Annotated in this window: 50 protein-coding genes and 1 riboswitch (1 of these 51 running past the window's edge); of the genes, 20 read left to right on the top strand and 30 right to left on the bottom strand. The window is 67.1% G+C overall.

The genetic code is table 11. The annotated features are described in order from the left end of the window. The 4 genes from O0K41_RS01155 to dusA form a co-directional block, all read right to left on the bottom strand. A protein-coding gene (locus O0K41_RS01155; protein ID WP_032953760.1) for a sensor histidine kinase crosses the window boundary here: on the bottom strand, positions 1-397 show its 5' end (the start). 1028 nt of this gene lie to the left of the window's left edge; the window shows 397 of its 1425 coding nt (coding positions 1-397); its start codon is at positions 395-397; the stop codon falls past the left edge of the window. 25 nt (positions 398-422) lie between these two features. Next, positions 423-1106 (bottom strand): response regulator transcription factor, encoded by a 684-nt coding sequence (locus O0K41_RS01150; RefSeq protein ID WP_053461886.1) that lies wholly within the window; start codon positions 1104-1106, stop codon positions 423-425. A gap of 73 nt (positions 1107-1179) precedes the next feature. Beyond that, positions 1180-1554 carry a hypothetical protein gene (locus O0K41_RS01145; protein WP_005407693.1) on the bottom strand — a complete coding sequence of 125 codons (375 nt, stop codon included), beginning with the start codon at positions 1552-1554 and terminating at the stop codon, positions 1180-1182. A 213-nt stretch (positions 1555-1767) separates the two neighbouring features. Beyond that, positions 1768-2799 (bottom strand): tRNA dihydrouridine(20/20a) synthase DusA, encoded by a 1032-nt coding sequence (gene dusA / locus O0K41_RS01140; RefSeq protein ID WP_099604903.1) that lies wholly within the window; start codon positions 2797-2799, stop codon positions 1768-1770. 220 nt (positions 2800-3019) lie between these two features. Here dusA and O0K41_RS01135 point away from each other — a divergent pair, with 220 nt between their 5' ends. Further along, complete coding sequence (locus tag O0K41_RS01135; protein WP_223017033.1) at positions 3020-3439, top strand: lysozyme inhibitor LprI family protein; 420 nt, start codon at positions 3020-3022, stop codon at positions 3437-3439. 42 nt (positions 3440-3481) lie between these two features. Beyond that, entirely contained in the window at positions 3482-5263 is a 1782-nt protein-coding gene (locus O0K41_RS01130) for a peptidoglycan-binding protein (RefSeq protein WP_062606025.1), read from the top strand. Positions 5264-5556: 293 nt separating this feature from the next. On the opposite strand, the gene O0K41_RS01125 is transcribed toward O0K41_RS01130, so the two are convergent. Then, positions 5557-5745: a sulfate transporter gene (locus O0K41_RS01125; protein ID WP_239667405.1), complete on the bottom strand. Its 189-nt coding sequence runs from the start codon at positions 5743-5745 to the stop codon at positions 5557-5559. A gap of 95 nt (positions 5746-5840) precedes the next feature. On the opposite strand from O0K41_RS01125, the gene O0K41_RS01120 reads away from it, so the two are divergent. Both O0K41_RS01120 and O0K41_RS01115 read left to right on the top strand, forming a co-directional pair. After that, on the top strand, positions 5841-6821 hold the full coding sequence (locus O0K41_RS01120; protein ID WP_049449388.1) for a cation transporter: 981 nt from the start codon (positions 5841-5843) through the stop codon (positions 6819-6821). Between the two features lie 112 nt (positions 6822-6933). Beyond that, positions 6934-7359, top strand: a complete 426-nt coding sequence (locus O0K41_RS01115) for an organic hydroperoxide resistance protein (RefSeq protein WP_004153735.1) — start codon at positions 6934-6936, stop codon at positions 7357-7359. 147 nt (positions 7360-7506) lie between these two features. Here O0K41_RS01115 and mmsB read toward each other — a convergent pair whose 3' ends face one another. Genes mmsB through O0K41_RS01090 form a run of 5 tightly spaced genes read right to left on the bottom strand, consistent with a single transcriptional unit; the run spans position 7507 to position 13046 of the window. Beyond that, the gene (mmsB, locus tag O0K41_RS01110; protein ID WP_049449384.1) at positions 7507-8397 is read right to left on the bottom strand and encodes a 3-hydroxyisobutyrate dehydrogenase; all 891 of its coding nucleotides are present in this window, start codon (positions 8395-8397) and stop codon (positions 7507-7509) included. Then, positions 8394-9569 (bottom strand): enoyl-CoA hydratase/isomerase family protein, encoded by a 1176-nt coding sequence (locus O0K41_RS01105; RefSeq protein ID WP_049449382.1) that lies wholly within the window; start codon positions 9567-9569, stop codon positions 8394-8396. Before O0K41_RS01105 ends, mmsB begins: the two co-directional genes overlap by 4 nt. Further along, positions 9566-10363 carry an enoyl-CoA hydratase gene (locus O0K41_RS01100; RefSeq protein WP_049449380.1) on the bottom strand — a complete coding sequence of 266 codons (798 nt, stop codon included), beginning with the start codon at positions 10361-10363 and terminating at the stop codon, positions 9566-9568. Before O0K41_RS01100 ends, O0K41_RS01105 begins: the two co-directional genes overlap by 4 nt. After that, positions 10360-11526 carry an acyl-CoA dehydrogenase family protein gene (locus tag O0K41_RS01095; protein ID WP_164221949.1) on the bottom strand — a complete coding sequence of 389 codons (1167 nt, stop codon included), beginning with the start codon at positions 11524-11526 and terminating at the stop codon, positions 10360-10362. The genes O0K41_RS01100 and O0K41_RS01095 overlap by 4 nt, the downstream gene beginning before the upstream one ends. Before the next feature lie 14 nt (positions 11527-11540). Next, positions 11541-13046, bottom strand: coding sequence for a CoA-acylating methylmalonate-semialdehyde dehydrogenase (locus O0K41_RS01090; protein ID WP_012478809.1), 1506 nt, complete (start codon positions 13044-13046; stop codon positions 11541-11543). Between the two features lie 115 nt (positions 13047-13161). On the opposite strand from O0K41_RS01090, the gene O0K41_RS01085 reads away from it, so the two are divergent. Continuing rightward, entirely contained in the window at positions 13162-14529 is a 1368-nt protein-coding gene (locus tag O0K41_RS01085) for a short-chain fatty acyl-CoA regulator family protein (protein ID WP_049449378.1), read from the top strand. A gap of 326 nt (positions 14530-14855) precedes the next feature. On the opposite strand, the gene O0K41_RS01080 is transcribed toward O0K41_RS01085, so the two are convergent. Further along, positions 14856-16748, bottom strand: coding sequence for a patatin-like phospholipase family protein (locus O0K41_RS01080; RefSeq protein WP_033833254.1), 1893 nt, complete (start codon positions 16746-16748; stop codon positions 14856-14858). 187 nt (positions 16749-16935) lie between these two features. Here O0K41_RS01080 and O0K41_RS01075 point away from each other — a divergent pair, with 187 nt between their 5' ends. The 4 genes from O0K41_RS01075 (at position 16936) to pncA (ending at position 21308) form a co-directional block, all read left to right on the top strand. Then, positions 16936-17991, top strand: coding sequence for a bifunctional nicotinamide-nucleotide adenylyltransferase/Nudix hydroxylase (locus tag O0K41_RS01075; protein ID WP_164221966.1), 1056 nt, complete (start codon positions 16936-16938; stop codon positions 17989-17991). A gap of 64 nt (positions 17992-18055) precedes the next feature. Continuing rightward, entirely contained in the window at positions 18056-19465 is a 1410-nt protein-coding gene (locus tag O0K41_RS01070) for a nicotinate phosphoribosyltransferase (RefSeq protein WP_049449373.1), read from the top strand. 84 nt (positions 19466-19549) lie between these two features. Continuing rightward, positions 19550-19779: riboswitch (cobalamin riboswitch) on the top strand. Between the two features lie 175 nt (positions 19780-19954). Further along, positions 19955-20626 carry an epoxyqueuosine reductase QueH gene (locus O0K41_RS01065; protein ID WP_099604900.1) on the top strand — a complete coding sequence of 224 codons (672 nt, stop codon included), beginning with the start codon at positions 19955-19957 and terminating at the stop codon, positions 20624-20626. A 55-nt stretch (positions 20627-20681) separates the two neighbouring features. Beyond that, positions 20682-21308: a bifunctional nicotinamidase/pyrazinamidase gene (gene pncA, locus O0K41_RS01060; RefSeq protein WP_108269914.1), complete on the top strand. Its 627-nt coding sequence runs from the start codon at positions 20682-20684 to the stop codon at positions 21306-21308. Positions 21309-21515: 207 nt separating this feature from the next. On the opposite strand, the gene purU is transcribed toward pncA, so the two are convergent. Further along, positions 21516-22367: a formyltetrahydrofolate deformylase gene (gene purU, locus O0K41_RS01055; protein WP_005411937.1), complete on the bottom strand. Its 852-nt coding sequence runs from the start codon at positions 22365-22367 to the stop codon at positions 21516-21518. Between the two features lie 114 nt (positions 22368-22481). On the opposite strand from purU, the gene O0K41_RS01050 reads away from it, so the two are divergent. Further along, positions 22482-23393, top strand: coding sequence for a LysR family transcriptional regulator (locus O0K41_RS01050; RefSeq protein ID WP_308304419.1), 912 nt, complete (start codon positions 22482-22484; stop codon positions 23391-23393). A 3-nt stretch (positions 23394-23396) separates the two neighbouring features. On the opposite strand, the gene O0K41_RS01045 is transcribed toward O0K41_RS01050, so the two are convergent. The 3 genes from O0K41_RS01045 to O0K41_RS01035 all read right to left on the bottom strand — a co-directional run bounded on the left by O0K41_RS01045 (position 23397) and on the right by O0K41_RS01035 (position 25891). Beyond that, complete coding sequence (locus O0K41_RS01045) at positions 23397-24497, bottom strand: NADH:flavin oxidoreductase/NADH oxidase (RefSeq protein WP_080353069.1); 1101 nt, start codon at positions 24495-24497, stop codon at positions 23397-23399. 121 nt (positions 24498-24618) lie between these two features. After that, on the bottom strand, positions 24619-25434 hold the full coding sequence (locus O0K41_RS01040) for an NAD-dependent protein deacetylase (protein ID WP_049449367.1): 816 nt from the start codon (positions 25432-25434) through the stop codon (positions 24619-24621). 55 nt (positions 25435-25489) lie between these two features. After that, a complete protein-coding gene (locus O0K41_RS01035) occupies positions 25490-25891 on the bottom strand; it encodes an acyl-CoA thioesterase (protein WP_005407672.1) in 402 nt (133 codons plus the stop codon). A gap of 152 nt (positions 25892-26043) precedes the next feature. Between O0K41_RS01035 and O0K41_RS01030 the strand changes: the two genes are divergently transcribed. After that, a complete protein-coding gene (locus tag O0K41_RS01030; protein ID WP_005407671.1) occupies positions 26044-26679 on the top strand; it encodes a LysE family translocator in 636 nt (211 codons plus the stop codon). Positions 26680-26718: 39 nt separating this feature from the next. Here O0K41_RS01030 and O0K41_RS01025 read toward each other — a convergent pair whose 3' ends face one another. The 5 genes from O0K41_RS01025 to O0K41_RS01005 all read right to left on the bottom strand — a co-directional run bounded on the left by O0K41_RS01025 (position 26719) and on the right by O0K41_RS01005 (position 33267). Next, on the bottom strand, positions 26719-26976 hold the full coding sequence (locus tag O0K41_RS01025; protein ID WP_005411932.1) for a hypothetical protein: 258 nt from the start codon (positions 26974-26976) through the stop codon (positions 26719-26721). Positions 26977-27341: 365 nt separating this feature from the next. After that, complete coding sequence (locus tag O0K41_RS01020) at positions 27342-28361, bottom strand: ribonucleotide-diphosphate reductase subunit beta (protein ID WP_049449365.1); 1020 nt, start codon at positions 28359-28361, stop codon at positions 27342-27344. 144 nt (positions 28362-28505) lie between these two features. After that, positions 28506-30908 (bottom strand): ribonucleoside-diphosphate reductase subunit alpha, encoded by a 2403-nt coding sequence (locus O0K41_RS01015; RefSeq protein ID WP_005407668.1) that lies wholly within the window; start codon positions 30906-30908, stop codon positions 28506-28508. A 590-nt stretch (positions 30909-31498) separates the two neighbouring features. After that, entirely contained in the window at positions 31499-32599 is a 1101-nt protein-coding gene (gene zapE / locus O0K41_RS01010; RefSeq protein ID WP_164221953.1) for a cell division protein ZapE, read from the bottom strand. After that, positions 32596-33267, bottom strand: a complete 672-nt coding sequence (locus O0K41_RS01005) for a CocE/NonD family hydrolase (protein WP_049449357.1) — start codon at positions 33265-33267, stop codon at positions 32596-32598. The genes zapE and O0K41_RS01005 overlap by 4 nt, the downstream gene beginning before the upstream one ends. Before the next feature lie 43 nt (positions 33268-33310). On the opposite strand from O0K41_RS01005, the gene O0K41_RS01000 reads away from it, so the two are divergent. After that, complete coding sequence (locus O0K41_RS01000; protein ID WP_099604899.1) at positions 33311-34168, top strand: EamA family transporter; 858 nt, start codon at positions 33311-33313, stop codon at positions 34166-34168. Between the two features lie 301 nt (positions 34169-34469). On the opposite strand, the gene O0K41_RS00995 is transcribed toward O0K41_RS01000, so the two are convergent. The 3 genes from O0K41_RS00995 to O0K41_RS00985 form a co-directional block, all read right to left on the bottom strand. Beyond that, complete coding sequence (locus O0K41_RS00995) at positions 34470-35915, bottom strand: ExeM/NucH family extracellular endonuclease (RefSeq protein ID WP_099604898.1); 1446 nt, start codon at positions 35913-35915, stop codon at positions 34470-34472. 382 nt (positions 35916-36297) lie between these two features. Further along, on the bottom strand, positions 36298-36816 hold the full coding sequence (locus tag O0K41_RS00990; RefSeq protein WP_005407662.1) for a c-type cytochrome: 519 nt from the start codon (positions 36814-36816) through the stop codon (positions 36298-36300). 204 nt (positions 36817-37020) lie between these two features. After that, positions 37021-37629: a TetR/AcrR family transcriptional regulator gene (locus O0K41_RS00985; protein WP_005407661.1), complete on the bottom strand. Its 609-nt coding sequence runs from the start codon at positions 37627-37629 to the stop codon at positions 37021-37023. A gap of 160 nt (positions 37630-37789) precedes the next feature. Between O0K41_RS00985 and O0K41_RS00980 the strand changes: the two genes are divergently transcribed. The 3 genes from O0K41_RS00980 to O0K41_RS00970 are packed head-to-tail and all read left to right on the top strand — an operon-like array spanning position 37790 to position 42598. Beyond that, positions 37790-38953 (top strand): isovaleryl-CoA dehydrogenase, encoded by a 1164-nt coding sequence (locus O0K41_RS00980; RefSeq protein WP_005407660.1) that lies wholly within the window; start codon positions 37790-37792, stop codon positions 38951-38953. Between the two features lie 10 nt (positions 38954-38963). Beyond that, positions 38964-40574, top strand: coding sequence for a carboxyl transferase domain-containing protein (locus tag O0K41_RS00975; RefSeq protein ID WP_099606037.1), 1611 nt, complete (start codon positions 38964-38966; stop codon positions 40572-40574). 41 nt (positions 40575-40615) lie between these two features. Further along, positions 40616-42598: an acetyl/propionyl/methylcrotonyl-CoA carboxylase subunit alpha gene (locus O0K41_RS00970; protein ID WP_164221955.1), complete on the top strand. Its 1983-nt coding sequence runs from the start codon at positions 40616-40618 to the stop codon at positions 42596-42598. Positions 42599-42619: 21 nt separating this feature from the next. Here the strand turns inward: O0K41_RS00970 and O0K41_RS00965 are convergent, their stop codons facing one another. Continuing rightward, positions 42620-43789: a putative peptide maturation dehydrogenase gene (locus O0K41_RS00965; protein ID WP_049449346.1), complete on the bottom strand. Its 1170-nt coding sequence runs from the start codon at positions 43787-43789 to the stop codon at positions 42620-42622. A gap of 143 nt (positions 43790-43932) precedes the next feature. Here O0K41_RS00965 and O0K41_RS00960 point away from each other — a divergent pair, with 143 nt between their 5' ends. Beyond that, positions 43933-44238 (top strand): NHLP-related RiPP peptide, encoded by a 306-nt coding sequence (locus O0K41_RS00960; RefSeq protein WP_005407656.1) that lies wholly within the window; start codon positions 43933-43935, stop codon positions 44236-44238. Here O0K41_RS00960 and O0K41_RS00955 read toward each other — a convergent pair. The 4 genes from O0K41_RS00955 to aceB all read right to left on the bottom strand — a co-directional run bounded on the left by O0K41_RS00955 (position 44211) and on the right by aceB (position 51212). Further along, complete coding sequence (locus tag O0K41_RS00955) at positions 44211-46748, bottom strand: putative peptide modification system cyclase (protein ID WP_164221956.1); 2538 nt, start codon at positions 46746-46748, stop codon at positions 44211-44213. The two genes, O0K41_RS00960 and O0K41_RS00955, sit on opposite strands and share 28 nt — an antisense overlap. A 17-nt stretch (positions 46749-46765) precedes the next feature. Beyond that, complete coding sequence (locus tag O0K41_RS00950; protein ID WP_024956231.1) at positions 46766-47806, bottom strand: GGDEF domain-containing protein; 1041 nt, start codon at positions 47804-47806, stop codon at positions 46766-46768. Positions 47807-48223: 417 nt separating this feature from the next. Then, positions 48224-49525 carry an isocitrate lyase gene (gene aceA, locus O0K41_RS00945; RefSeq protein ID WP_005407653.1) on the bottom strand — a complete coding sequence of 434 codons (1302 nt, stop codon included), beginning with the start codon at positions 49523-49525 and terminating at the stop codon, positions 48224-48226. 64 nt (positions 49526-49589) lie between these two features. Then, positions 49590-51212: a malate synthase A gene (aceB, locus tag O0K41_RS00940; RefSeq protein ID WP_164221958.1), complete on the bottom strand. Its 1623-nt coding sequence runs from the start codon at positions 51210-51212 to the stop codon at positions 49590-49592. A gap of 110 nt (positions 51213-51322) precedes the next feature. Between aceB and O0K41_RS00935 the strand changes: the two genes are divergently transcribed. Next, positions 51323-52291 (top strand): LysR family transcriptional regulator, encoded by a 969-nt coding sequence (locus O0K41_RS00935; RefSeq protein ID WP_024956234.1) that lies wholly within the window; start codon positions 51323-51325, stop codon positions 52289-52291. Positions 52292-52615: 324 nt separating this feature from the next. Continuing rightward, entirely contained in the window at positions 52616-53533 is a 918-nt protein-coding gene (locus O0K41_RS00930) for a LysR family transcriptional regulator (protein WP_005407650.1), read from the top strand. A 129-nt stretch (positions 53534-53662) separates the two neighbouring features. Here the strand turns inward: O0K41_RS00930 and O0K41_RS00925 are convergent, their stop codons facing one another. Both O0K41_RS00925 and lepB read right to left on the bottom strand, forming a co-directional pair. Then, complete coding sequence (locus O0K41_RS00925) at positions 53663-54919, bottom strand: MFS transporter (protein WP_164221960.1); 1257 nt, start codon at positions 54917-54919, stop codon at positions 53663-53665. 124 nt (positions 54920-55043) lie between these two features. Beyond that, complete coding sequence (lepB, locus tag O0K41_RS00920; RefSeq protein ID WP_005407648.1) at positions 55044-55670, bottom strand: signal peptidase I; 627 nt, start codon at positions 55668-55670, stop codon at positions 55044-55046. Positions 55671-55845: 175 nt separating this feature from the next. On the opposite strand from lepB, the gene O0K41_RS00915 reads away from it, so the two are divergent. Continuing rightward, positions 55846-56247, top strand: coding sequence for a hypothetical protein (locus tag O0K41_RS00915; protein ID WP_164221962.1), 402 nt, complete (start codon positions 55846-55848; stop codon positions 56245-56247). A 3-nt stretch (positions 56248-56250) separates the two neighbouring features. Beyond that, positions 56251-56697, top strand: a complete 447-nt coding sequence (locus O0K41_RS00910) for a 3-dehydroquinate dehydratase (protein ID WP_004153636.1) — start codon at positions 56251-56253, stop codon at positions 56695-56697. The last annotated feature ends 161 nt before the right edge of the window (positions 56698-56858 follow it).

The raw sequence follows: 56858 nt of genomic DNA, 5'->3' as shown, positions 1-56858 counted from the left end.
GCAGCGGGCCTTCGAACACTTCCTGGCGCGGTGCCAGCAGGCCGCCGCCGACGGTGGGCAGCATCGGGCCTTCGGCGGACATCGAATTGCCCTTGCCGTGCGGCATCACCACCTGCAGGTACAGGCCACTGCCCGGCACGTCGAAGCGCGAATCCGGCGGCTGCTCGCGGATGTACAGCGAGCGGTCACGGGTGAAGTCGATGCCGGCCGCGTACGCGGTGGCGTAGTTCTTCAGGCGCTCACGCAGGTTCGCCTTCGCCGTATCGGCGAAGGCGGCGTCGAGTGCGTAACCGGCCAGGGCCAGGAACGCGACCAGGCCCACGGACGCGGCAAGCATCTGGCGCGCCTGCAGGGAGCGCGGCCGCCAGCGTCGGAAGAACCACAGACGGCCGGACATCATGGTCTCGCCAGGCTGAGCCGGCTCAGCCCTCGTTGCGCGGAATCGCGAAACGGTAGCCGCGGCCGCGCACGGTCTCGATCGGCTTCAGTTCGCCATCCGGGTCCAGCTTCTTGCGCAGGCGGCCGATGAACACTTCCAGCACGTTCGAGTCGCGGTCGAAGTCCTGCTGGTAGATGTGCTCGGTGAGGTCGGCCTTGGAGACCAGTTCACCGGCGTGCATCATCAGGTACTCCAGCACCTTGTATTCGTAGCTGGTCAAGTCGACATTGCTGCCGGCCACGCTGACGGTCTGCGCAGCCAGGTCCAGGGCGACCGGGCCGCATTCCAGCGTCGGCTTGCTCCAGCCGGCGGCGCGGCGCAGCAGCGCGTTGACGCGGGCCAGCAGCTCTTCGACGTGGAACGGCTTGACCAGGTAGTCGTCGGCGCCCTGCTTCAGGCCTTCGACCTTGTCCTGCCAGCTCGAACGCGCGGTCAGGATCAGCACCGGGAACTTCTTGCCTTTGTCACGCAGGGCCTTGATCAGCTCCATGCCCGACATCTTGGGCAGGCCGAGGTCGATGATGCCGACATCGAACGGAACTTCGCGCCCCATGTAGAGGCCTTCCTCGCCGTCCTGCGCAGCATCGACGGCAAAGCCTTCGCGCTTGAGCCGGGCTGCCAGGGTCTCACGCAGCGGGGCTTCGTCTTCGACCAGAAGGATACGCATGAACTCTCCCTAGTGTCCTGGGTGTGGCCCGGAGGCCTGTGGGGTACGGGTTGATAGCGACAACTATCCCTGTTCAGGGGTTATCGCCGCGTAGTGATGACATATCCGACCGCGGCGTGCGCGGCTGTGAACGCGACGGTGCGGGGTCGTCCATGTAGCGGACCCGGCCCCGGTCGTCCATGTACTTCACCCGGTTGATGTCACGCCCATCGAACGGCACGCGCTCGGCGCCGAGGATGTGGCCGCCGGTGGTGCGCTGCACGCGGCGCACGGCATCGGACAGCGAGCGCTCGTCGCCACGGCCACCGCGCTCGCCCCGCTCCATCATCTCCGCGCGCCCCTGATCGCCACGCGGCGGCTGTTGCGCCAGCGCCGAAGACAGCGGCGCAGCCGCCAGCACCACGCAGGTGGCCAGGGCAATGCGGCGATGGAAGGGAGCGGAAGACATCGATGCGATCCTAGCCGAGCACGGCGATTCGTTCAAAAGTCGTAAATCCGGGAGCCGGGTTCGGGACCCGGCGCTTTACAAATCCTTTGCAAATTCTTGGTTTGGGGCAGTGAATCCGGTCTGAACTTTTCCGGCCCTGCGCTCGCGTCGTTCATCTAGGTGAACATTCGGGACGAATCGCCGCCCCTTGTCAAGTCAGGACCGTGACCGACGTCACGCCGCGGCGCGATCAGCTTCGCGTTCGGTGACCGCCAGGGCCTGTTCGATCAGGCTCCAGCCGGCGCCGGGGCGGTGTGCGCCCTCGCTCAGCACCTGGCGGAAGGCGCGACCACCGGGCTGGCCATGGAACAGGCCGAGCAGGTGGCGGGTGATGTGCTTCAGCGCCAGGCCTTCGCCCAGCCGCGCATCGATGTAGGGGCGCATCGCGCGCAGCAGGTCACCACGTGCCTGTAGCGGGGCGCCGGTGTGCAGCGCCTCCAGCTGATGCAGCAGATAGGGGTCGTGATAGGCCGCCCGGCCCAGCATCACGCCATCGACGTGCGCGGCCTGCGCCTGTACCGCCTCGATGCTGGCCAGGCCACCGTTGATAACCACCGGCAGCGCCGGGCGCTCCTGCTTCAGGCGGTAGGCCCAGTCGTACTTCAGCGGCGGAACCTCGCGGTTCTCCTTCGGCGACAGGCCCTTCAGCCACGCGTTGCGCGCATGCACCACCACCATCGCCGCACCAGCGGCGACCTGGCGGTCGACGAAGCTGGCAAACACGTCGTAGTCGTTGTCCTCGTCCACGCCCAGGCGGCACTTCACCGTTACCGGGATGTCGACCGCATCGACCATGGCCGCCACGCACTCGGCCACCAGTACCGGCTCGCGCATCAGGCAGGCGCCGAAACGCCCGGCCTGCACGCGGTCGGACGGGCAGCCGCAGTTGAGGTTGACCTCGTCGTATCCCCACTCGGCGGCAATGCGCGCAGCCTGCGCCAGCAGGGCCGGATCGCTGCCGCCCAGCTGCAGCGCCAGCGGCTGTTCGCTGCGGTCGAAGCCGAGCAGGCGCTCGCGGTCGCCGTGGATGACCGCGTTGGCGTGCACCATCTCCGTGTACAGGCGTGCACCCGGCGCCAGCACGCGATGGAACACGCGGCAATGGCGGTCGGTCCAGTCCATCATCGGGGCAACGGACAGGCGCAGGGAATCAGCGTAACGGGCGGTGGCGGACGTCATCGGGGTGTTGATCGTGGAGACTGGCATTGCCAGTGAGATCAATAGTTTACACCGCTCGGCTGAATGGCGGCGGCTGGCGCCCGGATAGCGCTGGGGCGCCCGGGCCCAAGGGCCGTCCGCAGGCCGGGCGGCGCCACCCCACAATGACGGGCAACCGGTCACAGTTGTCGCGATTCGTTGACGACGACGAAATATTGACGCCGTTATAGTCCGTCGCTCGCAATGGATTGGACGTGTGGAGCAGATGATGCAGCACAAGCGTTTGAGCAGGACCCTCGCCACCGCGCTGGCGGTCGCCGTACTGGCCATCGGCACGGCAACCGCAGCACCGGCTGCCACCGGGCTGAGCCCGACCTTCACCACCTGCCGTGACAAGGCACAGGGTGCGATCGAGCAGGCCGCCTGCCTGACCTCGGAAAGCGCACGCCAGGACCAGCGCCTGAACCAGGCCTACCGCCAGCTGCAGGCAAAGCTGAGTGGCGCAAAAAGGACCAAGCTGGTGAATGCCCAGCGCGCGTGGCTGCAGTCGCGCAGCCGCGATGGCGAACTGGATACCGCGCTGTACGACGATTCGCAGCCCGGCAACCTGCAGGGCGAGCTGAACGATGTGATGCGCCTGAGCGCGCGTGCCGACCAGCTGCAGAAGTACCTGCAGCTGCTGGACTGACCCTTGAGGGGCAAACCCTCTGACTGCACAAGGATGTAAGACATGCCAACCAACATCGATACCCATGATCTCGATGCCACCTCCGGCGCCGTGTATTTCGCCGTCGGCCGTGGTACCGAAGGGGGTCCCGCCTCCTACCATCTGGCCATCGCCGGCATCACCCAGGGCGTGACCGAACCGCACTGGGGCACGGTGAACAAAGTCGCGCAGAACAGCGGTTACAGCCTGGGCGCGATCCAGGTCGACTTCGGCCAGCGCGGCGAGTGGGCGCTGGGCGCCATCGACGGCCACGCACTGAAGGCGGGCGAGACGACCTATGTCGACGCCGTGATCGATCAGGCCAGCACCTATGCCAAGGCGCACAACCTGCCCTTCACCCAGGACCACGCCGACCTGCGCCGCGACCTGCTCAGCCACGGCAATGGCCTGAGCGGGCGCAGCTCGATCCAGTTCATCGATACCAACACGCGCGACAGCATCAACGCCTGGGCCGGTTCGGCCGAGGGCAAGCAGTGGATCCACGCGAACATCGACTACCCGCAGGTGCGCAACGCCACCCGGATCGGCATGGCGATGGTGGACGCACACGGCAGCGGCATCGCCGAGGAAAACCGCTTCGAAGCGATCAGCCTGATCGCCAAGACCGCCAACCAGTTGCCCAGCCAGCTGCCCAAGCTGCAGAAGGTGCTGGAAGAAGGCGGTGACTACGAGGCGCTGCGCGCGAAGGCCGGGCAGATCCGCGAGACCTACCAGTACTTCGACGCGCCCAAGGCCGGCGACATCGCCGTGCGCTACGAAAATGCCTACGCCAACAACAAGGACGCAATGGACCGCGCCCATGCCAAGGTCAGCAGCCGCGACTACTCGCCCGCCGGTGAGCACAACGATGCGGACATCAAGGTGGCGCTGGACCAGATCGGCGCACCGCGCCAGCAAGCCGGTTCGCAGACGTTGAAGGAAGGGTCCAGCGGCCGTGACGTGCTGAAGCTGGAGAGCAATCTGGTCACGCTGGGCTATGCCAGTGCTGGCGGCCAGCAGACGCTGAATCCGGACCGGCGCTTCGATGCCACCACCCGCAAGGCGGTGGAAGACTTCCAGCGCGCACACAACCTGGACCCGGTGGACGGCAAGGCCGGGCCAGCCACGCTGGCCGCGATCGACCGCGACGCGCGCGAACTCCAGGGCAACCTGGCCGCGCTGGGGCTGACCGACGCCAAGGGCCAGGCCATCGGCAGCGATGGCTATCTGGGCGGTGGCAGCCGCCATGCGATCAACGCTTTCCAGCAGCAGCATGGCCTGCCCGCGACCGGCATTGCCGATGCGGAAACCCGCCAGGCGCTGGCCAATGAAGTGCAGCAGCGTGCGCAGGCACAGGGCAACACCCCGGGGCAGCAGGCCGCGGCCGAGCCTGCGCGCGAGACGGTGTACCCGATGTCCGACCCGCGCAGCCCGCAGAACTGGCTGTACACCGAGACCCTGGTGCAGGTGAAGTTCGCCGAGGAAGCGCGTGGCCTGCCCTCCGGCGAGCATAGCGAGAAGCTGGCCGCTGCGCTTACCGTGGAAGCTGCACGTGCCGGCCTGTACCGGGTTGATCGCGTTGAACTGAACCAGGATGGCTCGATGGCGCGCGCGGTGCAGGCCAATGCACTGCACGACGAAAGCGCGTTGAACCGCAATACCGCGCCGGTATCGACGGCGGACGCGATGCGCCAGAGCGTGCAGGAAAACAGCGAGCGGGCATTGCAGGTGAGCGATCAGCAGCGCGAGCAACAGAAGATCGACCAGCAGACCCAGCAGCACGGCCCGCGGGCCATGATGGCGTAAGAGAGCGGGCCCACGGGCCTGCGAGTGCCATTGCCTTGCTCACCCCTCGTCGGCTTGAGGCCGACGGGGGCATTGGTTGAGGTGCGTCGAGGATTGTCGCAAATGCGAGGTCTTGCGCCCGGGCGCGTGCTCACGCTTCGAGGTAGTCGGCCTCGCGGTGTAGTCGATCCGGTTTGATCGCGTCGACGCTTTGACGACAGATAAGTCCGTCCGGAGCTTTCCCCAAGTGATCAGTACCCGCCATCCATAGGCGGTCTGCTTCTTGAAACACTGCCGCCTCAGGCGGTCAGGTCTCACAGGTGGGCGTCGCGCAGATCAATCTGCACCTTCGGCGTCACGTGCTGATAATCGAACACCGCACCCAGAGGGCCGGCCGAGGCAAAGAACACCTGCCCACGCACGCGGTAGACCTGCGTGTCATCGGCATCGTAGCGCTGCATATCCCGCATGCGGCCGAGGAATTCGATGACCATGTTGGCCATGCCCTGGGCGGCGCATTCGCGATCACGCTCGCTGGGCCTCTCGTCGATGTCCTCAACGTTCTGCGACGCTGCCAGACAGCGGAAGGCAGCGAGGCATGCCGCCGCTCTACAATCGGGCCATGGCCACCCACCGCCCGCAGTTCTTCGACCCCGCCACCGAACAGGGCGTGCTGCGCCTGTCGATCGCCGCCTCGCTGCTGCTGGCCGCCGCAGCAGTGGTATTCGGCCTGCTGGCCAATTCCTCGCTGATCATCTTCGATGGCATCTACGGCCTGATCGACGTGGTGATGACCTGGCTGTCGCTGCTGGTGGCACGCCTGATCGCGCTGTCCACCCAGACCGATGCGTTGCAGTCGAGGCTCAACCAGCGCTTCACCATGGGTTTCTGGCACCTTGAGCCGATCGTGTTGGGGGTCAGCGGCACGCTGATGATCGGTGCGGCACTGTATGCCCTGGTCAATGCGGTGGATGTACTGATGTCCGGGGGCCGCCACATTGCGCTGGGCCCGGCCATCGCCTTCGCCGGGCTGTCCATCGTCGGCGAAGGCGCACTGGCCTGGTTCATCCTGCGCGCCAACCGCCGCATCGGCTCGGAGTTCATCGCACTGGATGCGAAGAACTGGGTGATCGCGGCCAGCATGTCGGCCTGCTACCTGCTGGCCTTCCTCGGCGGCGTGCTGGTGCAGGGCACGTCCTGGGCCTGGGTCGGGCCGTACATCGACCCGGCCATCCTTGCCTTCGTCTGCGTGCTGGTGATGATCGCCCCGCTCGGCACCGTGCGCCGGGCGCTGGCCGGCATCCTGCTGGTCACCCCGCCGGAGCTGCAGGCGCACGTGGATGCCGTGGCACGCGCGATCGTGGCCAAGCATGGCTTCGTCGAGCACCGCAGCTACGTGGCGCAGGTGGGGCGAGGTGAGCAGATCGAGCTGTTCTTCGTGGTGCCGGAAAACGACCCACCGCGGCCGCTGGTGGAATGGGACCAGCTGCGCGACGAGATCGGCGACGCGCTGGGCGAGGCCTCGCCGGACCGCTGGCTGACCATCATGTTCACCACCGACCGCGAGTGGACGATCTAGGCCGACAGGACGATCGATCAAGTTTTTCGTACGCCCTGCAACCCAACGTACGCGGAAACCGGGCAAAGTAGGCTCCAACGCAAACATCCACCCACCGACCAGGAGCATCCCGATGTCCATCGAAAAGGTTCTGTACACCGCCCAGGCCACCTCCACCGGCGGCCGTGAAGGCCGTTCCGTCTCCTCCGACAACGTGCTGGACATCCAGCTGTCGACCCCGCGCGAGCTGGGCGGCGCCGGTGGCCCGGGCACCAACCCCGAACAGCTGTTCGCCGCCGGCTATTCGGCCTGCTTCCTGGGCGCGCTGAAGTTCGTGGCCGGCCAGGCCAAGGTCGCGCTGCCGGCCGACACCACCGTGACCGGCAAAGTGGGCATCGGCCAGATCCCGACCGGCTTCGGCATCGAAGCCGAGCTGACCATCAACGTGCCGGGCGTGCCGCGCGAGCAGGTCGAAGAGCTTGTGCAGAAGGCGCACATCGTGTGCCCGTACTCGAATGCCACCCGCGGCAACATCGACGTGACGCTGATCGTTGCCTGACGGGGTGCTGCCGGCCAGCGGCCGGCACTACCAACGTAAAGAGCAAAAAAATGGGCGGATGCCGGTCGAAACCGAACATCCGCCCATCCCACCTTCGTTGTCCCACAGGGGGCATGAGGTTGCCGGCCAGCGGCCGGCACTACCAGGTCACTTCTCGCTGGTGATGAGCTGCACGACGCTGGAGAAATCCAGCTTGCCGCGGCCGGCCTGGTGGTTCATCGAGTACAGGTTGCGGGCCACTTCGCCCAGCGGAATCGAGGCACCGACACTCATCGCCGCTTCCACCGCCAGGCCCATGTCCTTCAGCATCAGATCGCTGCCGAAACCGCCGCTGTAGCCACGCGAGGCCGGCGCATTCTCCAGCACGCCCGGCCACGGGTTGCACACCTCGGTAGCCCAGCTGCGGCCGGTGCTGACCGCCATCATCTGCGACAGCACCTTCGGGTCCAGGCCGTGCGCCACGCCCAGTGCGATGGCTTCACCGGTCACCGCCATGATCACGCCCAGCGCCATGTTGTTGCACAGCTTGGCGACCTGACCGGCACCGCTGGCGCCAACGTGGAAGATGTTCTTGCCCATCGCCTGCAGTACCGGGCGGGCGCGCTCCAGCGCGTCCTCCTCGCCACCGACGATGAAGGTCAGGGTGCCCGCCTGTGCCCCTGCGGTACCACCGGACACCGGTGCGTCGATCATCTGCAGGCCACGTGCGGCGGCGGCTTCCGAGACCTTGCGGGCGCTGGCCGGTGCGATCGTGCTGCAGTCGATGACCAGTGCACCGGCGGGGATCGCGGCAAGAATGCCGTCGTCGCCCAGGTACACGCCTTCGACATGACGGCTGGCCGGCAGCATCGAGATCACCACCTCGGCATCGGCCAGGGTGTCGCGCGCCGACGCGGCGGCGCTGGCGCCGGCGTCGACAGCGGCCTGCACCGCGGCCGGGACCAGATCGAACACGCGCACGCTGTGGCCGTTCTTGACCAGATTGGCGGCCATCGGGCCACCCATGTTGCCCAACCCGATGAATGCAATGCGGCTCATGCAAGGCTCCTTTCAACAAGGGGAGTGCCCAGGTCGGCCAGCGGATGCGCGGCGTCGGCCCAGGGGGAAGCGAAGAAGGTGTCGGCCCACGCGCCGGTGGCCTCGGCCAGGGTGGCCGGGTTCCACTGCGGATTGCGGTCCTTGTCGATCAGCAGCGCGCGGATGCCCTCGGCGAAATCACCGTGGGCGGCGCAATGCAGGGCGACGATGTACTCCAGGCGATAGATCGCGGCCAGGTCCTGGCCGGCACTGCGGCGCTGCAGTTCGTACGCCAACCGTGCCGAACCCGGTGCACCGGCCGCAAGGGTCTTCTGAGCTGCCTGCAACCAGGCGTCGTCGGTCTGCAGGCTGGCAATGCGCGCAACGACGGCTTCAAGGTCATCGCCTTCGCACAACGCATCGACCTGCGCCGCGTGGGCCAGCAGTGGACCGGTGGCGGCATCACTGGCATGCGACTGCAGCAGATGGGTCAGGCGTTCGTGGTTGTGTGCGGAATCACTGGACCAGGCCACCTGCAGCAGCGCATCGAACACTGCACTGCGGCGCTCTTCGGCCACGTGCACGTCGGCCAGGCCGGCGTAGATAGCGTCGCCCGGGTTGAGCAGCGCGCCGGTCAGCGCCAGGAACAGGCCGCCCTTGCCCGGTACGCGCGGCAGCAGCCAGCTGCCACCGACATCGGGGAACAGGCCGACGGTGATTTCCGGGAAGGCCAGCTTGGAGCGCTCGCTGACCACGCGGTGGCTGGCGCCGGACATCAGGCCGATGCCGCCGCCCATCACGATGCCATGGCCCCAGCACAGGATCGGCTTGGCGTAGGTGTGGATGAGATGATCGACGCGGTATTCAACGTCGAAGAACTCGGCGGCGTAGTCGTTCTCGCGGATGTCGCTGCGGCCAGCCTCGCGGAAGGCAACCATGCTCTTGTACAGGCTGTGCAGGTCGCCGCCGGCGCAGAACGCCTTCTCACCGGCACCCTGCAGCACCACCATGGCGATGCCGTCGTCATCGGCCCAGGCATTCAGCTGCTTCAGCAGCAGGTGCGCCATCGGCAGCGAGAAACCATTGAGCGTGCGCGGCGCGTTGAGCGTGGCGATGCCGATGCGCGTGCCGTTGCCGGCCACGCGCTCTTCGAACAGCACCGGTGCGTCGTCGGCAGCGGTGTCGGTGCTCATGCGTTCTTCCACTGCGCGGCGCGCTTTTCCAGGAAGGCGGTCACGCCCTCGACCTGATCAGCGGTATCGAACAGGTCGACGAAGGCTTCGCGCTCGGCCACCAGCGCCGAGGCGTGGGTGCCGGTGCGGGTGGACTGCACCAGGGTCTTGCAGGCGGCGATGCTGGTCGGGCTCTGCTTGCCGGCCTTCTTCGCCCATTCCAGGGCCAGTGCCTTGGATTCGCCCTTGCCGACCTTTTCTTCGGCCAGGCCAATGCGCAGTGCGGTCTCGGCATTGATGCGCTCGCCCAGCAGGATCATGCGCTTGGCCCAGCCCTCACCGACCAGGCGCGGCAGGTTCTGGGTGCCACCGGCGCACGGCAACAGGCCGACGGTGGCCTCCGGCAGCGCGACCTGGGCGTGGTCTTCGATGATGCGCAGGTCGCAGGCCAGTGCGCATTCCAGGCCACCGCCCATGGCATAGCCGTTGATCGCGGCGATCGACACACCACGGAAACCGGACAGCGCTTCGAAGGCTTCACCGAAACGGCGCGCGGCCTCGCGTGCAGCGGCCTTGTCGCCGGAGGCGAACTGGTTGAGGTCGGCACCGGCGGAGAAGAACTTCTCGCCGTCACCGGTGATCACCAGCGCGTAGATGTCGCGGTCTGCGTTGAGCGCACCCACCAGGTCGCGCAGCGCCGACAGGCTGTGCACGGTCCAGGTGTGCGCCGGCGGGTTGTTCAGGGTGACCACGGCGGTGTGACCATCCACCTCCACCTTCAGGCCCACGTGCTCCTGGGTACGCCAATCCTTCATCGCAGTTCCTCTTCGGTGTTGAGCAGGTGACGGGCAACGATCACCCGCATGATCTCGTTGGTGCCTTCCAGGATCTGGTGCACGCGGCAGTCACGCAGCAGGCGCTCGATCGGGTATTCGCGGATGTAGCCGTAGCCGCCGTGGATCTGCAGCGCTTCGTTGCAGACGTTGAAGCCGGCATCGGTGGCGAAGCGCTTGGCCATCGCGCACCACACGTTGGCGTCGCTGGCACCGGCATCGAGCTTGCGCGCGGCGGTGTGCACCATCTGCCGGGCGGCGACCAGCTGGGTGACCATGTCGGCCAGCTTGAACTGCAGCGCCTGGAACTCGGCCAGCGCCTTGCCGAACTGGCGGCGCTCGCCCATGTAGCGGCGTGCGGCATCCAGCGCACCCTGCGCGGCACCCAGCGAGCAGGCGGCGATGTTGATGCGGCCGCCGTCCAGACCCTTCATCGCCAGCTTGAAGCCGCCGCCTTCCTCTCCCAGAAGGTGGCTGACCGGCACGCGGACGTTTTCGAAGGTGATGCCACGGGTGGGCTGGCTGTTCCAGCCCATCTTCTCTTCCTTGCGGCCGAAGCTGATGCCCGGCAGGTCCGACGGCACCGCAATGGCGCTGACACCGCCGGCACCGGCACCACCGGTGCGCGCCATCACCACCAGCATCTCGGTGGCACCGGCGCCGGAAATGAAGGCCTTGGAGCCATTCAGCACATAGAAGTCGCCATCGCGCACGGCGGTGGTCTTCAGCGAGGCCGCATCGGAACCCGCACCCGGTTCGGTCAGGCAGTACGAGGCCAGCTTGAGGCCCGAGGACAGATCGGTGCCCCACGCATCGCGCAGGGCCGGCTGGCCCCACTTGGACACCATCCACGAGGCCATGTTGTGGATGCTGATGTAAGCCGCGGTCGACGGATCGACGTTGGCGAGCTCCTCGATGACGACGGCGGCGTCCAGTCGGCTCAGGCCGCTGCCGCCCACTTCCGGGTCCATGTACAGGCCGCAGAAGCCCAGTTCACCGGCCTTGGCGATCGCCTCGCGCGGAAAGATGCCCTCCGCATCCCATCGCGCGGCGTGCGGCGCCAGTTCGGCCTGTGCGAAGTCGCGCGCCGCCTCGCGGTACGCCTGCTGCGCTTCTTCCAGTTCCGTCGTCATCGAGTGGCTCATGGCTGCTCCTGCCGTTACTTCAGGCTGATCGTGGTGTTGACGCCGTGGCTCAGCGTCTCGTCATCGAACCAGCGCGCGGTGACCGTCTTGGTCTGGGTGTAGAACAGCACCACCTGCTTGCCATACGGGCCCAGGTCACCCAGCTTGGAGGCGCGCGAACCGGTGAACGAGAACAGCGGCACCGGCACCGGGATCGGCACGTTGATGCCGACCTGGCCGACGTCGATGTCTTCCTGGAACTTGCGCGCGGCCGCGCCGGACTGGGTGAACAGTGCGGTGCCGTTGCCATTCGGGTTGCTGTTGACCATCGCGATGGCGTCTTCCAGCGTTTCTGCTTCGAGGATGACCAGCACCGGCCCGAAGATTTCTTCCTGGTAGATGCGCATGTCGGTGGTGACACCGGCAAAGATGGTCGGGCCAACGAAGTTGCCCTTCTCGAAGCCATCGACCTGCGGCTTGCGGCCATCGAGCACCAGCTTGGCGCCCTGCTCCACGCCCGAGGCGATCAGGCCTTCCACGCGCTCGCGGGCGCTGCAGGAAATGACCGGGCCGACGTCGGTGCCGGACACGGTGCCGGCGCTGACCTTCAACGTCTTGGCCTTTTCGACCAGGTCCTGCACCCAGTTGCGCGCCTCACCGACCAGCACCAGGGTGGAGGCGGCCATGCAGCGCTGGCCCGCGGCACCGAAGGCGGCACCGACCATTGCGTTGAGGGTCTGTTCCTTGTTGGCGTCCGGCAGCACCACGGCGTGGTTCTTGGCGCCCATCATGCACTGCACGCGCTTGCCGGCCAGCGAGGCACGGTTGTAGACGTGGGTACCGACGCGGGTGGAGCCGACGAACGACACGGCCTTGATGTCCGGGTGGTCGCAGATCGCGTTGACCACTTCTTCGCCGCCGTGGACGACGTTCAGCACGCCCTTCGGAATGCCGGCTTCCAGGGCAAGCTCGACCAGGCGCATGGTGACCATCGGGTCCTGCTCGGACGGCTTGAGGATGAAGGTGTTGCCCGTTGCAATCGCCATCGGGAACATCCACAGCGGGATCATCGCCGGGAAGTTGAACGGGGTGATGCCAGCGCACACGCCCAGCGGCTGCATGATCGTGTAGGTGTCCACGCCATTGGCCACGTTGTTGGCCAGCTCGCCCAGCTGCAGGTTGCCGATGGCGGCGGCGTGCTCGACCACTTCCAGGCCACGGAACACATCACCTTCGGCGTCCGGCAGGGTCTTGCCCTGTTCGGCGGTGAGGATGTGGGCCAGCTCGCTCATGTTCTCGCGGATCAGCTGCTGGTACTTCAGGAAGATGCGCGCGCGGGTGCCGATCGGGGTCTTGCGCCAGGTCTTGAAGGCTTCCTTGGCGGCGGCGACGGCGGCGTCCACTTCGCCGGTGGTGGCGAACGGCACCTTGGCCAGCACGTCCTGGGTGGCCGGATTGATCACGTCCTGCCAGTGGGAGGTGGCCGATTCAACGAACTGGCCATCGATCAGCATGCGGATACGGGGCGCTGCAACAGTCATGACGACAATCCCACGGGGTGCGAAAGATGCTTGGCATTATTCACAGCAACCGACTCGATTTCCGGGCTGAATCCGCTTAATCTGGCCAACACGCCAGACGATTCATGTTAATTCTGTGAATTATTCAGCCACCCAGCGGCAGCTTGGCCTGCGCTTGCTACGGCTGCGCGAGCAGCGCGGCTACAGCCAGGTGGACCTGGCCCGCGCCTTGGGCCTGTCGGCCAGTTACCTGAACCAGATCGAGCGCAACAAACGCCCACTCACCCCGGCCGTGCAGAAGAAGCTGGGCGAGGTACTGGGCGATGTTTCCTCACTGTTCGACGAAGATGAACCCGCTGCCCTGCAGGAAGCACTGGGCGAGACCCTGCGCGACCTCGGCTTGGCCGACGTCAGCGCGACCGAGCTGCGCGCCCTGGCCGGCAACCTGCCGCAGGTCAGCCGCGCACTGCTGGACCTGCACCGCCGCCACCTGGCGCTGCGCGAGCATGCCGCCGCGCTGGAGTTCCAGCTGGGCGAGCCCGGTGCCGGCAGCACACTGCCGGCCGGCGACCAGGTACGCGAGTTCTTCAACCGCATGCACAACCACATTCCCGAGCTGGACGAGCTGGCCGAGCGCCTGTTCGCCGAGTGGGGGCTGTCACCCGGGCATGTGGCACCGCGGCTGCGCCAGCTGCTGGCCGACCGCCATGGCGTGCTGGTGGAAGTGGCCGCCCTGCAGGCCGGGCGCGAGAAACGACAATACGATGCCGGTGCGCGGCGGCTGTGGCTGCCCGATTACCTGGAGCCCGGCCAGCAGGCGTTCCAGATGGCGGCCGAGCTGGCCCTTCACGGCTACCTGCCGCAGATCGATGCGGTAGTGGCGCGCGCTGGCTTTACCGATGAGGCACGCATCGCGCAGGCGCGGATTGGCTTGTCGAATTACTTCGCCGGTGCGTTGGTGATGCCGTACATGCGTTTCCTGCGTGCGGCCGAGGCCAGCAGTTACGACATCGAGCTGCTGGCGCACCAGTTCGGCGTGGGCTTTGAAGCGGTCTGTCATCGGCTGAGCACGTTGGCGCGGCGCAGCGCGCCCGGGCTGCCGTTCTTCTTCATCCGCGTGGATCGCGCCGGCAACGTCTCCAAGCGCCATTCGGCCACCGACTTCCACTTCTCGCAGGTGGGAGGGTCGTGCCCGCTGTGGATCGTCTACGAGGCGTTCAACCAGCCCGGCCGCATCCTCACCCAGACCGCGCGCATGCCCGATGGGCGGCGCCACTTCTGGCTGGCGCGGCAGGTCAGCAGCGGGCCGGTGGGCCATGGCCAGCCACGCAAGACCTTCGCGGTGGCGCTGGGCTGCGACCTGCAGCACGCCGAACGACTGGTGTATTCGCTGGGGCTGGATGTACAGAGCCCGGGGAACTCGGTGTCGATCGGGCCGGGTTGCCGGGTGTGCCCGCGCGAGGACTGCATGCAGCGCGCGTTCGCGCAGTTGCCGGGGCGGTAGGGTTGGTTCGGCAGGGCTGCGCCCTGCACCTGCGGTAGTGCCGGCCGCTGGCCGGCAACCTCAAAAGCAACAGCGGGCTTTCCGTGGGATGGCGGGGCGGTGTCGGATTGCGGGGACGCCGTGAACCCGTCCCTGAAGTGCCCCCCCGGCATCCATGCCGCGGACACCCCGCAATCCGACACCACCCCGCCTTCGACAGTTTCCTCCTGCTGCTGGAACCTGATGCTGATGCTGATGCTGATGCTGATGGTGGGTGCCGACCGTTGGTCGGCACGCTCTGGCCCTGCGCGAAATGCATCCACGCATGGCGTGGATCTACTGCCGGCTCAGTAGATCGGCGTGACCTTCATCTGCGGCAGCGGACGCGGTGCTCCGTCGGTAAGGTCCGGGCCGAGGTCTTCCCAGGTACGTCCCTGCTCGACCATCAACCCCCACAGCTGCTGCGAGGCCAGCCGCTTGTCTTCCGAGCCCAGCTTGTACGACGGCGGTGCCGGTTCCCCGCGGGCAACCATCGCGTACGCCGCGCGGTAAGCCAGTACCTGCTGCGCCGGATCATCGGTGCGTGCCACTTCCAGCGTGTAGCGCTGGTAGGCCGAGGCCAGGTTGCGCCAGCGGATCCAGTAGTGATTCTCGAACGAGAACGAACAGAAGCGCGCACCGGCGAGGCTGCCCTTGTCGGCGATGCGGGTCAGCACCTCCTGCGGCATGTCCAGGTTCATGCCGCCCTCGTCGCCCTGCAGGCTGACGTGCACGATGCGGTCGCGGTAACCCGGCGCGCGCGCCTGCAGCAGATCGCGCCAGTTCTGCATGGTCGCCACCACCGCGAACAGGAAGCGGCCCAGCTCGGCGGCCGCCAGCGGTGTGGCGATCGACTGGTAGGTGCGCTGCCAGCCGTGTCGGTTCTCGGTGGGCAGGAACACCGCGTGCTCCAGCGACTGGCGGCCACTGCTGCCGTGGTTCACCTCTTCGGCGTGCTGCGGGTAGACCAGATTGATGGCGAAGGTCGGCCAGCGCGGCAACGCGGCATCGAACAGATGGATCGGGAAATTGCTGCTGATGCCACCATCGGAGAACCAGCAGATGCGGAAGGCGGTGATCACCGGGCCGCAAGCCTGCCCGGCGCTGGTCAGCCCTTCCATGCTGTCGGCCACGTTGTGCTCGGGGTCGGCCGCCGGCGCGGTCGGCTCGCAGCGTCGTTCGCGGCGTGAGGGTTCATGCAGCGGCACCGCGCTGATCAGCAGCGGGAAGCTCAGGCTCATGCGCGTGGCCACCAGCACCGGCAGCTTCGGGCCCGGCGGCAGGTGGTAGTACTGCCGCCCTTCCACCTCCAGCGGCGGGCCGGCCTGCGTCACCAGCCACTGCACCACGCTGGCCGGGAACAGCTGCTCGAATTCCTCGCGCAGGAACCAGAACTGCGCGCCGCCCAGCGGCAGCGTGCGCGGCTCGTTGTGCGACACGCAGGTGGTGATCATCTGCAGGCTGATCGCATGCGGGCTGTCCGGCTCGCCGGCATAGCGCGGCGCATCGTGCAGGTCGGCGAAGGTGAGCGGTGCATCCAACGGCTTGCCGGACAACTGCTGCAGGCATTCGTGCAGCCACTCGGTCAGTGCCGGCGTGCGAGCATCGCGGCCGAGGCCGCTGCACAGGCCCAGCAGATTGCGTCGCGCCACGCGTGCCACACGAAGCGCGGCACCGGCCACACCCGCACCGTACGCACACAGCAGCGACGGCAGCAGCGTGGCCGCCACCCCGCTCCAACCACCGCCCCACCAGCCCAGGCCGAGCAGCAGCGCCAGCGACACCAGCACTTCCAGCGGCGCGATCTCGAACACGGCAACGGCCAGGCACAGCAGCTTGTGCGGCAGGCTGGCATTGCCGGTCAGCACCACCAGCAGGCGATAGGCCGCGCGTGCGCCGCGTGCGGGCTGGAACAGGCTGTAGATGAAGCCGCGCCGCGACAGCTGCGCCGACACCGCCGACAACCCGCCATAGCCTGCATCGCCGGGCAGGTGCTCGCCGGCCTGCTGGCGACGATCACCGCAGGCCGCCGCCGCCGCCACGGCGGCGGCGATGGCGCCGGCCGAAGTGCCGCCGATGCTCTTGAAGCGATACTCGCGCGCCAGCGCCAGTACCGCATTGGGGTACACGATGCCGCTGGTGATGCCGCCTTTCATGACCAGATCGCAGTACTTATCCGCCACTGTCTTGCCCCCGAGCATGCCGTCCGCCGCGTGGGTGCCAGTATGGCGCAGGGGCTTCTCAGGGCCTGAGAACAACGGCGCAGTCCGCGCACGCAATGTGCCGTTCAGCAGAAAGCACGGCTGCAGGCTTGACCCGCCCCGCCATCGGCGTAGCATCTGCAGCAAGCCAAGGGACAGACCCGCGGCTGCCACAACGACATGAGGGATTCTCATGGAATTCGACTATCTCGTCTTCATCGGGCGATTCGAGCCCTTCCACAACGGCCACGCCGCCGTTGCCCGCCTGGCCCTGAGCCGGGCCCGCAAGCTGATCTTCCTGGTCGGCTCTGCCGATACCCCCCGCAGCCTGCGCAATCCCTGGACCGTGGCCGAACGCGCCGTGATGATCCAGGCCGCCCTCGATGGCCACACCGACCGTCTGCTGATCCGCCCGCTGCGTGACCACCTGTACAACGAAGCGCAGTGGATCGCCAACGTGCAGCGCCAGGTGGCTGAAGCCCTGCGCAACGACGGCGCCGCCGCCGATGCGAAGGTGGGCCTGATCGGCATGGACAAGGACGCGTCCAGCTACTACCTGCGCGAGTTCCCGCAGTGGCCGCTGGTGGACGTGCAGCACACCGCCACCCTGTCGGCCACCGAGCTGCGGCGCTACCTGTTCGAAGCCGGCGACGTCGACTTCCACGGTGCGCTGCTGATGCTGCGTGGCAATGTGCCGGGGCCGGTGTACGACATGCTTGAAGCGTTCCGCAAAAGCGCGCCTGCCTATGGCCAGCTGGTGGCCGAGTACCGCTTCATCGAACAGTACAAGGCCGGCTGGAAGGATGCGCCCTACGCGCCCACCTTCGTCACCACCGATGCGGTGGTGGTGCATTCAGGCCACGTGCTGCTGGTGCGTCGCCGTTCGGAACCCGGCAAGGGGCTGTGGGCGCTGCCTGGCGGCTTCGTCGGCCAGGAGCAGAGCCTGCTCGACAGCTGCCTGCGCGAACTGCGCGAGGAAACCCGGCTGAAGATTCCGCTGCCGGTGCTGAAGGGATCGCTGAAGGGCCAGCAGGTCTTCGACCACCCCGACCGCAGCCAGCGCGGCCGCACCATCACCCACGGCTTCCACTTCGAGTTTCCGGCCGGTGACCTGCCGCCGGTGCGCGGCGGCGATGACGCTGACAAGGCGCGCTGGATCCCGGTGAGCGAAGCCCTGGACATGGGCCCGCAGCTGTTCGAAGACCACCTGCACATCCTGGAGTATTTCCTCGGCCGCGGCTGACAGGCCCGGCCTCCCCACTGGCGGATAGACCGCTGGTGTCACTCGACGCGAAGGAGCTTCCGTCATGCACTACCTCGATAATCTTCTCCTCAACACCGACAGCTACAAGGCCAGCCATTGGCTGCAGTACCCGCCGGGTACCGATGCCACGTTCTTCTACGTCGAATCACGTGGCGGCCTGCACGATCGCACGGTGTTCTTCGGCCTGCAGGCGATCCTCAAGGACGCGTTGGCACGACCGGTCACCCACGCCGACATCGACGACGCTGCTGCGGTATTCGCCGCGCACGGCGAACCGTTCAACGAGGCCGGCTGGCGCGATATCGTCGACCGGCTTGGCGGCCACCTGCCGGTGCGCATCCGCGCCGTTCCCGAGGGCAGCGTGGTGCCCACCCACCAGGCACTGATGACCATCGAGTCGACCGATCCGGCTGCGTTCTGGGTGCCGTCGTACCTGGAAACGCTGCTGCTGCGCGTGTGGTATCCGGTCACCGTGGCCACCATCAGCTGGCACGCACGGCAGACCATCGCCGCGTTCCTGCAGCAGACCAGCGACGACCCGCAGGGGCAGCTGCCGTTCAAGCTGCACGACTTCGGCGCGCGCGGTGTATCGAGCCTGGAATCGGCCGCGTTGGGCGGTGCCGCGCACCTGGTCAACTTCCTCGGCACCGATACCGTGTCGGCGCTGTGCCTGGCACGCGCGCACTACCACGCGCCGATGGCCGGCTATTCGATTCCGGCCGCCGAGCACAGCACCATCACCAGTTGGGGCCGCGAACGCGAGGTGGACGCCTATCGCAACATGCTGCGCCAGTTCGGCAAGCCCGGTTCGATCGTGGCGGTGGTGTCGGACAGCTATGACATCTACCGCGCGATCAGCGAACACTGGGGCACCACCCTGCGCGATGACGTGATCGCGTCGGGCGCCACCCTGGTCATCCGTCCCGACTCGGGTGACCCGGTGGAGGTGGTGGCCGAAAGCCTGCGCCGGCTGGATGAAGCCTTCGGCCACGCGATCAACGGCAAGGGCTATCGCGTGCTCAACCACGTGCGGGTGATCCAGGGCGATGGCATCAATCCGGACACCATCCGCGCGATCCTGCAGCGCATCACCGACAACGGCTACGCCGCCGACAACGTGGCCTTCGGCATGGGCGGTGCGCTGCTGCAGCGGCTGGACCGCGATACGCAGAAGTTCGCGCTGAAGTGCTCGGCCGCACGGGTCGAGGGCGAGTGGATCGACGTCTACAAGGATCCGGTCACCGACGCCGGCAAGGCCAGCAAGCGTGGCCGCATGCGCCTGCTGCGCCGCCTGGACGATGGCAGCCTGCATACGGCGCCACTGCCGGCCAATGGCGACGACACCCTGCCGGACGGCTTCGAGGACGCAATGGTGACCGTGTGGGAGAACGGCCGCCTGCTGCACGACCAGCGGCTGGACGACATCCGCACGCGGGCGGCCGTGGGGCATTGAAGGTGCATCCCGACCGGGGTCGGATCCCGTTGCAGCGCATCGGGCTCTGCCCCCTGCGCTCTTGACCGGCGCCACCAACAGGTCCACCTTGCACACGCCGAAGGTATCCCTCCCATCGCTGCGGCGCGGGGAGGGATTTAAACGGGAATCCGGTGAAGGCGCCTCGCGCGTCCATTCCGGAGCTGCCCCGCAGCGGTGAATGGAAACGAATCCTGCCAACAGCACTGGGCTCGCGCCTGGGAAGCGGCGGGTAGTAGGTGGGCTGCGGCCCGTGTCCATCAGCCCGAATACCGGCCCCGGCCGGGGGACACGACCGTCCCCTGACTCGACCTGGAATCTCCGCGGGGAGGTTGCCGGGGCCGTCGTCGTCCTGCGCGTGCAGGCGGTGTGGCCGCGCGCGTCCTGTTCACGGTATCCGGCCAGACCCGTTCACCCACGCGCTGATGCATGGGCCACCGCCGTTGCCGGCGGTCCATGCGGTACCTGACGATGACCGAGCTCCAACGCCCCACCCTGACCCTGCCCGCCGACGGCAAGCGCCTGCTGCTGCATTCGTGCTGCGCGCCCTGTTCCGGCGAAGTGATGGAGGCGATCACCGCCTCCGGGATCGACTACGCGATCTTCTTCTACAACCCCAACATCCACCCGGTGAAGGAGTACGAGCTGCGCAAGCAGGAGAACATCCGCTTCGCCGAGCAGCACGGCATTCCCTTCATCGACTGCGACTACGACACCGACAACTGGTTCAGCCGTGCACGCGGCATGGAAAACGAGCCCGAGCGCGGCATCCGCTGCACGATGTGCTTCGACATGCGCTTCGAGCGCACTGCGCTGTACGCGCACGAGCACGGTTACGACACCATCAGTTCTTCGCTGGGCATCTCGCGCTGGAAGAACATGGCGCAGATCAACGACTGCGGCATCCGCGCCGCCTCGCGCTATGAAGGCCTGCAGTACTGGGACTACAACTGGCGCAAGGGCGGCGGTGCCAGCCGCATGATCGAGATCAGCAAGCGCGAGCAGTTCTACCAGCAGGAATACTGCGGCTGCGTGTACTCGCTGCGCGATGCCAACCACCATCGCCGCGAGAATGGCCGCGAGCGGATCAAGATCGGCCTGTTGTACTACGGGCAGGACGCTGGGACGCCGCAGGACGATTGACGTGCAGGCATGGGGCGGCCACGCTGGTCGCCCCTTCTGTTGTACCGGAACTGCCATGACCGCCCTGCCCGCCGATGTCGCCCTGCTGGTGATCGACCTGCAGCCGGACTTCATGCCCGGTGGCGCCCTGGCCTGCGACCAGGGCGATGCGCTGGTGGCACCCATTGCCGATCTGCTGGCGCAGCGCCGCTACCGCACCGTGGTGGCAACACAGGACTGGCACCCGGCCGACCATGCCTCGTTCGCCAGCCAGCACCCCGGCCAGCGTCCGTTCGAGACCATCCTGCTGCATGCGCAGCCGCAGACCCTGTGGCCCGACCACTGCGTGCAGGGCAGCGCCGGTGCCGCCCTGCATCCGGGCGTGGACTGGACCGTGGCCGACCTGATCCTGCGCAAGGGCATGCGCCAACAGGTGGATTCGTACAGCGCCTTCCGCGAGAACCACGGCCCCGATGGCGAGCGCCCGGCCACCGGCCTGGCCGGCTGGCTGCATGAACGCCGCATCCGCGAAGTGCACGTATGCGGCCTGGCCCGTGACTACTGCGTGCTGTGGAGCGCGCAGGACGCGGTGAAGTCCGGCTTCCGGGTGAAGTTCCTGTGGGAGCTGACCCGGCCGGTGACCGAAGCCAATGACGCGATGGTGCGCGAGGCGCTGGGCAAGGCGGGGATCGCGATCGTCTGAGGCGTGACCGCCGGGCATGGCCCGGCGCTACCGCGCACGTCGCTTATGCCGCTTGCGCGCTCCTGCCCACAACAACACAATCGATTCATCCAGCCCCCTAACTACGCCCCCCTACAGATCGCGGGACGGCCGAACCGGGGGCTTTTCATTGGATGAAATCAGGATTCGGTAGTGCCGCGCCATGCCCGGCGGACGCGGGATGGGCGATTACCGGAATACCACCGTGCGATGCCCATTGAGCAGGATGCGGTGCTCCACATGGCGGCGAACCGCGCGTGCCAGCACCAGCGATTCGGTATCACTTCCCAGCCGCACCAGTTCACGCGGTGCCATCGCATGGTCCACGCGGGCCACGTCCTGTTCGATGATCGGGCCTTCGTCCAGGTCCTCGGTGACATAGTGCGCGGTGGCGCCGATGATCTTGACCCCACGCGCGTGTGCCTGGTGGTACGGCTGCGCGCCCTTGAAGCTGGGCAGGAAGCTGTGGTGGATGTTGATCGCACGGCCGGCCAGCGCGCGGCACAGCGTGGGTGACAGGATCTGCATGTAGCGCGCCAGCACCACCAGGTCGATGCGCTCGCGCTCGACCAGGTCGATGATCTGCTGCTCCTGCACCGCGCGTGTATCGGCGGTCACCGGCAGGTGGTGGAACGGCACCTGGTAGGACGCCGCCAGCGGCGCGAAGTCGGCGTGGTTGGACGCCACTGCTGCGATGTCCACCTTCAGCTGGCCGCTGTGGGCGCGGAACAGCAGGTCGTTGAGGCAATGCCCCTGTTTGCTGACCAGCACCAGCAGCCGCGCGCGGCGTCGGCCATCGTGCAGCTGCCAGTCCATGCCGAAGCCCTCGGCAAGCGTGGCCATGGCCGCGTGCACGGTTTCCAGCGGCAGGCCGGCATCGCGGTCGAAGTGCACGCGCAGGAAGAAGCGGCCACTCTCCTCATCGCCGAACTGCTGGGCGTCGAGGATGTTGCAGCCGTGGTCGAACAGCAGGCCGGACACGCGGTAGACGATGCCGGTGCGGTCGGGGCAGGACAGGGTAAGAATGGAATCGGGGCGCATCGCTACAGTGTAGGGCAGCGCCCTGCCCAGCGGCCGGATGATCACGGGTGCAACCGGCCTGCTTGGTTCAGTACCAAGCGATACTTGGACCTTCCCGTGGCAAGCTGGTCGGTCATGAACCTGTTGCAACTGATCCGCAGCTTCACCCGCACCGCAGAGACCGGCAGCATTGCCGCCGCGGCCCGCATCCTTGGCATCAGCGCCACCGCGGTCGGCCAGAACATCAACCGGCTGGAGGCCCATCTGGGCGTACGGTTGCTGAACCGGAGTACGCGGCAGCTGGCGCTCAGCGAGGCCGGCGCGCTGTACCTGGAGCAGGTGCGCCACATCGAAGCCGACCTGGCGCGCGCGCAGGCGATGGTCACCGCCGGTGACATCGAACCGGCCGGGCCGCTGCGCATCGCCAGCAGCAGCGCCTTCGGTCGCCACGTGCTTGCCCCCTTGTTGCCTTCACTGCAGCAGCTCTACCCACAACTGCAGCTGGAGCTGCGCCTGACCGACCGCGCCGTGCAGCATGGGCCGGAAGCGGTGGATGCCAGCATCCGCATCGGGGCGCAGCTGGAGGATGGGGTGGTCGCGCGGCAGCTGGCGCGTGTTCCGTTCGTGTTCTGTGCCTCGCCGGCCTACCTGAAGGCGCACGGCACCCCGCAACAGCCTTCCGATCTGGGCGGTCATCGCGGGTTGCTGCACCGCTTCCCCACCGATGGCCGGCCATTGCGCTGGGGCCTGCTGAAGGACGGCCAGCGCGTGGACGCCGCGCTGCCACCGAGCATGGTCTGCGATGACATCGATGCGCTGGCGACGCTGGCGGCGGCCGGTGCCGGCATCACCCGGCTGGCCGCATTCGTGGCCGAGCCGTACCTGCGCGAGGGCCGCCTGCAGGCGGTGTTCGACGCCGACACCGCGTGGCGCCCGGAACCGATGGAGGTCTACTTCTGCGTCAGCGACCGCCGCGATTTCACCGCCAAGATCCGCGCGCTGTTCGAACACCTTCAGGCCGGCATCGCGCCGGCCTGGCGGGTGTGAGCCTCAGCGCGTCTTGAACACGCCGCGCGCATCGCGCGGCTCGCAGCGCAGGTACTGTGGCGCCGGTTCCACGCTGTCGCGCAATGCGGCAGCGGCATGCCACGGCCAGCGCGGGTCGTAGAGGATGCCGCGCGCCAGGGCCACGGCATCGGCGTGGCGATGGCGCAGGATCGATTCGGCCTGCTCGGGCTCGGTGATCATGCCCACGGCGATGACCGGCATGCGCACCTTGGCCTTGATCGCTGCCGCGAACGGCACCTGGTAGCCCGGACCGACGGTGATCTTCTGGCGTTCGTCCAGGCCACCGCTGGAGACATGCAGGAAATTGCAGCCGCGCGCGTCCAGCACCTGGGCCAGCGCTTCGCTCTGCACCAGATCCCAGCCGCCATCGACCCAGTCGCTGGCGGAGATGCGCACGCCCACGGCGATCTTGTCCGATACCGCCGCACGCACGGCGTCGAACACTTCCACCAGCAGGCGCAGGCGGTTCGGCAATGAGCCACCGTAGCCATCAGTGCGACGGTTGCTCAGCGGCGACAGGAACTGGTGCAGCAGGTAGCCGTGGGCGGCATGCAGCTCGATCAGCTCGAAGCCGAGGCGCTCGGCACGCACCGCACTGGCGGCGAAGGCGGCGATGACCTCGGCGATGCCGGCCTCGTCCAGTTCCTGCGGTGCCGGATCGGCGGCGTGGAACGGCAGCGGCGACGGCGCCACGGTGGCCCAGCCACGCGCATCGTCGGCCGGCAGCTGGCCACCGCCGTCCCAAGGGCGGTTCACCGAGGCCTTGCGACCGGCATGGCCGAGCTGGATGCCCAGCGGCATCGGCGACCAGCGGCGAACGCTGGCCAGTACCTGTGCCAACGCGGCCTCGGTGCCGTCATCCCAAAGGCCCAGGTCGGCCCAGCTGATGCGGCCACGCGGCTCGACCGCGGTGGCTTCCAGGATCAGCAGGCCGGCGCCGGATTGCGCGAGGTTGCCCAGGTGCATGGCATGCCAGTCGCTGGCGCGGCCGTCTTCGGCGGAGTACTGGCACATCGGCGCGACGACGATGCGGTTGGACAGGGTCAGGGGGCCGAACGAGATCGGCGAAAACAGCTGGCTCAAGACAGTGATGGACGACGTAGGGGATGCGTATTGCACCGCCGCACGGCTCCGGGATCAACCATCTGGATGGATCGCTGTTTCGCGGCGGCGGGTGGCCTGTAGAGTCGACTGACAGTCGACTCTACCCAGCCGATGGTTCGATAACCGACGCCAGCGCCTCAGCACAATCGCGTTCATCCTTGAACTGCAGCAGGTCGTCTGCACGGGTGCGGCCACGGTTCAACGCCGCCACCGGCAGTCCTGCTTTGGCCGCCGCCTGCACGAAGCGGAAGCCGGAATAGACCATCAGCGACGAGCCCACCACCAGCACGGCGTCGGCCTGCTGCAGGTGCTCGTGCACCGCCTCCACCCGCTCGCGGGGCACGTTTTCGCCGAAAAACACCACGTCCGGCTTCAACACCCCGCCGCAGTGCGGGCACCCGGGTACCACGAAGCTGGAGAAATCGGTCTCCAGGTCGGCGTCGCCATCAGGCGCGACGCCGGCCTCCAGCGCATCCCAGCCGGGGTTGGCGTCCAGCAGGCGCTGCTGGAAGTCCTCGCGGCCACTGCGGCGCTCGCAGCCCATGCAGCGCACCAGGTCCAGGCGGCCATGCAGGTCGATCACGTTACGGCTGCCGGCGCGCTGGTGCAGGCCGTCCACGTTCTGGGTCAGGAGCACCTGCAGCTTGCCACGGCTTTCCAGTGCGGCCAGGGCCTGGTGGGTACCATTGGGCCGGGCCAGGCCGAAGCGCGGCCAGCCCAGCAGGCTGCGCGCCCAGTAGCGCTGGCGGGTAGCCGTCTCGCCCATGAAGGCCTGGTAGGTCACCGGTGGCGTGCGTTTCCACTGGCCGTCGCTATCGCGGTAATCGGGAATGCCCGAGGCGGTGCTGCAGCCGGCGCCGGTCAGCACGAACAGGCGCTGGGCGCGGTCGATGAAGTCGGTCAGTGGCAGGCTCATGGCTGCCAGATGGGGGCGCTGCGGCGCCCCTGCAAGCGCCGGTCGGTTGGCCGGGTCAGGCCGCCGGCAGCGGCGGCACCGCGATCGGGTGGCCTTCCTCGTCCAGCGCGATCATCACGAAGTGGCCGCGGGTGCACAGCTTGCGCTCGCCGCTGTGCAGGTCTTCGGCGACCAGTTCCACCTCCACCTTCATCGAGCTGCGGCCGACTTCGACGATGCGGCCGATGGTTTCCACCATCTGGCCGATGCGGATCGGCAGTTTGAAGTCGACCTGGTCGCTGCGCGCGGTCACCACGGTACGGCGCGAGTAGCGGGCGGCGGCCAGGAACGCGGCCTTGTCCATCCACGCCAGTGCCTGGCCACCGAACAGGGTGCCGAGGTGGTTGGTGTGGTTGGGGAAGACGATTTCGGCCATGCGCACTTCGATGGGCGGCACGGTCTCGGGGATCGGGGTCATGGGGGAGCTTCGGTGTGGGGTGCTGCGGATTCTAAGCGACCGGCGTGACGGCCATCGGAATGCACGTGCAACGGTCACCCGGCAGCGGTGCCTGCGCAGGCCGCGCCTGCAGCAGGCGTTACACTGCTTCACGCCCACTGCCAGGACCTCCCATGCCCGCCACTTCCGACCTGCTGGCCTTTGCGCTGGTTTCGCTGGCCATGGTGCTCACGCCCGGGCCGAACATGATCTACGTCATCTCGCGCTCAATCTGCCAGGGGCCGATGGCGGGACTGATCTCGCTGGGCGGGGTGGCGCTGGGCTTCGTGTTCTACATGCTGTGCGCGGCACTGGGCATCACCGCCCTGCTGATGACCGTGCCGTTCGCCTACGACGCGCTGCGCATCGGTGGCGCGCTGTACCTGCTGTACCTGGCCTGGCAGGCGCTCAAGCCCGGTGGCCGTTCGCCGTTCGCGGTGCGCGAACTGCCGCAGGACAGCCCGCGCAAGCTGTTCACGATGGGATTCCTGACCAATCTGCTGAACCCGAAAGTGGCGGTGATGTACCTGTCGCTGCTGCCGCAGTTCCTGCACCCGGACAGCGAAGGCAGCGTGCTGATGCAGTCGATCGTGCTGGGCTCCACCCAGATCCTGGTCAGCGTCAGCGTGAACGGCATGATCGCGCTGACCGCCGGCAGCATCGCCGGCTTCCTGGCCGCACGCCCCACCTGGCAGATGGTGCAGCGCTGGCTGATGGGCACGGTGTTGGCCGGACTGGCGGTGCGCATGGCGGTGGAAGGGCGGCGCTGATCGCGGCGTGCCCTCCAGGCGATACGCCCGGCCCCGTAATCAGAACAGTTCAGCGTGGTAGAAGCTCGGTTGTGCCGACCAGGCCTTGATATCGCCACATTGCGGCACGCTGGTGTAGTACAGGCGGATGGGTATGGCGGAGACCTTCGCACTCATCAGCATGGCGTAGGTTGCCTTGCAGACCTCGGGCGGCATGCTGAAGTCGCCTTTGCTGACGATGTTGCAGACCGCGTGGATGGGCGAGACGGTGGTCGCCACGAACACCTTGCCGCTGGCATCGATGGAAACGTTGGTCACCTTGGAATCGCAGTTCGTGCCATGGGCGAGGGGCGGACAGGCGACCAGGACGGCGAACAATCCTCCCGTCCACCCACGAAACACGGTCCTGCGGGTTGCTGTTCCAGGCACTGCAGTCTCCATTGCGACCTCCAGGGTCCATTCAGTTGCGCCACCATGGCAGGACCACGCGCACGGGAACCCGGCGCTGGGATTGTCCACGCGTCATTCCTGCAGTGGCATCCCCTCTTCCTCCCCAGGCCCGGCATGGATGCGAAGCACCGCCACCACTGGCGTCCAGCGAGAATAGCTCATCCTTCTGATGCGCAACGAAAAACCCCGGCATTGGCCGGGGTTCTTCGTTGCGACAGGCCGGGCCGGTTCGATCAGAAGTTCATGTCGAAGGCGACTTCGCCCTGCACGCCGACCTGGTAGGCCGAGACGCGGCGTTCGAAGAAGTTGGTCAGCTCCTGCACGTCCTGCAGTTCCATGAACGGCAGCGGGTTGCGCACGTTGTACTTCTTTTCCATGCCCAGCTTGGCGAAGTGCTGGTCGGCACAGTGCTGCAGGTACTGGCGCATGTCGCGGGTGGAGATGCCGGCCACGCCGCCGGACAGCACGTCCTCGGCGAACTGCACTTCGCATTCGATGGCTTCGGCCAGCATGTCGTAGACCTGCTGCTTCATCTCTTCGTCGAACAGGTCCGGTTCTTCCTCACGCACCACGCGCACCGACTCGAACGCGAACTCCATATGTGCGCTCTCGTCGCGGAACACCCAGTTGGTGCCCGAGGCCAGGCCCGGCAGCAGGCCGCGCGAACGGAAGTAGTACACGTAGGCGAAGGCCGCGAAGAAGAACAGGCCTTCGATGCAGGCGGCGAAGCAGATCTGGTTGAGCAGGAACTGGCGGCGCTGTTCGCGGGTCTCGATGCGGGTCAGGTTCTGGATCGAGTCGATCCACTTGAAGCAGAAATCGGCCTTCTTCTTGATCGAGTCGATGTTCTCCACCGCCGAGAACGCCTTGGCGCGCTCTTCCGGATCCGGCAGGTAGTTGTCGAGCAGGGTCAGGTAGAACTGCACGTGCAGCGCTTCTTCATACAGCTGGCGCGACAGGTACATGCGCGCTTCCGGCGCATTGAGATGCTGGTACAGGTTCAGCACCAGGTTGTTGGAGACGATCGAGTCGCCGGTGGCGAAGAACGCGACCAGGCGGTGGATCAGGTGGCGCTCGCCCGGCGACATCTTGCTGTGCAGGTCGGTGATGTCGATCTGGAAGTTGATCTCTTCCACCGTCCAGGTGTTCTTGATCGCGTTCCGGTACATGTCATAGAACTGCGGGTAGCGCATCGGGCGCAGGGTCAGTTCAAAACCGGGATCGAGCAGCATCTGCTTGGGCTTGTCGGCCATGGGTGTTTCCTTGAATTCCTGGGTGAGCCGCCGGGCGTGGCCCGGCGCTACCGTGGGTGTTTTTCCGCAGCCGAGCATCGCTCGGCTCTACAGGTGCGAGGTGTTCGAGTGCCGACCAACGGTCGGCACCCACCGCGCGGTGTGTTACTGGCAGGCCTCGCAGGCTTCCGGGTTTTCCAGCGAGCAGGCGATGGCTTCGTCCGGGCTGAATACCTTGGCCGGGGCCGCAGCGCTCACCGTGGTCTTGGCGATCTTGGTGGCCGGGCGCGAACGCAGGTAGTAGGTGGTCTTGATGCCCTGCTTCCAGGCGTACATGTACATGGAGGACATCGCGCCGATGTTCGGGCTTTCCATGAACAGGTTGAGCGAGGCCGACTGGTCGATGAAGGCGCCACGCTCGGCGGCCATGTCGATCAGCGAACGCATCGGCAGTTCCCACGCGGTGCGGTAGACCTCGCGCAGCGTTTCCGGAATCTGCGCCACGCCGGCGATGGAACCTTCGGCCAGCTTGATGGCATCGCGCATTTCCGGCGTCCACAGGCCCAGCTTCTTCAGCTCGTTCACCAGGTAACGGTTGACCTGCAGGAAGTCACCGGACAGGGTTTCGCGCTTGAACAGGTTGGACACCTGCGGCTCGACGCACTCGTAGCAGCCGGCGATCGAGGCGATGGTCGCGGTCGGTGCGATCGCGATCATCAGCGAATTGCGCAGGCCGTGTTCCTTGATGCGGGCGCGCAGGGCGTCCCAGCGTGCGGTGTCTTCCGGCACCACGTTCCAGGCGTCGAACTGCAGTTCGCCACTGGCGGCGCGGGTGTCGTTGAACGACGGGTGCTTGCCACGTTCCTGGGCCAGCTCGCAGGAGGTTTCCAGCGCGTGGAAGTAGATCGCTTCGGCAATCTTCTTCGACAGGGCGCGGGCTTCGGCGCTGTCGAACGGCAGGCGCTTGCGGAAGAACACGTCCTGCAGGCCCATGCAGCCCAGGCCGACCGGACGCCAGCGCAGGTTGGCGCGGCGGGCGGTTTCGATCGGGTAGAAGTTCAGGTCGATGACGCGGTCGAGCTGGCGCACGGCCAGGCGCACGGTCTCGGCCAGCTTCTCGAAATCGAACTCGTTGTGCTCGTCGAAGTGGTTGCCCAGGTTGATCGAACCCAGGTTGCACACCGCGGTTTCATCGTTGGAGGTGACTTCCAGGATTTCCGTGCACAGGTTGGACAGGTGGATCACGTTGCCCGGACGCAGGGTCTGGTTGCTGGCGCGGTTGCACTTGTCCTTGAAGGTCATCCAGCCGTTGCCGGTCTCGGCCAGCGTACGCATCATGCGGGCGTACAGCTTGCGGGCGGAGATGGTGCGGTTGGCCTTGCCCTGGGCTTCGGCCTGCAGGTAGGCGGCCTCGAAGGCTTCGCCGAACAGGTCGGTGAACTCCGGCACGACGCGCGGATCGAACAGCGACCATTCCTGGTCGGCTTCGACGCGCTTCATGAACAGGTCCGGCACCCAGTTGGCCAGGTTCAGGTTGTGCGCGCGGCGGGCTTCGTCACCGGTGTTGTCACGCAGCTCGAGGAAGTCCTCGATGTCGGCGTGCCAGGTTTCCAGGTACACGCAGGCCGCGCCCTTGCGCTTGCCACCCTGGTTCACTGCGGCCACGGACGAATCCATGGTCTTCAGCCACGGCACGATGCCGTTGGAGTGGCCGTTGGTCGACTTGATGAGCGAACCACGCGAACGCACGCGGGTGTAGCTGACGCCGATGCCGCCGGAGAACTTCGACAGCTGGGCGATGTCGCCGTACTTGGAGTAGATCGACTCCAGCGAGTCCTGCGGCGAGTCCAGCAGGAAGCACGAGGACAGCTGCTCGTGGGTGGTGCCGGAATTGAACAGGGTCGGGCTGGACGGCAGGTAGTCCAGGTTGCCCATGCGCTTGTACAGCGCCAGGGTCTCGGACACGTCCTCGCTCAGCGCGCTGGCGATGCGCAGGAAGAACTGTTGCGGGGTCTCGATCACCTTGCGGGTGTGCGGGTGGCGCAGCAGGTAACGGTCGTACAGGGTACGCAGGCCGAAGTAATCGAAGTTCAGGTCCAGCGAGATGTCGATGGCGTCGTTGAGCTTGCGCGCGTTGGTCTGCACGAAGTTCAGCAGGCGGTCGTTGATCAGGCCGACTTCATGGCCACGGCTGACCGACTGCGAGAAGGCGTAGATTTCCTGGCCCGAGACTTCCTTGGCGATGTAGTTGGCCAGCAGGCGCGCAGCCAGGCGGCCGTACTCGGGCTCTTCACCGATCAGCAGGGCGGCGGTGCGGATGGACAGTTCGTCCAGCTCGCGGGTGGTGGCGCCGTTGTACAGGCCGGAAATGGTGCGGGTGGCCACGCGCATCGGATCGACGGCGTGCAGGCCTTCGGAGGAACGCTGCACCGCGCGCACGATCTTGTTCAGGTCCACCAGTTCGGTCGTGCCATTGCGCTTGGTCACACTCATCGCGTTGGCCGTCGGCGGCGACGTCAACAGGAATTCGCTTTCCTTCTCGATGGTGGCGCTGGATTCGGTGGTCACGGCGTGTGTCCTCTTGGCGTGATTGGTGGGTGCTCGATGCATCGGGTGACGCAGCCCGGGACATGACAGCCCAGGATGGCAGGACGGCGTCGCAGCGGATGAGACCCTGCGCCTGCCACTGCCGTTGACGATCGCGGATGGGTACCCGGGCATCCCTGGAATTGGGGTTGCTGCGACCGACGGCCACAAGATAGTGGGGGTGATGGGGCCCGTCAACGCCAAATGTAGTGAAATTCGGCAATCCCTTGCGCCGCAAGGATCGTGCCGCCGGCGTCCGGATCAGACGCTTCAGACCTGCCGGAACGGGCTGCGCAGTCAAGCCCGAAAGGCGTCATTGCGGTGGTACAACGCACCGCGAAAACGGAACAATGACAGCTTCACATGACAGTGATGAAACTGGCTAGGGACAACCCTGTGGATAGGTGGTGGGCAGCCGGTGGGAATCCGGTGGATGCCGGGACCGCCCGCCGGGCAGCGACCCGAGGCTGCATGTGTCGGCCAGGCCGGAGCGGCGGCCGCAGGGAAACGCCGTTGCGCCCTTCTCCCGATCATTGCCGGCCCGCGGCCGGCAACGCACGCCCGCAGGCCCCTCACGCCCGGTGCGGGGTGCCCAGGTACTCGGCGCTCTGCATCTCGATCAGGCGCGAGGCGGTACGCTCGAACGCGCCCTGCAGGCGCTGGCCGGTGTACAGCTCCACCGGCGAGGTGCTGGCGGTGCAGACCAGGTTGACGTGGCGGTCGTACAGCTCGTCGATCAGGTTGACGAAGCGGCGCGCGGCATCTTCGTTGAGGCGATCGAACGCCGGAATGCCGCCCAGCAGCACCGTGTTGAACTCGTGCGCGATCTCGATGTAATCCGAGGGGCCGCGCGGGCCCTCGCACAACGCGGCGAAATCGAACCAGGCGATGCTCTTGCCACGGCCGCGGACCGGGATCTTGCGGCCCTCGATCTCGATGTTGCCGGTCTTGGCCGGCTGGCCGCCGCTCAGCTCGTTCCAGCGCGTGGCCAGCCATTCATCGCTGTCGGCAGCCAGCGGCGCGCGGTACACCGGCGAGCGGGTCAGCGCGCGCATCCGGTAATCCTCGGTGCCCTCGGCGTACAGCTCGACGCAGAAGCGCTGCAGCAGGCCGATGGCCGGCAGGAAGCTCTCGCGCTGCAGGCCGTTGAGGTACAGGTTCTCCACCGCGGTGTTGGAGGTGGTGACCAGGGTCACGCCTTCGGCAAACAGTCGCTCCAGCAGCCGCGCCAGCAGCATCGCGTCGCCGATGTCGGTGACGAAGAACTCGTCCAGCGCCAGCACGCGCAGGTTGCTGCGCCATTCCTGGGCGATCTTCGCCAGCGGGTCGCTCTGGCCCTGGTGCTCGCGCAGGCGCTCGTGGACGCTGCGCATGAAGCGGTGGAAATGGGTGCGGTACTTCTGCTTGATCGGCAGCCCGTCGTAGAACAGGTCGACCAGGAAGGTCTTGCCGCGGCCGACGCCGCCCCAGAAGTACAGGCCCTTGACCGGCTCGGGCTTCTTCCAGAACGAGGACAGGCGGTCCAGCCAGCCGTGCTCGGCGCTGTCCAGCAGGCCCAGGTGGATGCGGTCCAGCTCGGCCAGCGCCGCATGCTGGGCCGGGTCGTTCTGCCAGTCACCACGGGCAACCCCTTCCGCGTACCGCTGCGACGGGGTCAGCTCGGTTGCACTCATGCCGCCGCGCCCAGCCAGTGCTTGACGCCGTGGGTCAGCGCGCCGCGCAGGTCGATCAGCTTGCGGTGGAAGAAATGGCTGGTCTCGGGCATGCGCACCAGCTCATGCGGGAAATCCAGCGTGTCCAGCCACTGGTAGACAGCCTGCGGGTCGACGATCTCGTCCTGCTCGCCCTGGATCACCAGCCAGCGGGCCGGCGGTGCGATGCCATCGAAGTCCCAGCGGCCGGCCGGCGGCGCGATCGAGATCAGCGCTTCCGGCTGCAGCTCGCCCGCAGCCTTCAGCGAAACGAACGAGCCGAAGCTGAAACCGGCCAGCCACAGGCGGTCGTCGGGGCGCTGGCTCTGCACCCAGGCAGCCACGGCCTTCAAGTCATCCTGCTCGCCCACGCCGTGGTCGAACTCACCGGCCGACGCGCCAACGCTGCGGAAGTTGAAGCGCACCGTGGCGATACCCAGCTCGCGCAGGGTGGTGGCGGTCATGGTGACCACCTTGTTGTGCAGGGTGCCGCCCTCGGTGGACAGCGGATGGCAGACGATGGCCACGATCGGCTGCACCGGCACATCGGCCTTGGGCAGGTCGACGACCACTTCCAGCGGGCCGGCCGGGCCGTCCAGTTCGAGGCAGGCGGTTTCGCCGGGGGCGACGGGGAACGAAGGCTTGTGCATGGCACCATGATACCGTCCCCTGCCCCTGCCCTGTGCCCGCCCCATGCTCTACCTGTCTTTGGCCGTGATCTGCAGTGTGCTGGTTTCGGTGTTGCTGAAGGTGGCCGGACGCCGCCAGCTGGATGTCGCGCAGATGGTCACCTGGAACTATCTGGTGGCCGCGACAATGACGGCGGTGGTGCTGCAGCCGCCGCTGGATGCACTGCGCGCACCGCATGCGCCGTGGCTGTCCTTGCTGGCACTGGCGGTGGTGCTGCCCTCGATCTTCCTGGTGCTGGGCCGCGCGGTCGCGGTGGCCGGCATCGTCCGCAGCGATGTGGCGCAGCGCTTGTCGCTGCTGCTGTCACTGGCGGCGGCCTTCCTGTTCTTCGGCCAGACCGCAACGCCGTGGAAGCTGGCCGGACTCGGCCTGGGCCTGCTGGCGATGGTGGCGATCAGCCTGCGCCCGCGCGGACCGGCGGTGGCGTCCTCACCCGGTGGCTGGGGCTGGCTGCTGGGCGTATGGGGCGGCTTCGCGGTGGTGGACGTGCTGCTCAAGCAGGTGGCGCTGTCCGGCACGCCGTCGATGGCGGCGGTACTGGCCAGTTTCAGCGTGGCCTTCGGGCTGATGCTGGCGCTGCAGCTGTGGCGGCATTTCAGTGACCGCAGCCGGTTGGCCTGGCGCAACCTCGGCGCCGGCGCGCTGCTGGGCCTGCTCAATGGCGGCAACATTCTTTTCTATGTGCATGCGCACCAGGCAATGCCGCAGAGCCCGGCCACCGTGTTCGCCGGCATGAACATCGGCGTGGTGGTGGTGGGTGCGCTGGTGGGCGTGTTCGCCTTCGGCGAGGCGACCACGAAGTGGAACCGCGCCGGCCTGGCGCTGGCGGTGCTGGCGATCGGGTTGATCGCCTGGGGGTGAGCGTTGGTTGCGGCGGGCCATTTCCGCGCCCGCGGTGGGATGTCACTTTTCTTTTCGCGCGAAAAGAAAAGTAACCAAAAGAAACGCGCCGCCAGCCGCGAGCCGGTGCTGTGCACCGGTACCCTGCGCTTCTCGATGAACCAGGGGACGGCGCCGAACTCGCTGCGCTCAAACATCGGCGCCTCTTCGCCCCTGATTCACCTGCGATGCTCGGCTCGCTTGAAGACGGACTGGAAGATCAAAAGCAACGGCAGGATCCGTGCCGATCAAGGTCCCTCCCAGAGCAGATCCCCGCCGAACCTTATCTGTCGAAACCCAACAACAGCGGGTCGTGGTCGGAGCTGCGCCACGGGCCCTGCACGTTGCGGCCCTGGTAGCCACTGGCGTCCTGTTCGTCGGCATTGCTGTGCCACTCGGCGGCACCGCGCAGGCGCTTGGCCATGCCCGGGCTCAGCAGCGCGTGGTCGAGGCGGCCGGTATAGCCGTTGTAGACGTAGCTGTAGGGATGCTCGATCTTGGCGACCTTGAACGCGTCCTGCCAGCCCAGGTCATGCAGGGTGCGGATCGGGTCTTCCATCGCGTAGGCATTGAAATCGCCGAGCAGCACCGCGTCCTTTGCACCGGTACCGGTCGGGTCGGTCTGCAGCCAGGCGTGCAGCTGCTGCGCCGAGGTCACGCGGGTGGCGTTCCAGCAGCCCTGGTTGTCGTTGTGGTCGGCGTCGGCACCGGCGGCGTCGCGGCAGCCCTTCGACTTGAAGTGGTTGGCCACCACCACGAACGGCGCGCCCTGCTTGCCCTGGAAGGCCTGCGCCAGCGGCACGCGGCTGTGCTCGACGAACGGGCCACCGGTCAGCGTGGCCGGCTTGCCCACCGGCTGCAGGCGCGCGCTGCGGTAGATGATGCCGACCCGGATCGGGTTGTCACCGGGGCCGTTGCCCGCGTCGACAAAGCGCCAGTCGCCCTGCGCGCCACGGTCGCGGTTGAGCGCATCGACCAGTTCGGCGATGGCCGACTGCGGGCCGTAGCCGTCGTTCTCCAGTTCCATCAGCGCGGCGACATCGGCGCCCAGCGCGTTGACCGTGGTGACCAGCTTGGCCACCTGCGCCTTGTGTTCCTCCAGCGTGCGTGCGCCGCGCAGGGTCGGGAAGCCACCGCCCTGGCCGTCGCCGTTGAAGAAGTTCTCCAGGTTGAAGGCCGCCACATGCAGGCTGCCCGGCACGGTCGGCACCGCCGGGCGCTTCAGCTCCGGCAGCTTCAGCGCGCCTTCGACCTGCAGGCGCGGATGGCCCTGCGCGTCCATGCGCACGATGCCCTGCACATCGCGCAGCTGCATGCCGGTGCGCAGCACCGGGTTGCCCGGCAGGTAAGCCACGCTGGCCGGGTCGCGGGCATCGCCGCCATCTTCCAGCACCAGGCGGCGGCGCTGGTTGTCGGCCATCACCTGCTCATAGCCGGCAGTGCCCGGCGTGGCCACTTCGGTCGGCTGCCAGAGGCGGCCATCGAAGGCCACGGTGAGCTGGCCGAAGCGCTCCAGGCCGTCGGTACCGGCCAGGGTCAGCGGTGCGGCGATGCGCACGCGCTGGCCATCCAGTGCACGCCAGTCGGCCGGCGCGGCGGTCAGCACCACGGTGGCGCTGCTGCGCGCAGCGGAGGGCGACGCGGCCGGTGCGGCCTGCGGCTGGGCCTGGGCAAAGGCACCGGCCGGCAGCAGCAGGGACAGGGCAAGGGCGAGGGAACGGCGGCGCATCGACGGGCGACTCCATGGAAGAGGCGCACAGACTAACCTTGAAATGCGAAACCCCAGCGACGCGCGCGGTTTTGGCCTTGGCCCGCAAAGCCGCCGGCGGCGGATGGAGAACGACCGCGGCGATTGGGGCGACCGGCGGGTAGAGTCGACTGTTAATCGACTATCGCGCGCAGCGCGGGCTTTTTCGGTGGCGTTGGGAAGAGCAGTCGACCAACAGTCGACTCTACCCCCTTCCCGCGGTTCCGCCATCCCGTTCGGCCGTTCCATGTTCCGCGGTTCCGCCATCCCGTTCGGCCGTTCCATGCTCCGCGGTTCCGCCATCCCGTTTGGCCGTTCCATGTTCCAACGTTTCCGCCGTTTCGCGGTTTGGCCGTTCCGGCGCCTACTTCAGGTTGCCCAGCATCCAGTCCACGGTGGCGTGGATCTGTTCCTCGGTCAGCGCCGGGTTGCCACCCTTGGGCGGCATGATGCCGCCATCCGGGCCGGTGTAGCCCTCGATGGCGTGCTTGTAGAGGGTGTCCTTGCCCTGCGCGATGCGCTTGTCCCAGTGCGAATGGTCCAGCGTCGGCGCCATGCCCACGCCGGTGGTGTGGCAAGCGGTGCACAGGTTGTCGAAGATGACCTTGCCGTCCTTGGTGCCGCCGTAGGCCACCTGCGAGGCGGCCTTGGCCAGCGCGGCGGCCTTGGCCGCAGCCTGCGCGGCGGCGCCGGTGCTGCCGGCATAGACCGCGCCGGTGGGCGAGATGCGCTGTTCGGTGCGCTTGGCCGCAGTCGGCGACACCTCGGGCGGAATCCGGGTGTGGATGTAGGCGGCTAGGAGGATGAGGCCGAGGGTGATGGTCGCCAGCAGCGCGATCACCATGGAGAAGCGTTTCAGGAACTCCAGATCGTAATTCCGCACTCTTCGTTACCCCTGGCTGATAGTCGTTGGACCACGGCTGAGCGACTGCGTGATGGACCGAGTATAGAACGCGCTTTGCGTGCGACAACAGGCGTCACCGCTGGTGCGGCGCAACATGCCGGGGGCTGGGGTCAGATCCCTTTTGCGGCGCAGAAGGGATCTGACCCCAGCAACAGAAGCCGGCCAGCGGCCGGCTCTACCACGTTACCGGGCGCCGATCGCGCGCAGGCAGAAGCTGCAGATCGCATCCACCAGCGCGTCTTCGTCGCGGTGCGCTTCGCGGCTGGGTGCGGTCGGGCCGACCATCGCCTCGGTGAAGGCGCCGACCAGGCAGGCGGCGGCCACATGCGCGTCCTGCGCCGGCAGCTCACCGGCGGCCACGCCCTCCTCCACCAGCCGCAGGAACACGTCGCCGAAGGCGCGACGACCACGCATGCGCTCAGCCTCCACGTCCGGATCGACCGGTTCGACGATGAAGGCATGCGCCAACCCCGGCCCGGCCAGGGCGCGGCGAACGAAGGCGGTGATCGCCAACCGCAGGCGCTCGCTGGCCACCTCCGGACCACTGGCGATGCGCTCCATGATCGCGACCTCGTGGGCCACCGCGGCGTTGAGCACCTCCACGAACAGCTCGGCCTTGGACGGGAAATGGCGATAGATCAGGCCGGTGGATACCCCCGCCTGGGTTGCCACGGCGGTCACCGGGGCGTTGCGCCAGCCGCCGGTGGCGACCAGCTCACGGGTGGCCAGCAGGATCCGTTCACGGGCCCCGGCCAGGCGTTCTTCCATCAGTGCAGAGCGTTTGTAGGCCATGTTTTGATTCTGGTTTCAATTTTTGAATTTGTATTCACTTCTTATCCGAACCCCGCTACGCTGGGTCCAATCGCCCGTGCGGGCAGCGGTCCTGCAGACCGCCGCCCGCTCCCCCGCCGGGTGCGTCCATTTCCTGCCATCCCGTCGTGGAGCCACCACAATGCACGTGCCATCCCTGAACTTCGACCTTGGCGAAGACATCGACCTGCTGCGCCAGAGCGTGGCCCATTTTGCCGCCGCCGAGGTCGCACCGCTGGCCGCCGAGGCCGATGCCAGCAACCAGTTCCCGCTGGCCCTGTGGCCGAAGCTGGGCGAACAGGGCCTGCTCGGCCTCACCGTGGAAGAAGCATACGGCGGCACCGGCATGGGCTACCTGGCCCACGTGGTGGCGATGGAAGAAATCTCGCGTGCCTCCGGCGGCATCGGCCTGTCCTATGGCGCGCACTCCAACCTGTGCGTGAACCAGCTGCGCAAGAACGGCAACGAAGAACAGAAGCAACGCTTCCTGCCCGGCCTGTGCGACGGCAGCCTGGTCGGCGCGCTGGCGATGAGCGAGCCGGGTGCCGGTTCGGACGTGGTGTCGATGAAGCTGCGCGCCGACAAGCGCGGCGACCGCTACGTGCTCAACGGCAACAAGATGTGGATCACCAACGGCCCGGATGCCGACGTGCTGGTGGTCTATGCCAAGACCGACATGGACGCCGGCGCCAAGGGCATCACCGCGTTCCTGGTCGAGAAGGGCATGAAGGGCTTTTCCACCGCGCAGAAGCTGGACAAGCTGGGCATGCGCTCCTCGCCCACCTGCGAGCTGGTGTTCCAGGACTGCGAAGTGCCGGAAGAAAACGTGCTGGGCCAGGTTGGCGGTGGCGTGCGCGTGCTGATGTCCGGCCTGGACTACGAGCGCGTGGTGCTGTCCGGCGGCCCGCTGGGGCTGATGGCCGCAGCGATGGACGTGGTGATGCCGTACGTGCACGAGCGCCACCAGTTCGGTGAGGCGATCGGCAGCTTCCAGCTGATCCAGGCCAAGATCGCCGACATGTACGTCGGCCTGGGCGCCTGCCGCGCCTACGTCTATGCCGTGGCGCGCGCCTGCGACCAGGGCCGCACCACCCGCCAGGACGCCGCCGGTGCCATCCTGTACGCCGCCGAGAAGGCGACCTGGCTGACCGGCCAGGCGATCCAGATCCTGGGCGGCAACGGCTACATCAACGAATACCCGACCGGCCGCTTGTGGCGCGACGCCAAGCTGTATGAAATCGGCGCCGGCACCTCGGAGATCCGCCGCATGCTGATCGGCCGCGAACTGTTCCAGCGCACCCTGTAAGGCCACCGCGATGACCGTCCTGAACAGCCAGCTGCAACCGGGCAGCGATACCTTTGAAGCCAACCGCGCGGCCATGCAGGCCGTGGTTGACGATCTGCACGCCACCCTGGCGCGCACCGCGCTGGGTGGCAGCGAGGCCGCGCGCGCCAAGCACACCGCACGCGGCAAGCTGCTGGTGCGTGACCGCATCGACGCCCTGCTCGACCCCGGTAGCGCCTTCCTCGAAATCGCGCCGCTGGCCGCGCATGGCATGTACGAAGACGCCGTGCCGGCCGCCGGCGTGGTGGCCGGCATCGGCCGGGTGAGCGGCGTGGAGTGCGTGATCGTGGCCAACGATGCCACGGTCAAGGGCGGCACCTACTATCCCATGACGGTGAAGAAGCACCTGCGCGCGCAGGAGATTGCCGAACAGAACCACCTGCCGTGCATCTACCTGGTCGATTCCGGCGGCGCGTTCCTGCCGCTGCAGGACGAAGTCTTCCCCGACCGCGACCATTTCGGCCGCATCTTCTACAACCAGGCCAACCTGTCGGCGCAGGGCATTCCGCAGATCGCCTGCGTGATGGGCAGCTGCACCGCCGGTGGCGCCTACGTGCCGGCGATGAGCGACGAGACGGTGATCGTGCGCGAGCAGGGCACGATCTTCCTCGGCGGCCCGCCGCTGGTGAAGGCGGCCACCGGTGAAGTAGTGACCGCCGAGGAACTGGGCGGCGCCGACGTGCACACCCGCATATCCGGCGTGGCCGACCACATGGCTGACAACGATCTGCAGGCACTGGCACGGGTGCGTGCGATCATCGCGCAGCTGAACTGGCGCAAGCCGGAACCGGCGATGGCGGTGCAGGCCAGCGAAGAACCGCTGCTGCCGGCACACGAACTGTACGGCGTGATCCCGGCCGATACGCGCAAGCCCTACGACGTGCGCGAAGTGATCGCGCGCCTGGTCGATGGCTCGCGCTTCGACGAATTCAAGCCGCGCTATGGCGCAACGCTGGTCACCGGTTTCGCCCATCTGAATGGCTACCCGATCGGCATCATCGCCAACAACGGCATCCTGTTCTCCGAGTCGGCGCTGAAGGGCGCGCACTTCATCGAGCTGTGCACCCAGCGCAACATTCCGCTGGTGTTCCTGCAGAACATCACCGGCTTCATGGTCGGCCGCAAGTACGAACAGGGCGGCATCGCCAAGGACGGCGCCAAGCTGGTGATGGCGGTGGCCTGCGCCAAGGTTCCCAAGTTCACCGTGGTGATCGGCGGTTCGTTCGGCGCCGGCAACTACGGCATGTGCGGCCGCGCGTACTCGCCGAACTTCCTGTGGATGTGGCCGAACGCACGCATCGGCGTGATGGGCGGCGAGCAGGCCGCCAGCGTGCTGGCCACGGTCAAGCGCGATGGCATCGAAGCCAAGGGCGGCCAGTGGCCGGCTGCGGAGGAAGACGCGTTCAAGGCGCCGATCCGCGACCAGTTCGAGCAGCAGGGCCACCCGTACTACGCCAGCGCGCGCCTGTGGGACGACGGCGTGATCGATCCGGCCGACACCCGCCGGATGCTGGCCCTGGCGCTGTCGGCCAGCCTCAACGCCGCCCCGCAGCAGACGCGCTTCGGCGTGTTCCGCATGTAATCCATGCCATGACCGAGCACGCTCCCATGAAGCCCGTTGCCATGTTCACCAAAGTCCTGATCGCCAACCGTGGCGAAATCGCCTGTCGCGTCATCGCCACCTGCCGCCGCCTCGGCATCGCCACCGTGGCGGTGTATTCCGATGCCGACCGCAACGCGCGCCACGTGCGCCTGGCCGACGAAGCCATCCGCATTGGTCCGGCCGCCGCGCGTGAGAGCTACCTGCGCGGCGATGCGCTGCTCGACGCGGCACGCGCGACCGGCGCGCAGGCCATCCACCCCGGCTACGGCTTCCTGTCCGAGAATGCCGACTTCGCCGATGCCTGCGCCGCCGCCGGCATCACCTTCATCGGGCCGCCGGCCAGCGCGATCCGCGCGATGGGCGACAAGAGCGCGGCCAAGGCGCTGATGGCCAAGGCCGGCGTACCGCTGACCCCGGGCTACCACGGCGACCAGCAGGCACCGGACTTCCTGCGCACGCAGGCCGACGCCATCGGCTACCCGGTACTGATCAAGGCCAGCGCCGGTGGCGGTGGCAAGGGCATGCGCAAGGTCGAGCGCAGCGAGGACTTCGTCGATGCGCTGGCCAGCTGCCAGCGCGAGGCGGCCTCGGCGTTCGGCAACGACCACGTTCTGGTCGAGAAGTACGTCGAGCGCCCGCGCCATATCGAGATCCAGGTATTCGGCGACAGCCACGGTGACGCGGTGTACCTGTTCGAGCGCGACTGCTCGGTGCAGCGCCGCCACCAGAAGGTGCTGGAAGAAGCGCCGGCCCCGGGCATGAGCGCGGAACGTCGTGCTGCGATGGGCAAGGCGGCGGTCGATGCCGCGCGCGCGGTGGGCTATGAAGGTGCGGGCACGGTGGAGTTCATCGCCGGCCCGGACGGCGATTTCTACTTCATGGAAATGAACACCCGCCTGCAGGTCGAGCACCCGGTCACCGAGTACATCACCGGTACCGACCTGGTGGAATGGCAGCTGCGCGTGGCCTCGGGCCAGCCGCTGCCGCTGCGCCAGGAGCAGCTGGCCATCCACGGCCACGCGATCGAAGCGCGCCTGTATGCCGAAGATGCCGACCGTGGCTTCCTGCCCTCCACCGGCACCCTGCGCCGCCTGCGCCTGCCAATCCCGTCGGCCCATGTGCGCGTGGATACCGGCGTGGAGGAAGGCGACAGCATCACCCCGTACTACGACCCGATGATTGCCAAGCTGATCGTCTGGGACGTGGACCGTGATGCCGCGCTGCGCCGCATGAGCCAGGCGCTGGCCGACTGCCAGGTGGTAGGCGTGACCACCAATGCCGGCTTCCTGCGCCGGCTGGTGAATACCGGTTCGTTCGCGCACGCCAGGCTGGATACCGCGCTGATCGAACGCGAACAGGCGGCATTGAGTGCAGTGGGCGAAACGGATGATGCCCTGTGGCAGCTGGCCGCCGTGGCCGCGGTTGCTGGCACTGCCGGTGCCAGCACCGACGCGCGCGACCCGCATTCGCCATGGCAGGCCCAGGATGGCTGGCGCCTCGGCGCATCGGCACCGCGCGTGCTGCCGCTGCAGCAGGGCGAACGCAAGCACACGCTCAAAGTGTGGGCACAGGCCGATGGCTGGCGCGTGCAGCGCGATGACGCCGCGCCGGTTCAGGTGATCGGCACAGCCGATGCGCAGCATCTTACCGTACAGCTGGGCGAGCGCCGCTGGACTCTACAGCTGCTGCGCGACGGTGACCAGCTGTATCTGTTCGGCGCCGATGGCCAGCACCGTTTCACCCTGCATGATCCCGTGGGCGAATCAGACCACGCCGTGGCCGATGCCGGCAGCCTGCTGGCACCGATGCCGGGCAGGATCGTCGCCACGCTGGTCGCCGCCGGTACCGAGGTCAAGCGCGGCACACCGCTGGTGGTGCTGGAAGCGATGAAGATGGAGCACACCCTGCAGGCACCGGCGGATGGGACGGTGAAGGGCTATCGCGCCAAGGCCGGCGACCAGGTGGGTGATGGCGCGGTACTGGTGGACTTCGAAGCGGCGTGATGCAGCAGAGGCCGCGCGGGGTCAGCCCGCGCGGTCTTCAAGGTTCCAGATCGTGCCTGCCGGGTCCAGTTCGCTGGTCGTCATCCGTGATGCACGCCATCCGAAACCGCAGACCGCGAGTACCCCCTCGTTGATCGTGTCCAGGCCCAGGGCACGTTCGATGGGCTTTTCGTTGATCGCTGCAGTAATGAATGCTCCCAGGCCGGCATCCGTGGCCGCCAGGTACAGCGTCTGGGATAGATGTCCCGCCTCCATCGCGACAACCCGATAGCTTTTCCCATGCTGGCGATACTTCCAGTACGTCCTGTTGAAACGCGGGGCCAGGACCACCAGCACGTGCGCATCCGCGAACCAGTGCTGCTGCCCGACCATGGACATCACGAAGTCGCGATCGATGGCCACGGGGCAATCAACCGGCATCAGTCCGTGGCCCTGCGCTCGATAGAGGTACATGCCCGCGGCAAGTCCATCGACATTGCGCACCAGCACGTAGGCTTCCACAGGATGCAGTCCGCCGCCCGAAGGGACGTTCTTCTTCAGGAACACCAGATCATCGCCTTCGCGCTGGCAGCTGCTGCTGCCGAATGCCCGCTGCAGCATCTGGCTCAGCAGGGGCAGCGGCAGTGATCGGGTGACATCGAAGTTCCGGCAGGTGACGCGCCGCGCCAGCAGTGCGTCGAAATCGTTGGACTGCTGAGGCGGCAGTGGTACCAACCCAGCGTCGGCAGCGGCAGCGTGCGGTGGCGGCGGTCCCAACGTCCTGCGCATCTGCGAGGCCGTTTCGATCTGTGATTCACGCATGTTGCGAACGGCGTCAACATCCTCCCAGCGTGAGAAGGCATGCATGACCGCAGCCAGGGGATGCCAATGCGTTGCACGCAGCCGCTCGTCACGAGCGGCAACATCGTCATCCTGCCCCCGGGTCAACACCAGGCCACTGGCGATCAGCAGGTCCATCGCGGGTGAACAGGCCTCCCCTGCCTCAAGCGTGGTCCATGCACTTGGGCTCAGGCTTCCCAGCAGTGCCTGTGCCGCAGCGTCCAGCACCACCGGTCCATCCAGGTGGGGGGCGAGTGCCTCCCAGGCAAGCGTGCGCACCAGCCCATCACCACCGCGCAGCAGGCCCTCAAACTCGAACCGGATCTGCTCGGTGGGCTGTACCACTACGATCGCGCAGCGCCTGACATCCATCGGATCAGCCCTTCCTTCATCGTGAATCCACGTTATCGAACCGCGACCCGATTCCTTTACATCTCCCGCTCTACCCTCTCAAGAACCGCTTGGCCAAGCCGACATCACCACTGCCCCTCGACACTCCATGGATGCAGGACACAATGCCCACGTTGACGCTCTCGCTGCCGGTCGCAAGGACGCTGGTTCAGCGCCTCGCCACCGATGACACCTTCCGCCAGCTCTTCGCCACCGACACGGCTGCCGCGATACTGCTGGCTGGACACGTTCCATCCAACCCGGCTGACCTTCAGCAGTTCGTCCAGGATTGCTGCAAGAACATCTGCCTGGCGGAGAAAGACGTCATCGCACAGGCCGAAGAGCAGATCATCGCCATGCTGACCAGTGGTACCGGCTACTCCGTGCCGATGCTTGAGGACGGTTACGGCTCGCCGCGCACGCTGCGCTGAGGCATCGAGGCCATGGTGTCGGCAGCCTCGATTGCCGGCGTCGCCATGAGCCTCCGCACATCCACTACGTTAAGCGCCTGCAGGCAGAAGCTGCATTGCGCTTCTGCATATGCAAATCCGGGGCGATCACGCAGCCAACGCGTCTGCTCCTGGGCAACATCCTTCAGGCCCGCCTCCAGCGCCAGGTCACGCACTGCCAGCCGCACCTGCAGGCGTGGCTGCTTCTTCAGCAGCGGTACGAGCAGGTCCAGCCCGGCCTGGGGTCGGCCCTCATGCTGCATCATCCGCCCGGCCAACAGGGTGACGTACTGGCGCAACACGCTGCTGTCAGGGAGATCCTGAAGCGCGTTCATCCGGGCCTGGACCGCCTTGGCCGGTGCGGCATCGCCCAGTCTCAGTGCCAGCAAGGCTGCTGCGTGTGCTGCAACCAGGCGATCCACTACCTCCACCGCGGGTTCGCCGCTCAGCTCTGCGAACGGCGCGGTCGCGGCCACGCGCGCCACCATCAGCGCCTTCGACCTTCTGCCGGCCATCATGTAGGCGACGGCCAGGGGCATGTCGAAGTTGTACCGATCCATGCCCTGGCGCTGTCCGGCAAGCATCCTTCCCTGTTCGGCGAGCTTGATGGCGCCCTCGACATCGCCTTGGTCAAGCGCAATCGTGGTAGCGAAATTGCCAGCATGGAAGTTGCCTGGATCGATCCGCCCAAGCAGCGCATTGGCCTTCTCGAACTCGGAACGCGCTGCCGCTACCGTCGCCTGGCGCATCAATGCACCTTCCCAACCATTGCCGGCGGCACGACTGAACGCGATGTCAGCCTCTGCGTAGCGCTCGCTGGCCAGCAAGGCGCGGCCGTACTGGTCCTGCGCGATCTCAGGCAGTTCGACCCTGCTTTGTGCAACACGCCTGGAAAGCGCCAGGGCCTCGGCAAGGCGGTTCTCGTGGAAAAGATTCAGACCGGCGTTGTAGCTTGCAGGCATGTAATCCGGATACAGCTCCGCCATGCGCGCCCAGCCATCGGTGGCGCGATCCGGATCACTGATCTGCAGCGCCCAGTTCTGCACGTACAGGCGCTCGCGTGGCGTAAGGTGCCCTGATCGACGGTCGGCCTCTGCCAGCAGACGCCGGGCATCGCGGTAATTCATCATGGCGAAGCGACAGCGGGCTTGGCCCAGCCATGCCAGGGCGAACTCAGGATCGACCTCGATCGCCTGCCCGAAGAACGCCATCGCGCCGTTGAAATCTCCTCGGCTGTAGCGCTTCTGGCCCAAGGCAAACGCACGCAACGCATCCATGCTGCCCGTGGTCACCTCCGGCAGGGATTGGCTGTCGCGCTGGATCAATGTGGGCTCTTCGCCCAGGCGATCGCGTAGCTGGCGCGAAACATCGTCCACCGCCGCCAGTACCGCACCCGCCTTCGCATCGGCGGATACCACGGCCAGGGTGCGCAGCGTCGACGGCTCGACCACCTCCACGCTGAAGCGGGTTCGGCCGCCGACATCGGTCGCCGATGGCACGAACACCAGGCGGGCGCCCGTGCGCACCGCCACAGCGGCGGCATCGCCACGTTCACGGACACCGCGATCCGGCGGTTTCCGCATCATCTCAAGGGTGCGGCCGACGCGGTCGTCACTGACTACGTTGACGTAGCGGGACTGCTCGAGACTGATCCGGAACGCCTGGTCCAGGGCGTCATCGAGCAGTCGATTGCCGGTGAGGTTATGCAGCCCGCCAAGCACCACCCAGTCGCGTTCGGCGAACGCGATGGCCGGCTGTGGCCGGGTCAGCAACCAGACGCCAAGCACCGCGGCCAGCAGTACGGCGGCCTGCGCCGCCATCGCCAGCGGACGGCGCCACAACGGAAGATCACGCCGGGCCTTGGTCGTGTGCCGCAGCCGCCCCGGGGTGGGCATGCCCGCCGCCTGCACGCCGTAGACTTCGGCTGGCTGGCTCACGCCCTTGAAGCGCCATCGCCCGAACGATCGCCATTGCAGGCCTTCAGCCATCGCGCCCAGCGACCCACTGGAGCGACGCACGATGGATTCGGCCACCGCCGAAAGCAGGATCTGGCCCGGACGTGCCAACTGCATCAGGCGCGCCGCCGTCGGCTTGGCCAGGCCTTCGACTTCAATCGCCTTGGCGCCAGCCCGCACTGCCTCGGCGCTGTTCTCCCAGGTCAGCACATCGCCCACATGCAGACCGGCCCGCGCCTGCAGATGGATCTCGTGTCTCTGCCCCAGCGGCTGCAGCCCACGCTGGTAATCCAATGCGAAGCCAAGCGCGTCGATCGGGCGCTCGAACAGCATGAACAGCCCGTCGGAGCGATCGATCAGCTGGCCGTTCCAGCGCTGCTGCAGCGCCAGCACCAGCCGGTCGTGTTCCTGGAACAGTTCGGCGGCAGCGACATCGCCGATGCGTTCGACCAGCAGCAGCGAGTCACACAGGTCGGTGAACAGCAGGGCGCGCAGTTGCTGGTTGTGCGGCGCCGACGTTCCGTTGTCGCCATTCATCGCCTCTGTCTCCCGATCTAGGGTGAGTCCACTGCGTCTGCCCAACGCAGGCAGTTGCCACCATCACGCTTGGCCTGGTACAGCGCACGATCCGCGCTGGCGTACCACTCGCTCCAGCCCGCATCCGGGTCCAGCAGGCTGGCGCCGATGCTGACCAGGCTGACGTGCGGCGTGCCGTGGCTGCGCTCGAGCAGGCCGTGTACCGCGCTGAGGATGAACTCTGCCGCGTGCTGCACGATCTCGTGGTTGCCACGACGCAGGATCAGGCAGAACTCGTCACCGCCGAGCCGGCAGGCCAGGTCCTGCTCACCGGCCATCGAGCGCAGGATGTTGCCCATGCTCTGCAGCACGCGATCGCCGGCCTGGTGGCCATGGCGGTCATTGATCTGCTTGAAGCGGTCGCAGTCGATGAGCAGCAGCGCCTGCGGCAGCCCACTGCCATCGGCGCGGCATTCCTGCAGGTACAGGGTGAGGCCACGGCGGTTGTGCAGCCCGGTCAGTTCATCGGTACGCACCAGTTCACGGGTGTGGGTCAGCTGGTGGGTAGTGATGTACAGATTGTCCAGCGCGGTTTCCAGATCATGGTTGCGCCGGCGCAGCTGGCTGATCAGCGCCTGTTCGTTGGTCAGCACGCGCATGATCGTGCGGCGCAGGAAGTAGGCGACCAGGCCCGGATCGGATTCCACCAGACGATGGAAGTCGGCGGGCCCCAGCTCAAGCACCTCGCAGTCCACCAGGGCGCGCGCACTGGCGCTGCGCGGGTGATCACCCACCAGCAGGCCCAGCTCACCGAAGAACTCCTGCTGCCCGAGGGTCTTGATCACCAGGTCCTCGCCGAAATCCAGTTCGATCTGGCCTTCCAGGATCACGTACATGCGCTCGCCACGGTGGCCACGCTGGAACAGCCACTGCCCGGCATGAAGCTTGCGTGGACGGGCAAATCTGGCGAACAATGCGACCTCGGCATCGGACAGCAGCGCATGCACGATCTCGGCCATCGCCACCCGGGCGATACCTGACGTCACATCACTGTTCTCGGCCGCACCCCTGCCGGTCATTCCCTGCACCCGCCGCCAGCGTCCCCTGGTGAGCCGCGGAGCATAGCACCGCTTTAAAATGTGCGCCCTATCTCATTTTGAGCCGTGTGGTCCGCTTTCCCGATGTGAAGGCGCACGGTGGCCGTTCTGCCCGCCACGGTCCAAGGAAAAGTCGTTCCGGATCAATCTGATGGCCACCTTCACAGGGTTTCGGCCAAGTTGCCGGACTGTGGGGTGCGCTGGATTGACGCTGCATGCGTTCATCGCGTTTCCATCGATACAACAACGCCGGCAGGTCCCCCGACCGGCCGGCGTTGCCTGGCCCTTCCCTGGCCACCCTGATCGGATTCGCGCCCACGGTAGAGCTGGCCGCTGGCCGGCTTCTCCGTAGTGCACGAAGGCGCACGTGGGTGCCGGCCAGCGGCCGGCACTACCGCATCACGCGGCGCGTTCGCTGCGCCCGCCGTGGAACTGCTCTTCTTCGGTCGAGCCGGTCAACGCGGTGGTCGAGGACTGGCCCTGCTGGATCGCCTGGGTCACGGCATCGAAGTAGCCGGTGCCAACCTCGCGCTGGTGCTTGACGGCGGTGAAACCACGCTCGGCGGCTTCGAACTCGGCTTCCTGCAGTTCCACGAACGCGCTCATCTGGCGGCGTGCGTAGCCGTGGGCCAGATTGAACATGCCGTAGTTCAGCGCGTGGAAGCCGGCCAGGGTGATGAACTGGAACTTGTAGCCATAGCTGCCCAGCTCACGCTGGAACTTGGCGATGGTGGCGTCGTCCAGGTTCTTCTTCCAGTTGAAGCTGGGCGAGCAGTTGTAGGCCAGCAGCTTGCCCGGGAACTTCGCATGGATCGCCTCGGCGAACCTGCGTGCGAATTCCAGGTCCGGCTTGCCGGTCTCGCACCACACCAGGTCGGCGTAGGGCGCGTAGGCCAGGCCACGGCTGATCGCCTGGTCCAGGCCATTGCGGGTCTTGTAGAAGCCCTCGACGGTGCGCTCGCCGGTGGTGAACGGGCGGTCGTTGCCGTCGATGTCACTGGTCAGCAGATCCGCGGCCTCGGCATCGGTGCGCGCGACCAGCAGGGTCGGCACGCCCAGCACGTCGGCGGCCAGGCGTGCGGCGTTGAGCTTCTCGATGGCCTCGCGGGTCGGCACCAGCACCTTGCCGCCCATGTGGCCGCACTTCTTCACCGACGCCAGCTGGTCTTCGAAATGCACGCCGGCGGCGCCGGCCTCGATCATCGCCTTCATCAGTTCGAAGGCGTTGAGTACGCCGCCGAAACCGGCTTCTGCGTCGGCCACGATGGGCTGCAGGAAGTCGATGTCATCCTTGCCTTCGGCGTGGTGCAGCTGATCGGCACGCAGCAGCGTGTTGTTGATGCGCTTGACCACCGCCGGCACCGAATCGGCCGGGTACAGCGACTGGTCCGGGTACATCTGGCCGGCCAGGTTGGCGTCGGCCGCCACCTGCCAGCCGGACAGGTAGATCGCCTTCAGCCCGGCCTTGACCTGCTGCATGGCCTGGTTGCCGGTCAGCGCACCCAGCGCGTTGACGAACTCGCGCTCATGCAGCGATGCCCACAGCTTCTCCGCACCCAGGCGGGCCAGCGAATGCTCGATGTGGACGGTGCCGCGCAGGCGCACCACGTCGGCGGCGCTGTAGTTGCGCTGGATGCCTTCCCAACGCGGGTTGGTATCCCAGTCGTGCTGGATCTGTTCGGCAGTGGGCAGCTTGCTCATGTCTTTCTCCAGTTCGGTTCGTGCGTGCAACGGGGAGGGAAACGGCGGGTTTGCGGGCAGTCGGTCAGTCGATGCGCGCGTAGGCCGGCAGGGTCAGGAAATCGGTCAGTTCGTCGCTGCGGCTCAGTTCGCCGAGCAGGGCGATGGCCTCGCCGATGCGTGCGCCACCGGGCAGCGCGGCGGTATCGCCCAGCCGTGCCGGCAGCTGCGAGAGGGTGGAATCCAGCAGCGCGAGGTCGATCGCGGTGCCGTCGTCCAGCTGCTGGCCCGGCGTGTGCAGCCACTGCCACAGCTGGCTGCGACTGATCTCGGCGGTGGCCGCATCCTCCATCAGGTGGTGGATCGGCACGCAGCCGTTGCCATCCAGCCAAGCGGCCAGGTAGCGCACGCAGACTTCCACGTTGCCTTCGAAACCGGCGCGGGTGATGGTGCCCGGCGGCCGTGCGATCAGTTCGTCGCGGCCGACGCGCACGTCCTGGCGCAGCACGCTGTGCTGGTTCGCAGCGGGCATGTGTTCGTCGAAGATCGCCATCGCCACCGGAATCAGCGCCGGGTGCGCAACCCAGGTGCCGTCATGGCCAGCGGTGACTTCGCGCAGCTTGTCGGCGCGCACGCGGGCCATCGCCTGTTCGTTGGCGGCGGCATCGTTGTTGATCGGAATCTGCGCGGCCATGCCGCCCATCGCATGCGCACCGCGGCGGTGGCAGGTCTGGATCAGCAGTTCCGAATAGGCCTTCAGGAACGGCTGGGTCATGGTCACCTGGCCGCGTTCGGGCAGCACGCGGTCGGCGTGGCGGCGGAAGGTCTTCAGGTACGAGAAGATGTAGTCCCAGCGCCCGCAGTTCAGGCCGACGATGCGGTCACGCAGCGCGTGCAGGATCTCGTCCATCTCGAACACCGCCGGCAGCGTTTCGATCAGCACCGTCACCTTGATCTGGCCATGCGGCAGGCCGAGCATGCCTTCGATGTGCGACAGCGCGGTCTCCCACAGCGCCGCCTCTTCCATGCTCTGCAGCTTGGGCAGGTAGAAGTACGGGCCGCGGTCCTTCGCCTGCAGGGTGCGGGCGTTGTGGAAGGCGAACACCGCCGCGTCGAACAGGCCACCGGCCAGCGGCTGGCCGTCGATGGCCACGTGCTTTTCGTCCAGGTGCCAGCCGCGCGGGCGCACGATCAGCACCGCCTGCTCGTCGTACGGGCGCAGGCTGTAGTGCTTGCCATTTGCAGCGGTGAATTGCAGGTCACCGCGCACCGCCGCCGCCAGCGACTGCTGGCCGGCCAGCAGGTTGCGCCAGGTCGGCGAGGTCGAATCCTCGAAGTCGGCCATGAACACCTTGGCGCCGGAGTTCAGCGCGTTGATGACCATCTTCGGGTCGGTCGGGCCGGTGATCTCGACGCGGCGGTCCTGCAGCGCGGCCGGCAGCGGGGCAACGCGCCAGTCGCCGTTGCGGATCGCGGTGGTGTCTTCACGGAAGTCCGGCAGGCCGCCCTGGTCGAAGAACGCCTGGCGCTCGCGGCGGGCCTGCAGCTGTGCCTGCCGGCCCGGCTCCACCGCGCGGTGCAGCGACACCAGCAGGGCCAGCAGCGGCGCCGGCAGCACGGTGTCCTGGCCGGCCACGCGGGTCGCCAGGGCGATGCCGGGGGTAGCCTTGCTGGCAGGGGTGGGAACAGCGGAAGCGACGGCGGACATGGGGCGACTCCAGCGGTGGGGGAACGACTCCACGGTGCCGCTGGGCAGGAGTATTTGGCAAAACAGTTTTTGCAATGCTTTACATAACTTGTGCTAATACTTGTGACGCCATGACCACGCGCCCCTCGCCAAGTCCTCGTTTTTCCTACAAATCCGACCGGTTGAAGCCGCTGCGCGCGTTCTGCCAGACCGTGCGCCTGGGCTCGGTCTCACGGGCGGCTGAGGCACTTTTCGTCAGCCAGCCGGCGATCAGCCTTCAGTTGCAGGCGCTGGAACGGGAGCTGGGGGTGCCGCTGTTCGAGCGCAGCGGGCGCCGCCTGGTGCCCAGCCGCGAGGGCCAGCTGCTGTATGAAATGGCGCAACCACTGGTGGAAAACCTGGACGGGCTGGAGGCGCGCTTCCGCGACAAGGTGCGCGGCCTGGATGCGGGCGAACTGAACATCGCCGCCAACAGTTCCACCATCCTCTACCTGCTGCCGAAGATCGTCGAACGCTTCCGCCTGCATCACCCGGACGTGCGTCTGACCCTGCACAACGCGATCAGCGCCGACGGCACCGACCTGCTGCGCGAGGATGCCGCCGACCTGGCGATCGGTTCGATGACCGATGTGCCGGCCGACCTGAGCTACGCCCCGGCCTACCGCTTCGAGCAGGTGCTGATCGCACCGCACGATCATCCGCTGGCCAGTGGCGGCGAGCTGGAGCTGGCCGACATCGCGCGCTATCCGCTGGTGCTGCCGCCGAAGCGGCAGATCACCTACCGGCTGGTGGACCAGGTGTTCCAGCGCCACCGCATCGCCTACACCGTGGCACTGGAGGTCGGCGGCTGGGAGGTGATCAAGCAGTACGTGGCGATGGGCATGGGCATTTCGATCGTGCCGGCGCTGTGCCTGAACGAGGCCGACCGCGAGCGGTTGGCGGCGCGATCGATGAAGCGCTGGTTCCCAGAACGCAGTTACGGGGTGATCGTGCGCCGGGGCAAGGCGCTGTCGGCGCAGGCGCGGGCGTTCATCGAGCTGATCCAGCCGGAGTTGTTCAGCCCACGCGATTACGACCAGAGCGGGCATTCGGAGCGGTGAGGGGTGTTCTGGTTTGCAGGGCTGCCGCCCTGCACCTGCAGAGGCCGAAGCAACGGCAACGTCAACGGCAACAGCGGGCATTCCGTGGGATGGCGGGGTGGGTCCGGTTGTGGGGGACGCCGTAAACCCGTCCATGAAGTGACCCCCGAGGCTTGGTCGCGGCATCCATGCCGCTCACACCCCCGCAACCGGACCCACCCCGCCTTCGACAGTTGGTTGCTGCTGTTGGTGCCAGCTGCTGTTGGTGGGTGCCGACCGTTGGTCGGCACGGGATCGGATCCCATCTCTGATTCATTTCCGGCTGACGATGAATAAACTGGCCGCATGTCCATCGAACTCCGCCACCTGCGTTACTTCCTCGCTGTCGCCGATACGCTGCACTTCGGCCAGGCGGCGGAGCGGCTGGGCATGTCGCAGCCGCCGCTCAGCCAGCAGATCCGCCAGCTGGAGGACCTGATCGGTGCGCGCCTGTTCGTGCGCAGCCATCGTCGTGTGCAGCTGACGCCTGCGGGCGAGCTGCTGCAGGAACGTGCACGCGCCATCGTGCAGCAGGTGGAAGCGGCGGTGGACGAGGTACAGCGCGCGCAGCGCGGTGAGCAGGGTGAACTGCACATCGGCCTGACCCGCGCCACGCCGCTGTCGCCGCAGATTCCGCGTTCGATCCTGCATTACCGCCAGCAGTATCCGCAGGTGCGGCTGCAGCTGAGCGAGATGAACACCCTGCAGCAGATCGACGCGCTGCTCGACGGGTCACTGGACGTGGGCATCATCCGCAAGCGTGCGCTGCCGCCGGAACTGGTGGCGCACAGCCTGTTCGTCGATCCGCTGGCGTTGATCGTGCATGCCGACCATCCTGCCCTGCGCAGACTGTCGAAGCAGGGCACGCTGTCGCTGCGCGACTTCGCGCAGGAGCCATTCGTGGCGTTCCGCCGCAGTGCCGGTGCCGGCATCCACGACCACATGATCGCGTTGTGCGCGGCTGCCGGATTCACGCCGCGCATCGTGCAGGAGGCGGGTGAAGCCTCGACGCTGATCAGCCTGGCCGCCGCAGGCCTGGGCGCCGCGATCCTGCCGTCTTCGTGCGATCACATCCGGGTGGAAGGATCGCGCTTCGTGGCGCTGGCCGATGCCGGTGCCCATTCGGAAGTGCAGCTGGCGTGGCATCGCGAACGGGTAACCCCGTTGATCCGCAATTTCGCCACGCTGCTGCGCGGGGCATTCGCCGGTAGAGCCGACTGTTAGTCGACTATCGCGCGCAGGGCGGGGTTTTCGCGATCTGATGGAAGAGCAGTCGACTAACAGTCGACTCTACCTCGGCAAACCCGCCACACCGTGGTTGCCGGCCAGCGGCCGGCACTGCCGTGCGTTGGGTCACGCCGTGACCGACTGTGGCGCGCGCTGCTGCAGCGTCCAGACGATGCCACCGCCGATCAGGGTCAGCGCGGCGGCGAACGCACACACGCCAAGCCAGTCCCAGGCTGCATAGGCCAGGCCACCCACACCGCCCAGCACGCTGGACCCCAGGTAGTAGGCGAACAGGTACAGCGCCGAGGCTTCCGCACGCATCGCACCGGCGCGGCTTCCAACCCAGCTGCTGGCCACGGAATGACCACCGAAGAAGCCGAACGTCACCAGTGCGATACCCAGCGCCATCGTGCTCAGCCACGGCATCGCCAGCAGCGCGATGCCGGCGCCGATCAGCGCGAACGAGATCGACAGGATGCGGCCGCGTCCGTAGCGCGTGGCCTGCTGGCCCATCCACGCCGAACTGAAGGTACCCACCAGATAGACGCTGAAGATCAGCCCGACCACGGTCTGGCTGAGATCGTAGGGCGGCGCCAGCAGGTGATAGCCCAGGTAGTTGTAGAGGGTGACGAACACGCCCATCAGCACGAACGAGGTGGCGAACAGCCACGGCAGGCCCGGGTCGGCGAACAGCATGCGCCAGCGCGACGGCAACTGGCGCAGGCCATCACGGCGGGGCTGGAAGTGACGCGACGGCGGCAGCTGCAGCCACAGCAGCACGGTGCTGGCCACGGCGATGATCGAGACCACGCCGATGCCCCAGCGCCAGCCCCAGTGATCGGCGATGATGCCGGCCAGCAGGCGCCCGCTCATGCCACCGATGGCGTTGCCGCCGATGTACAGGCCCATCGCCAGGCCCAGCGCACGGCTGTCCATTTCCTCGACCAGGTAGGTCATCGCCACCGCCGGTACGCCGCTCAGCGCCAGGCCAAGCAGGGTGCGCAGCACCAGCAGCGTGGTCCAGTCGTCCACCAGCGCGGTGCAAAGCGACAGCATGGCCGACGCCAACAGCGCAACGATCATCAACGGGCGACGGCCGACCGCGTCGGACAGCAGGCCGGCCAGCAGCATCGCCACCGCCAGCGTGCCAGTGGTCAACGACAGCGACATCGCGCTGCCGGCGGCGGACACGCCGAAGTGACGGCTGAACTCGGGCAGCAGCGGCTGCACGGTGTACAGCAGGCCGAAGGTGGAGAAGCCGGCCAGGAACAGCGCCAGCGCGGTGCGGCGGAAGGCCGGGGTGCCCTGCTGGATGCGAGTGTCGGTGCCGGTATCGAGAGTGGAGGGACGGCCTTCAACGGCCGCCGCAGTTTCGCCAGTCATGGAATCGAAGGGCCGGTGGGGACGGCCGGGCGTGGGAGGGAACGGGCCTCAGACTAGGCCCGTCCATCCAGTCGATCCATAACCTGATAAGTCAGGATTGATACTCAAGAAGTATCAATTAAGCTTACAGGCGCTGCCACTCGAAACCGTCGCCGCGGCGGTAGTACACCGCCACCGCACGGCCGTAGACCTTGTCGGCATCTACGAAGCCGAAGAAGCGGCCATCGAAGCTGTTGCCACGGTGGTCACCCAGCACCAGCACCTTGCCGTCCGGCACCACCAGGTCGGCGATGTCCGGGCCGCCCCCCATGTCCAGATCGAGGCTGGCACGGCGTTCACCGAAGGCTTCCACATCCTGCAGGTCCGCGGTCTGCAGCGGCTGGCCGTTGATGGTCAGGTGCCCTTCGTGCAGCTGCACATGGTCACCGGCCACTGCGGCAACGCGCTTGATCAGGCGGGTGCCGTCGGCTGGCGAATCGAATACCGCCACTTCGCCGCGCTGCGGCGTGCCGGTGGACATCAGCTCCCTGCTGGTGAATGGCAGGCGCAGGCCGTAGGCGCGCATGTCCACCACCACCCGGTCGCCGGGCTGCAGGGTCGGCTGCATCGAACCGCTGGGCACCACGTAGTGGTTGGCGAGGGTATCGCGGGCGGCGGCGAGCAGGCCGAGCATCACCAGCAACGGCAGCGCCTCCTTTTTCAGCCAGGCCAGCGCGCGATCAGAAAAGGGAGGGCGGGCAACGGCGTCCATGGCAGGCTCCGGGTGGGTGGTAGCTGCATCAGACCACACATGGGGGGAGAGGTTCCCGGTAGCGCCGGGTTACGCAGGTTTTACGCGCGGGACCGGCCGCGGGCATCGCACCTTTACGGCCAGCGCGCGCATCGTGTGCCCACCGCGCCACAGGGCGCATTCCGCAAGGTGTTGTATGACCCTCCTGGTGATCCGCCACGCATCTTCGTCCGCGCCGCGCCCGCAATTGCCGGCGCAGCTGAGCGGCCATCGCGTACTGTGCAGCGACTGCGCCAGCCTGTCCGAAGTGCGCCAGTGCCTGTGCCAGCCGCAGGCGCGTTCGGCCGACTGGGTGCTGCTGGATGTCGGCGTGGCCGACGAGGCGCAATGGCAGGCCGAGGGCGGTGCGCTGCAGGCGGCGCTGGAACGGCTGCCGGCGCAGTACATCGAGTTGCAGGCACCCAGCGAGCCCGGCCTGGAGTCGCGCCTGCGACTGCAGCGTGGCCCCGCGGCGGTGGTCATCGACCAGCGCAGTCAGCAGGCCGGTTACCCGTTGTCGCTGGCCATCGTCGGCCGCCGCCTGGCGCAGGAGGGCTGAGCGATGTCGATCTTCATCATCCGTGGCCCGGAAGCCGCCGGTGCATTGATCCGCACGGCGATGCCACTGCCGGCGCCGGTATTGAAGTCGCTGGTGCACCGGGCGATCGACGCCGGCACCAGCGTGGCGATACGCGCCTGCGGCTCGGAACAGGAACTGCTGGACGCCCTGCGCGTGGCCGACCACAGCCGTGGCGAGGTGACGCTGCTGGACCCGGGTGCGTGTGCCAACAGCCTGCGTCTTCAGCGCCTGCTGCCCTACCTGCACAACGCCTACGTGGAAGTACATGACGACGGCGCGGTGGCCGAGCCGTGCCTGCCGGCCGGTGTCGGCCAGCGCCTGGGCATCGCCGCCGGGTACGGTGCGCAGAGCTATGTGCTGGCGCTGGACATCGCGCTGGATCACCTGGGATTGGCCGAACAGGCCAATCGCGTGCACGTGGGGACGTGATGGCCGGGCTGTGCCCGGCACCCGGTAGTGCCGGCCGCTGGCCGGCAACCTCTACAGCAACAGCAACAGCCAAAGCCGGTTTCCTGGGGGAAGGCGGGGTGGGTCCGGTTGCGGGGGACGCTGCAAGTACGTCCCTGTGAGCTTGGCCGCGGCATCCATGC

This window comes from Stenotrophomonas sp. Sm2128, assembly GCF_030985535.1.
Taxonomy (GTDB): Bacteria; Pseudomonadota; Gammaproteobacteria; order Xanthomonadales; family Xanthomonadaceae; genus Stenotrophomonas; species Stenotrophomonas maltophilia.
Note: the sequence above shows the minus strand (reverse complement) of the source record. Positions and strands in the feature narration are given on the sequence as shown.

Bases quoted from the DNA above. Each gene is read 5' to 3' on its own strand.
- O0K41_RS01150 (WP_053461886.1), bottom strand. From the start codon at position 1,106: ATGCGTATCCTTCTGGTCGAAGACGAAGCCCCGCTGCGTGAGACCCTG.
- O0K41_RS01145 (WP_005407693.1), bottom strand. From the start codon at position 1,554: ATGTCTTCCGCTCCCTTCCATCGCCGCATTGCCCTGGCCACCTGCGTG.
- dusA (WP_099604903.1), bottom strand. From the start codon at position 2,799: ATGCCAGTCTCCACGATCAACACCCCGATGACGTCCGCCACCGCCCGT.
- O0K41_RS01135 (WP_223017033.1), top strand. From the start codon at position 3,020: ATGCAGCACAAGCGTTTGAGCAGGACCCTCGCCACCGCGCTGGCGGTC.
- O0K41_RS01130 (WP_062606025.1), top strand. From the start codon at position 3,482: ATGCCAACCAACATCGATACCCATGATCTCGATGCCACCTCCGGCGCC.
- O0K41_RS01125 (WP_239667405.1), bottom strand. From the start codon at position 5,745: ATGGCCAACATGGTCATCGAATTCCTCGGCCGCATGCGGGATATGCAG.
- O0K41_RS01120 (WP_049449388.1), top strand. From the start codon at position 5,841: ATGCCGCCGCTCTACAATCGGGCCATGGCCACCCACCGCCCGCAGTTC.
- O0K41_RS01115 (WP_004153735.1), top strand. From the start codon at position 6,934: ATGTCCATCGAAAAGGTTCTGTACACCGCCCAGGCCACCTCCACCGGC.
- mmsB (WP_049449384.1), bottom strand. From the start codon at position 8,397: ATGAGCCGCATTGCATTCATCGGGTTGGGCAACATGGGTGGCCCGATG.
- O0K41_RS01105 (WP_049449382.1), bottom strand. From the start codon at position 9,569: ATGAGCACCGACACCGCTGCCGACGACGCACCGGTGCTGTTCGAAGAG.
- O0K41_RS01100 (WP_049449380.1), bottom strand. From the start codon at position 10,363: ATGAAGGATTGGCGTACCCAGGAGCACGTGGGCCTGAAGGTGGAGGTG.
- O0K41_RS01095 (WP_164221949.1), bottom strand. From the start codon at position 11,526: ATGAGCCACTCGATGACGACGGAACTGGAAGAAGCGCAGCAGGCGTAC.
- O0K41_RS01090 (WP_012478809.1), bottom strand. From the start codon at position 13,046: ATGACTGTTGCAGCGCCCCGTATCCGCATGCTGATCGATGGCCAGTTC.
- O0K41_RS01080 (WP_033833254.1), bottom strand. From the start codon at position 16,748: ATGCTCGGGGGCAAGACAGTGGCGGATAAGTACTGCGATCTGGTCATG.
- O0K41_RS01070 (WP_049449373.1), top strand. From the start codon at position 18,056: ATGCACTACCTCGATAATCTTCTCCTCAACACCGACAGCTACAAGGCC.
- O0K41_RS01065 (WP_099604900.1), top strand. From the start codon at position 19,955: ATGACCGAGCTCCAACGCCCCACCCTGACCCTGCCCGCCGACGGCAAG.
- pncA (WP_108269914.1), top strand. From the start codon at position 20,682: ATGACCGCCCTGCCCGCCGATGTCGCCCTGCTGGTGATCGACCTGCAG.
- purU (WP_005411937.1), bottom strand. From the start codon at position 22,367: ATGCGCCCCGATTCCATTCTTACCCTGTCCTGCCCCGACCGCACCGGC.
- O0K41_RS01050 (WP_308304419.1), top strand. From the start codon at position 22,482: ATGAACCTGTTGCAACTGATCCGCAGCTTCACCCGCACCGCAGAGACC.
- O0K41_RS01040 (WP_049449367.1), bottom strand. From the start codon at position 25,434: ATGAGCCTGCCACTGACCGACTTCATCGACCGCGCCCAGCGCCTGTTC.
- O0K41_RS01035 (WP_005407672.1), bottom strand. From the start codon at position 25,891: ATGACCCCGATCCCCGAGACCGTGCCGCCCATCGAAGTGCGCATGGCC.
- O0K41_RS01030 (WP_005407671.1), top strand. From the start codon at position 26,044: ATGCCCGCCACTTCCGACCTGCTGGCCTTTGCGCTGGTTTCGCTGGCC.
- O0K41_RS01020 (WP_049449365.1), bottom strand. From the start codon at position 28,361: ATGGCCGACAAGCCCAAGCAGATGCTGCTCGATCCCGGTTTTGAACTG.
- zapE (WP_164221953.1), bottom strand. From the start codon at position 32,599: ATGAGTGCAACCGAGCTGACCCCGTCGCAGCGGTACGCGGAAGGGGTT.
- O0K41_RS01005 (WP_049449357.1), bottom strand. From the start codon at position 33,267: ATGCACAAGCCTTCGTTCCCCGTCGCCCCCGGCGAAACCGCCTGCCTC.
- O0K41_RS01000 (WP_099604899.1), top strand. From the start codon at position 33,311: ATGCTCTACCTGTCTTTGGCCGTGATCTGCAGTGTGCTGGTTTCGGTG.
- O0K41_RS00995 (WP_099604898.1), bottom strand. From the start codon at position 35,915: ATGCGCCGCCGTTCCCTCGCCCTTGCCCTGTCCCTGCTGCTGCCGGCC.
- O0K41_RS00985 (WP_005407661.1), bottom strand. From the start codon at position 37,629: ATGGCCTACAAACGCTCTGCACTGATGGAAGAACGCCTGGCCGGGGCC.
- O0K41_RS00980 (WP_005407660.1), top strand. From the start codon at position 37,790: ATGCACGTGCCATCCCTGAACTTCGACCTTGGCGAAGACATCGACCTG.
- O0K41_RS00975 (WP_099606037.1), top strand. From the start codon at position 38,964: ATGACCGTCCTGAACAGCCAGCTGCAACCGGGCAGCGATACCTTTGAA.
- O0K41_RS00970 (WP_164221955.1), top strand. From the start codon at position 40,616: ATGTTCACCAAAGTCCTGATCGCCAACCGTGGCGAAATCGCCTGTCGC.
- O0K41_RS00965 (WP_049449346.1), bottom strand. From the start codon at position 43,789: ATGGATGTCAGGCGCTGCGCGATCGTAGTGGTACAGCCCACCGAGCAG.
- O0K41_RS00960 (WP_005407656.1), top strand. From the start codon at position 43,933: ATGCCCACGTTGACGCTCTCGCTGCCGGTCGCAAGGACGCTGGTTCAG.
- O0K41_RS00955 (WP_164221956.1), bottom strand. From the start codon at position 46,748: ATGAATGGCGACAACGGAACGTCGGCGCCGCACAACCAGCAACTGCGC.
- O0K41_RS00950 (WP_024956231.1), bottom strand. From the start codon at position 47,806: ATGACCGGCAGGGGTGCGGCCGAGAACAGTGATGTGACGTCAGGTATC.
- aceA (WP_005407653.1), bottom strand. From the start codon at position 49,525: ATGAGCAAGCTGCCCACTGCCGAACAGATCCAGCACGACTGGGATACC.
- aceB (WP_164221958.1), bottom strand. From the start codon at position 51,212: ATGTCCGCCGTCGCTTCCGCTGTTCCCACCCCTGCCAGCAAGGCTACC.
- O0K41_RS00935 (WP_024956234.1), top strand. From the start codon at position 51,323: ATGACCACGCGCCCCTCGCCAAGTCCTCGTTTTTCCTACAAATCCGAC.
- O0K41_RS00930 (WP_005407650.1), top strand. From the start codon at position 52,616: ATGTCCATCGAACTCCGCCACCTGCGTTACTTCCTCGCTGTCGCCGAT.
- O0K41_RS00925 (WP_164221960.1), bottom strand. From the start codon at position 54,919: ATGACTGGCGAAACTGCGGCGGCCGTTGAAGGCCGTCCCTCCACTCTC.
- lepB (WP_005407648.1), bottom strand. From the start codon at position 55,670: ATGGACGCCGTTGCCCGCCCTCCCTTTTCTGATCGCGCGCTGGCCTGG.
- O0K41_RS00915 (WP_164221962.1), top strand. From the start codon at position 55,846: ATGACCCTCCTGGTGATCCGCCACGCATCTTCGTCCGCGCCGCGCCCG.
- O0K41_RS00910 (WP_004153636.1), top strand. From the start codon at position 56,251: ATGTCGATCTTCATCATCCGTGGCCCGGAAGCCGCCGGTGCATTGATC.